Consider the following 57,671-nt stretch of genomic DNA (forward strand, 5'->3'; position numbering starts at 1 on the left):
GGCACTGGACAGTGAGAGCCCGTGGCCGGCTTCGTCCTGCACCTTGGCGATCAGGGTCGCCTTGCGCTTGAGGCTGGGCGCGCGCGTGATCCAGTTGCCCTCGGGCAGCATGCCGACGATTTCCGAATGCGCGTGCTGCGAGATCTGCCGCACCAGCGTTTTGCGGTAGGCGTCGGGCATCCAGTCCTGCGGCTCGATCTTGCCGTCGGCGGCCATCACCGCGTCGAAGCGCGCCTGTTCGGGCGAATTCGCGTCCGCATCGAGCGGGGCGACGTTGCCGGGGATATCGAGGGATTGGGTGTACATCAGTACCGTCCAAAAAATGTGGCGAGTTGACGCAGTATAAATTAACCGACCGGTCGGTCAATTGAATTTAACTGTGATGGGTTGAGCCGAATAGCATCGGGAATACCCTTGGCGTTTTTGTTTTGCGAGCGGCGAGAGGCGAGAGGAGGGGGCGAAACGACGCCGTTGCTGCGAAAGAGCGAACTTGCGCGTGGCACGAAGGACGCGCCGCTCGATGGCGACGCGCAGCTGCATCCGCCGGCATCCGTCACACGGGACGGATGAAACGGCCGGAGCGTTCACGCTTTTTCCGGCCGAACCATAAAAAAAGGCAACGCACTGTGCGTTGCCTTCATTGCTTCATCGACCGGAACCGGCCGAATCCGGCCTGCTCAGCAGCCCGTTTGCTTGACGCGCTCGACCGCGAGACCGAACAGCGGACGCAGCTTCGTGCCGACCACGTTGCCGAAAAATGCCGCGACGAGCCAGAGCCAGCCGTGCAGGCTGCCCGACACGATGCCGCTGAAGTACGCGCCGATATTGCAGCCGTACGCGAGACGCGCGCCGTAGCCGAGAATCAGTCCACCGACGATCGCCGCGATCAGCGAGCGCAGCGGCAGACGCCACACCGGTGCATAGCGGCCGGCGAGCGAAGCCGCGACCATCGCGCCGATCACGATGCCGATGTCCATCACCGACTTCACGTCGTGGCTGATTGGCGCGGCGAGGGCGGCCGCGTTCGGGCCGGTGCTCCACACCGGCCAGCTCGCGACGTCGATGCCCAGCGCGGAGAACGCCTTGGCGCCCCACAGCGCGAACGCCGACGTAATGCCCCACGGATGGCCCGACAGCGCGAGCGTCACGAAGTTGAGGATCGCGAGCACGATGCCGCCAGCGAAGAGCGGCCACGGGCCATGCAGCCACGGCGACGCGTTCGGTGCGCGCTCCACGTCGTTCACGAGCCGGCCATGCCGGCGCTTTTCGATCAGCACCGTCAGCGCGGCGATCGCTGCGAACACCACCAGGTTCAGCGCGATCCCCGGGCCGACGCCGAGCGTCTTCACGAGCGAGATTGGCGGCAGATGCGGCAGCGAGGACCAGAACGGCATGTGCGCGGTGCCGACCACCGAGCCGACGATGAACGCGATCAGCGTGACGACCATCCGCGTGCTGCCGCCGCCGACCGTGTACAGCGTGCCGGAGGCGCAGCCGCCGCCGAGTTGCATGCCGATGCCGAACATGAATGCGCCGACCACGACCGACGTGCCGACGGGCGACACCTCACCGACGACCGGATTGCCGAACAGGGTGCCGGCGGACAGCGCCGGGAAGAACAGGAGCACGCCGATCGCGAGCATCAGCATCTGCGCGCGCAGGCCGGCGCCCCGGCCGTCGGCGATGAACACGCGCCATGCGGACGTGAAGCCGAACGCGGCGTGATAGAGCGTGAGACCGAGCAGCGCGCCGAGGACGTACAGCGCGGCCTGCTTCACGCTGACGGTCTGCGCGAGATAGATCGCGCCGAGCACGACGAGCGCGAGCGCGACGGTGAGCGGCTTCGGATTGATGTTGACGAAGCGGCGAGGTGTGCCGCCGAACGGCGTGGACAGATCGGACATGGTGGTCTGGAGCGGACGCACTTGGCGCGCGAGGGCGACACGCCTTTGAAACTGGCGGACGCTGCGCGGGCGGAAGGCCGCGAATAATTGTTTAGGGACAGCGCGCGAGTATACAGAATTGTCAGGTTGTGGCCGCTGCCAGCCAAGGCTCGTGCTGCGCGACGGCACGCCTCGGGCGCGCCGTGCGTCGAGCCTGAAACGCCCGCCGCACGGGGCTTTGCTGAATTCGACGCTACTTGGAGCCGGTCGCTTAATAACCAACTCGCCATAGCGATATTTCGAAATTGCATTGAAATTGCCATGTCGCAGTGCAACTGCCCATACTTGGCCACCGCCTTGCCAAACGCACCGCCGTGCTATAAAAAACATGCTAGCTAGCTAGAATGTCTACGGCCGTCCGGGCGACGCAGCGGGCGGTTCCACTGGAGCGAGCGCGGCCGATATGAGTCTTCTTGAACTCAAGGGCATTTCCAAGCACTTCGGTGCCATTCACGCGCTGACCGACGTCACGTTGAGTCTCGAGTCGGGCCAGGTTGTCGGTCTCATGGGAGACAACGGGGCCGGTAAATCGACGCTGGCCAAAGTCATTGCCGGCAACTTTCCTCCCTCGCACGGCGAAATGCTGATCGACGGCAAGCCGGTGCATTTCAGCAAACCGGTCGACGCGCGCGCTCGCGGCATCGAAGTGGTCTACCAGGAGCTCGCGCTTTGCGACAACCTGACAGCGGCGGCCAATGTTTTTCTCGGCCGCGAGCCACGCTTCGGTTTCGGTCCCCTTCGCATTCTCGATCACGCGACCATGTACCGGCGCGCAGGCGAGCTCTTCAAGGAACTCAAATCGGAGACGCGCCCGCGCGATCTCGTCCGACAGATGTCCGGCGGTCAGCGCCAGGCGGTGGCGATCGCCCGTACGCGCTTATCCGAGGCACGTCTCGTGATCATGGATGAGCCGACCGCGGCAATCAGCGTGCGGCAGGTGGTACAGGTGCTCGATCTGATCAAACGCCTGTCCGAGCATGGCGTCGCCGTCATTCTCATCAGCCATCGCATGCCTGACGTTTTCGACGTCGCCCACCGCGTGGTCGTGATGCGTCGCGGGCGCAAGGTTGCGGACAAGAAGACCGAAACGTCGTCTCCGGAAGAAGTCACCGGTCTCATCACCGGAGCGATCGCCGCCGCCTGAACCTGCCGCACCCGGGAGACCCTACCTTGAACAACGATGCGCCGGAAAGGCCCCACTCCATGCCCGTATTGCTCGATGATCCGCAAGCCGCGAAGACCCATACCCGCTGGACGGCGCTGCTCGCGAGTCAGGTCTTCTGGGTGGTGCTCGCCACCGTCGTAGGCTGCGTCGTGCTATCGATCGTGACCTCGACCTTCGCGACGCAGCAGAATCTTTTCAACGTCACGCGCAACTTCGCTTTCGTCGCCATCGTCGCGCTTGGCATGATGGCCGTGATCGTCACGGGTGGCATCGATATATCGGTCGGCTCGACGATCGGCCTCAGCGGGATCGTGTTGTCCGTCGTCATGAATGCAGGTCATTCGATCTGGGCCGGCATCGGCATGGCGCTTCTGACCGCGGGGCTCGTCGGCCTCGTCAACGGGTTGCTGATCGCCTATCTCGACATGCAGCCTTTCGTCGTCACGCTCGGCATGCTCAGTGTCGGCCGCAGCCTTGCACTCGTGTTCTCCGGCAGCCGGACCATTTTCGATTTCGGCCCTGACGGCAGCACGCTGCTCAAGCTCGGCGGCGGCGCAACCCTCGGCATCGCCAATCCGGTCTGGTTCCTGATTCTGTTTGCCGTGCTCTTCTGGTTCGCGTTCGGCTGGACGCGCTGGGGCCGCTACGTGTTTGCGGTCGGCGGCAACCGCCACGCAGCCAATCTGACCGGCGTTCCGGTGCGTCGCGTGATCTGCTCGGTCTATGTGCTGGGCGGCCTGATGGCGGGTGTTGCGGCGATCCTCGAAGTGGGCTGGCTCGGCGCGGTGACGACGGGCCTCGGCACCGGCGACGAATTGCGCGTGATCGCCGCGACCGTGATCGGTGGCACCAGTCTCACGGGCGGCATCGGCAGCGCGCTTGGCACCGTCGTCGGCGCCGCGCTGATCGAAGTGATCCGTAACAGCTTGATCCTGCTCGGCGTCGACTCGTTCTGGCAGGGCACGGTGGTGGGCGGGTTCATCATCATCGCGGTGCTGTTCAATCGGCTCGGCGGCGATCGGCAAATGAATTGAAGTGTCTTCGGTTGCTCCGGCCGCGCTACGGCCGGGGCTTACGAGGCGGGTGTGGCCGGAGGAGGCGCGGAACTGCCGGACACAGGTGTTTGACGGGATCGTGAGGTTCCGCGGGAGCCCGGTCGAGGGCTTTCCTTGCGACTAACAGGAGAGATGCGCGAGCAGACATGGGCGCCGCGCAAGCGGCGCCGTACAGGAGGAAACAATGAAGAAGACCTTGATGTATCTTGCTGCGATCGGAGGGCTCGCCTTGCTGGGCTCGTCAGCCTTCGCAGCCGACAAGACCTTGGCACTGGTGGTGAAAGGTCTCGACAACCCCTACTTCGACCTCATGCACCAGGGATGCGAGCGGGCCAACAAGGAACTGAACAAGCAAGGCTACAACTGCTACTACACGGGCCCCGCGACGGCCGCCGACGAAAGCGCCGAAGTGCAGATCATCGACGACCTGCTGACCAAGGGCGTGGCGGCCATCGCGATCTCGCCCTCGAACGCGCCAGCCGTGGCTGAGGTGATCCGCCGGCGCAACACGAAAATTCCAATCCTCACGGCCGACGCCGACCTGCTGCCAAAGGACGCGTCACTGCGTAAGACGTACGTCGGCACCGACAACTATGACCTGGGCGCGAAGCTCGGCGAGCAGCTGAAGTTGCTGATGCCGAAGGGCGGCAATATCTGCCTCGTGATGGGCAATCCGGCGGCCGAGAACATCAACCAGCGCGCTCAGGGCACGCGCGATGTCCTCTCCGGCAAGAAGGGCGTGACGAAGCTCAACGGCGAGAACGGCTGGCACGAGATCAGCGCCTGCCCGCTCTACGTGAATGACGACGCCGCCAAGGCGAACCAGATGATGCAGGATACGTTGACGGCCAACGCCACCGGTCTGGACGCCTTCGTGCTGGAAGGCGGCTGGCCGCTGTTCGCGCCGCAGGCGTATTCGCAGGTGGTCGCGCCGATCATGGAGAAGATCCAAAGCGGCAAGTTCGTCATCGTCTCGGCCGATACGCTCGGGCCTGAGCTTCAGGCGCTGAAGGACCACAAGGTCAATGTGCTCGTCGGACAGCGACCGGAAGAGATGGGCTACCAGGCGGCGATGATCATGCGCGATGTGGCAGAAGGCAAGACCGTCAAGCCGGTCATCCACACCGGGCTCGATACGTGTACGTGGAAGAATGCGGATACTTGTTTGAAGCATTGAAGATTGGCCGTGACAGCTGCGCGGACGCCGCCGCCGCGCTTATACCCGCCGCCCTCGGCAAAGGAGGGCGGTGAGCGAGCCGCCCTCGTGAAAGAGGCCTCCGCGGCCGTCCTTTCGTTGCCTGCGCGCGACCTCCCGCGCGCCGCGTGCCGGGGATATCGATTGATCTCCGTGTAAACGCTGAGTGGCGCCAAATCCAAAAAGAATGTCGCCAAAACGGTAAACCGCCTGGTCCGATTCCCGTATCTTTCGCTCGTACCGACCCATCGTCAGACGTCCCGATGCGTACTTGACGCGGGTAATAGGGCCGTCAGGCCCGCACTTCTCCCTATCAGGCGCGAGACGGTTTCTGGTTGCCGACGGCACTGGTCGACCACGCATCCAGTCCATGCTCCGCGCTCTCATTTTTCCCGCTTAACCCTCGTTTGAAGGCAATGCCATGAACTTTCTCGACGGCTCCCTCTACACCGAAAATCAGCAACCCCTGATCATCACGGCCGCGCCCTACGCGCCGTCGTGGGTGCCCTCCGACTTTCCCGAGGACATCCCGGTGACGATGGAGCAACAGATCCAGAAGGCGGTGGACTGCTACAACGCCGGCGCTACCGTGCTGCATCTGCATGTGCGCGAACTCGACGGCAAGGGCAGCAAGCGTCTGTCGAAATTCAACGAGCTGATCGCTGGCGTGCGCAACGCCGTGCCGGAAATGATCATTCAGGTGGGCGGCTCGATCAGCTTCGCACCCGAGTCCGAAGGTGCCGCGGCCAAATGGCTCAGCGACGACACCCGCCACATGTTGGCCGAACTGGACCCCAAGCCGGACCAGGTCACGGTGACGATCAATACCTCGCAGATGAACGTCGTCGAGCACTGGGAAGACGCGGACGTCAAAGGCACCTCGATGGAGGACCCCGAGGTCTACAACGCCTATAAGGAAATGACGGTGCCGGCGCAGCCCGGCTGGGCCGAGGAGCATATTCGTCGCCTGAACGCGGCCGGTATCCAGAGCGCGTTCCAGTGCTACAACATCAACAGCTTCGAGTCGGTGGAGCGCCTGATCCGGCGCGGTGTCTACAAAGGCCCGCTCGTCATGAACTGGGTGGCCATCGGCGGCGGCATGGATGCACCGAACATCTATAACCTCGCCAACTTCGTGCGCGCTACGCCGGACGGCGCGGTCCTGACGGTCGAAAGCTCGATGCGCAATGTCCTGCCCATCAACATGATGGGCATTGCGATGGGCCTGCACGTACGCTGCGGCATCGAGGACAACCTCTGGAACCAGTCGCGCACGCAACGGATGAGCACGGTCGAGCAGATCGAGCAATTGGTGCGCATTTCGCGCGAGTTCGGCCGCAAGGTGGCGACCGCTCAGGAAGCGCGCGAAATCAGCAAGATCGGCGTGTTCTACGACACGGTGGAGGAGACCCTGCTGGCGAACGGTTTCGCGCCCAATCGCAATGGCGGCACGCAGGGTTTTCTGCGCAAGGCTGTCTGAGCCCGTGCGACACGCTACAACCGAACGGAGCGCTGCGGTCAATCGGGACGCGTCAGTCGTGGTCGATGTTCACTTCGACTTCATCTGTCCGTGGTGCCTGATTGGCAAGCGCAATCTCGATGTCGCCATCAGCCGGCTCGCCAGTTTGCGTCGGGACGTGAGCATCAAGGTGCGGTGGCATTCGCATCAGTTGCTGCCCGACATGCCGGTCGCCGGGATGCCGTATCAAGCCTTCTATCTGGCGCGTCTGGGAAGCGAAGCGATCGTTACCGCAAGGCGCGCGCAGGTCCAGCAGGCCGCTCGCGAGGCCGGTGTCGAACTGAGGTTCGAGCGGATCGAAGTGATGCCCAACACCCGGATGGCGCACAAGCTCGTCGCGTGGGCCACCACCACAGGGGCGGCAGTCAACCCCGCGGCGCTGATCGAGCGCCTGTTCACGGGCTATTTCATCGACGGCGAAGACATCGGCAATCCGCACACGCTCGAGCGCATCGGTCTCGCGTGCGGTCTCGATGCCGCAGGCCTGGCCGACCATATCGCGAGGTCGCAGCGCGAAGCCGGCCTGCCGTTACCGCGGCCGCCGCAAGCCGACGATGTGATGGGCGTGCCGCACTTCGTCGTCAATTCCGCACTGTCGCTGTCGGGGTTGTACGCGCCGGGCGCGATCGTGGATGCCATGCTGCGCTCGCTCGAGAACCACTAACGCGAATCGTGTCACGCGAGATACCGGCAAAGCAGACGGACGAGCTCGCGAATTGAAGAGATCAGGAAGGTACTCATGAATGGATTGATGATGCAGCAACCGCTGCTGGTCACCTCGCTTCTCACTCACGCAGAGCGGCATCATGCCGAGCAGGAGATCGTGTCGCGGCGGGTCGAAGGCGATATCCACCGGTATCGATACCGCGATCTTGCGCAGCGCTCCCGAAAGCTGGCCAATGCGCTCGCGGGGCTCGGGGTGATGCACGGCGAGCGGGTCGCGACACTGGCATGGAACGGTTACCGGCACATGGAGCTGTACTTTGCGGTGTCGGGTTCCGGTGCCGTGCTCCACACGCTGAATCCGCGCCTGCATGTCGATCAACTCGCGTACATCATCGATCACGCTGAAGATCGCGTCGTGTTCTTCGACTTGACCTTTCTGCCGCTGATCGAGTCGGTCGCATCGCGCATCAGCAGCCCGAAGGTCTTCGTCGCGATGACCGATCGGGCCAACATGCCCGAAGCTCACGGACTGCCCGTCACGCTACTGTGCTACGAAGACCTCATCGATGGTCATAGCGATCAATTCGCCTGGCCGCTGCTGGACGAAAACGAGGCGTCGTCGCTGTGCTACACGTCCGGTACGACTGGCAATCCGAAAGGCGTGTTGTACAGCCATCGCTCGACTGTTTTGCATACCTATGCAGCAGCACTACCGGACTCGCTGAACTGCTCCGCGCGCGACGTGATTCTTCCGGTGGTCCCGATGTTCCATGTGAATGCCTGGGGTCTCCCATACATTGCGTGCATGGTGGGCGCCAAGCTCGTGTTCCCCGGGCCCGCCCTCGACGGAAAGTCGTTGTACGAGCTGATCGAGTCGGAACAGGTCACGCTTTCCGCCGGAGTGCCCACGGTCTGGCAAGGGCTGCTCCGGCATGCCGGCGAACGCGGTGCGACGTTCTCGTCGATGCGCCGAACCATCGTCGGCGGGGCGCCGTGCCCGACGGCGATGACCACGGAATTCCAGGAGCGTTACGAGGTCGACGTCCTGCACGCGTGGGGCATGACCGAGCTGAGCCCCGTGGGCACGGTTTGCAGCTTCAAGGCGCAGCATCTGACGTGGCCGACGCAGCAGCGCTACGCGCTGCAGGCAAAGCAGGGTCGTGCGGTGTTCGGCATCGACATGAGAATCGTCGATGTGGACGGTAAGGAACTGCCGTGGGGCACGCACGAAGCCGGTGACCTGCAGGTGCGCGGCCCGTGGGTCGCGTCCGGATATTTTGGCGGCGAAGAGGCGTCACCGTTGTGCGACGGCTGGTTCCCGACGGGAGACGTCGCGAAGATCGACTCCGACGGCTTCATGCAGATCACCGATCGCAGCAAAGATGTCATCAAGTCGGGCGGTGAATGGATCAGTTCGATCGACATCGAAAACGTGGCATGTCTGCATCCGCAAGTCGCGAGTGCCGTGTGCATCGCCGCCAGACATCCGAAATGGGACGAGCGTCCGTTGCTGTTGGTCGTAAGAAAGCCAGAAGCAACGCTTCGCTGCGAAGAACTGCTCGACTTCTTTGACGGTCGCGTCGCGAAGTGGTGGAAGCCCGATGCCGTTGTGTTCATCGACGCGGTTCCGCTCGGGGCTACCGGAAAGGTGCTCAAGAACCGGCTGAGGGATCAGTACCGGGACTACTACCTGACCGTTTGATCGGCGCGTGGGGCTCCCTGTCTTCTCATTGCTCTCCGGCGTCTTGCGTGGCTGGATTTGTCATTAAATCGACCGCTCTGGACACCCGGTGCCGCTGTTCCCAGCGATACGATGCAGTGATGGATCGAGGCAAGGATGCCTGAGATCAATGGTCTATTTTCAGAGGAGCAGGTCGAACATGGCTTACGACGCAGATAAGAAGCAGCTACGCGCGGACGAGCAGGCAGCGCGCACTCACGAGGGCACCGGTGGATGGGCCGCCAAAAGCAAAGCCGCGGTCGAGTCGGTCGCGCACTGGGCGTGGTCGCCCGCCTCGAGTCACTACGACTGGATGGACTTGCATTCGCCCTTTGCGAGTATCGACTGACAGGCGCAGTAGCTGGCACGCCTGCGGCGTGGGTAGAGACGGGTTCTAGTCGCGCTCTTTGGCATGCCAGCGGAGTACACTCATTTTGCGGCGTCGTTACCGCGGAAGGAGGTCGAAATGAGATTCGCCGAAATGTTCAAGCGCCCAAGACGGGGCGCCAAGCTCGGTCACGCAGCTGACGCAGAGCATCACGAGGATCACGGGAAGTCGGCCCAAAAGGAAGCGAGAAAGGTGTGGGATCTGGTCGGTCGCATTCGCCATAAACATGCGAAGTGGGAATAGCCACACGAAGACTGCGCCCGGCGGTTCAGGCGTATGGCGAACACTGCTGGCAGTGTTCGCCGCTTCGGGCCTCATGGTGGCGCTCGCCGTGCTTGCGGCTCCGAACCACCCTCCAGGCAGCGAATAACAACGGGCGGCCCGACGCAATCAATGCGGCTTGATCGCCACCTTCAGCACGCCGTCCCGCTGGTTTGCAAACAGCTCGTACGCGGCCACGATGTCATCGAGTTTGTAGTGATGCGTAACCAGTGCGCCGAGGTCGGCGCGACCGGATTCGATCACGTTCATCAGACGTCGCATGCGCTCTTTTCCGCCGGGGCACAGCGCGGTATTGATCTTGTGATCGCCGAGGCCTGCCGCGAACGCCGACAGCGGAATCGTCAGGTCGGACGAGTAGACGCCGAGGCTCGATAGCGTGCCGCCCGGCTTGAGGATGCGCAACGCCGATTCGAACGTGCCCTGGGTGCCGAGCGCTTCGATCGACGAATCCACCCCACGGCCGCCGGTCAGCTTGAGGATCTCGTCGACCACATCGCAATTCTTGAAGTTCAGCGCGACGTCGGCGCCCATCTTGCGAGCCATCTCGAGACGATGGTCGTTGCCATCGACCGCGATGATCGTGGTCGCGCCCAGCAAGCGGGCGCCCGCGGTCGCGCACAGGCCGATCGGCCCTTGCGCGAATACCGCCACCGTGTCGCCGATCCGGATGTTGGCATTCTCCGCGCCTTTGAAGCCGGTCGACATGATGTCGGGACACATCAGCACCTGCTCGTCAGTCAGGCCGTCGGGGACCGGCGCGAGGTTCGCTTGCGCGTCGGGTACCAGCACGTATTCGGCCTGGGTGCCATCGATCAGGTTGCCGAACCGCCAGCCGGCCGTCGCCTTGTAGCCATGACAGCCACACTGGCCTTTCGCGATCAGATAGCTGCCGTCCTGCGAGGGGGCGCCGTCTTGCGCCGCGTACGAATTGAAATTGGGACAGATCGCGCCGGCGATCACGCGCTGGCCTTCCTCGTAGCCGCTCACCGCGCTGCCGAGCTTTTCGATCACGCCAACGGGCTCGTGGCCGACCGTTAGGCCTTTGGCGACCGGATACTCGCCTTTGAGAATGTGCACATCGGTGCCGCAGATCGTGGTGGTCGTAATGCGCAGCAGCGCATCGTTGGCGCCCACCTCGGGCATGGGCTTCTCGGTCAGTTCGATACGGCCCGGTTCGACGAATACGGCGGCTTTCATCATGGCGCTCACGACTGTCTCCTTCCGTTCAGGTCAATTGCAAAACAAGAGGGGGTTCGCGCAGGGTTCCGTAGGCTGGCCGCGATGGTCGTATCCGCGATCATGCGTTTCGACTCGACCGGCAACGCGGACGAGAAAGCGCGACGCCACTTTAAAGTAGCAGAAGTTTGGCAATCCGCAGGACGGCTTAAGAGAAATGCTGTCGCGGTGTATCGGCGGAGTCGGCGCCGTCTGCTCTTTGAGCTACTGTGCATTTCAGCGCGCGGTCGCGAAACGCGTCGCTTGCGCTAGACTGGCTCGAGCAACCGGAAGGAGACCTGGATGATACGCAAGATGCTCAATGCTTCGCAGCTTCAGCAGGAGGTCAATCGGCGCATCCATCGACTGCAGGAAATCGTCGACGATGGCGTGAAGATCACTGTGCCGCGGCCCAAGTTGCAGGAACCTGACAAGACCGGCTGCAACTGGAGCATGACTCACTTCGGCAACGCGCTCGGCTTCGAGCGCGGCATCGACAGCGTGCTCAAAGCAATGCGCGCGGAATACAACCTCAAGACCGAAGTGAACGATAGCGGCAACCCGTTTGGGGACTAACCGCGCGGTCCCCACTCAGCACCCGTCGCGATAGAGCTTCAGCATCTCTGGCTGGAGACTCGCGCGGAGCCCGCTCACCACATGTGGCCATTTCCCACATATTGGGGAAACTCCCTGGCGCGCAGTCATCTGAGTCGGACTTAACAAAGTTAGAATGGTTGCTCTAAGGCGGCGTCAGACCGTTTGCCCGGTCAATGGGCCCGGTGTGGAACGCCCTTCACGAATCGCGGTGGCAGCGCTCGCTGCGTGCGCGCGAACCTGAGAGATATCCCATGAGCACCCGTAAAGAGATGCCAATGACTCTGTCCGTTCCGATCAGCGTGACGCAACTGCCCGGCCAGTTCGTCGCCGGCGTTTGCGCGCTGACGCGGCTGAACGCGGATACGTGCAGGTCTGCGTTCGCGGGTGCTGCCCAGCAGTGGGAAAACGTATTGCTTGCGCAGACGCCTGAACAGTTCGTCAGACGTCAGGCCGATGTGATGTCCTGGCTCGCGCTGCAGTTCGCCGGATACACGCGCGGCTGGATGGACATCGTGTCGGAAACGATCGGACTGGGCCATGCCGCCCGCGATCACGACGACGGGCATGAGCCCGAGGCGGGCGCCACGCCCGCAGGCACGTCGGCCGATGCAACGGCCGTCGACGCCATGACGCGCGGGGCCGTGCCGGAGCCGGAGCAGGCGGAGGGCGAGTCTGCCGCCGGCCGTCACACGGACGCATGGGAATTGACCCGTGCCATTCTCTCGCGCGCCGCAAAGCCGGACTCCGACACGGCGAAACGCCAAAATCCGCCCCGGACACGTCGCTCGTCGACCCGATAGGCGACAACCTTCCGTAAATCCTGCCGGATTCAGGCTCCGCATCCTGTCGATGCAACCGCGGCCGATCCGGTTACCCGATCTCTGTTTCCGCCGGAGGCAAACGACATGCTGAGCCCGCACGAACTGGCCACGTTGTTGCTGGTGAAGGATGCGCCCGAACGGATCGATTCGGACCGGGCAGAGCTTGGCGCACTGCGCGACCTGCAGTTGATTGCGAACGAGCCCGCCAGCTCGGGCTTCCACTTTCCTCGCGTGACGCCGCGCGGCGACGCCGTGCTGCGTGCGTTTGCACGGGTACGTTGACCGGCGCACAGATAACTCGTTGAGACGACCCATACTCGTCGGGCGAGCCGCCTTCAGGGGCGGCTGGCAATCTGGACGCACCTGAGGAGGTTGACGTGGATCAATCGTGGCTGGGTACAGCTATCGGCCTGATCGTGCTGGTGATGGCCGCGTATGGCGTAATTGCGCACTACCGCCGCGAGCGGCGCCGGGCCGATCTGTTGCGCAATCTCGATCACCACGACTGGTGTCGCTGGACCCGCTCGCGACACTGACCGTCATTGCCAATTAAAAACTTCGCCCGCTGCCGTGAGCAGGAAACCGCGTGGCTAGCGACGTCCGCTGCGGCCCCATACATAGCGGACCCACCGTTGCCACCGGCCCTGCGGCGGAACCGGTGAGTGGTGCGCGGCCTGCGCTTCGCGGTCGCGCTCAACGCTCTTCTGCACCTGTTCGTGGATTTGCCGCAAGGTCATGCCGCCGGGGCCTTTCAGCTGGTCGGGCGTGGCATCAGGATCGAGATCGGGTTTGTCTGTCATGGGAGTCGCCTGTTGCTCATGAGGCAACTTGATCTTGCTACGGATGCGCGGTCGCAGCAAGCATGAGGGTGGACTGACTTTGAGGCCGCAGAATCAGGCACAACTGTCGCATTCGTCAAAGCTTATTGCCATTGCTGGCAATCACATCGCGATACCAATAAAAACTGCCTTTCGGAATTCGTCGAAGATCCTTTTCATTGGTCTCGTCACGGTCAACGTATACAAAGCCATAACGTTTCTGATAGCCATTCAGCCAGCTCAAGATATCAGTGAACGACCACGCACAGTAACCCAGCAACTGCACGCCATCGCTGATCGCTTGCTGACATGCTTCGAGGTGACCTTTCAGGTAGGCAATGCGATAGGCGTCGTGAATGGTGTCATCGGCGTGTAGCGTGTCGAACTCACCCAGACCGTTTTCGGTAATCATCATGGGTAGCGCGTAACGGCTGGAGATACGACGCAATGCAATGCGCAAGCCCATTGGGTCGATAGCCCAGTCCCAATTGGATGTCTCCAGATTTGGGTTGGCGGTGGTGCGATACAGGCCGGGCACGTCGCTCGATGGCGTGGTGCCTTTCTGGCCGGTGGTGTTGATACGTTTCATGCCCACGCCATCGAGCGGGTTCTCGGTAAACGTGGTGGTGTAGTAGTAGTTCACGCCGACAAAGTCGGGGAAGCCACGCTGAAAGATTTCGAGGTCGCCCGGTTCAATGTGCGGCGCTTCGCCGGTCTGCTGCAGGTAATGGAGCGCCGCTTGTGGATAGCGTCCAAAGCAATAGACATCCAGCCACCAGTAATTGGTGAATTCGTCAGCGTTTTCGAAAGCAAGAATGTCGGCCGGCGCGCTGGAGGCGGGGTAGGCAGGGGAGTAGGCAAAGCTCGGGCCGATCCGGCCTGTGGGTACGTGCTGGCGGAACGCGGCAATCACGGTGGCATTGGCCAGGAATGCCACATGATTGGCGGCAAAAAAGCGTTTGCGGTCTTCTACGCCGGGAGGATGAGTACCCAACTGAAAGGCATTGGTGAAGTTGAAGTTCTGTTCATTCAGCGAAACCCAATACCTGACCTTGCCGCCAAAGCGCTGAAACAGCGTTACGCAATAGCGCTCGAAATCCGCGATGATCTCGCGGCTTTCCCAGCCACCGTATTCATCCTGCAAAGCTTGTGGCAAATCCCAGTGGTACAGCGTGAGCACAGGTTCGATGCCGTGAGCGATCAGTTCGTCGATCAAGCGTTCATAGAATGCCAACCCCGCTTCGCTCACCTCGCCCCGACCCTGCGGATAGATGCGCGGCCAGCTAACTGAGAAGCGGTACGCCTTCAGGCCCATCCGCGCCATCAGCGCCACGTCTTCGGCAAAGCGGTGATAGTGATCGACAGCCACATCACCGTTGCTGCCCTGAAAAGTCTTGCCGGGAATCCTGGTAAAAGAATCCCACACCGACGGGCCTTTGCCATCGACGTTCCAGGCACCTTCCACCTGGTAAGCCGCCGAGGCGGCACCCCAGAGAAAATCCGGGGGGAAGTCTTTCAGTTTCCGGTGGAACATGAGTGCGCTCCTGACGGTTCACTGCAGCGGTTTGGCAACAATTCGATGGTGACCAGACAAACCGGTCAATGGCATGCGCGAAGTTCGCTGTAGCGTGGTTGCGTGTGAATGTTACCGCCTGACGACCTGCTTGACCGCTACAGAATCGCGAGACGTCCCCGCGGGTCCGCCACCCGTCATACAGCTTGCCGGCGCGGCGCCCGGCACCGATACGTTTTTCAGTGGCGATCAACATCGACCTTCATGATCATTGATCCACGCTGCGCGGTGCGATCGGCGCGCTAACCGCTAGAATTGCGGTTTTAGCCGGAATATCCTCATGTCTTTTGCCGCGCTTGGTCTGATCGATCCCTTGCTGCGTAATGTGCAGGACCTCAACTACCAGACACCTACGCCGGTACAGGTCAAGGCGATTCCTGCTGTGCTCAGCGGCAAGGACGTCATGGCTGGGGCACAGACCGGCACCGGCAAAACGGCGGGTTTTGCGCTGCCGCTGTTGCAACGGCTGGTGCAACACGGCCCGGCGGTGTCGAGCAACCGCGCGCGCGTTCTGGTGCTGGTGCCCACGCGTGAACTGGCTGAACAAGTGCTGCAAAGCTTTATCGCTTACGGCAAAGGCCTCGACCTACGATTTCTGGCCGCCTACGGCGGCGTGAGCATCAACCCGCAGATGATGAAGTTGCGCAAAGGCGTGGATGTGCTCGTTGCCACGCCGGGCCGTTTGCTGGATCTCAATCGCCAGAACGCGGTGCAGTTCGATCAAGTAGAAACGCTGGTGCTGGATGAAGCCGACCGCATGCTGGATCTGGGCTTTGCGCGCGAACTGAACGCCGTCTTTGCTGCGTTGCCCGCTCGGCGCCAGACCCTGCTGTTCTCCGCCACGTTTACCGACGATATCCGCGCCATGGCGGCGACCATTCTGCGCGGCCCGGTCAATATCAGCGTCAGCCCGCCCAATGCCACGGCCAGCAAGATCAAGCAGTGGGTGGTGCCGGTGGATAAAAGGAACAAGCCCGAGCTCTTCATGCACCTTGTGGCCGAGAACAACTGGGAGCACGCGCTGGTGTTCGTCAAGACCCGCAATGGCGTGGATTACCTGGCGGCCATGCTGGACGAAGCGGGCTATGCGGTCGACACCATCCACGGCGACAAACCGCAACCCGCGCGCCTGCGTGCGCTGGAGCGCTTCAAGACGCGCGAAGTACAAATGCTGGTCGCCACCGACGTGGCTGCGCGCGGGCTGGATATCGACGACCTGCCGCTCGTGATCAACGTTGATCTGCCGATCGTGGCGCAAGACTATGTGCACCGTATTGGCCGTACCGGCCGCGCGGGTGCCAGCGGCGTGGCGGTGTCCCTTGTGTGTGCCGATGAAGCGCCGCAACTGGCCGCGATCGAAGCGCTGATCCGGCAAACGCTGCGCCGTGAAGAAGAGCCGGGTTTTGAAGCCGAACACCGCGTGCCGGAAACCAGCGCGACGGGCGAGATCATCAAGAAGCCCAAAAAGCCCAAGAAGCCGAAAGTGCCGCAAGCTGCGTCGGGCGCCATGCAGGTGCCCAGCAAGAAGCCGCGCCCGCAAGGTGGCGAAAACAAACGCAAGCCTGCGGCGCAGCGCGCTGTCGCCGCGGGGCAAGGCACAAGCTTGTCCAGCGGTAGCCCATTCAGCGTGCAAAAGCCGCGCAGCAAGCCCGCCAGCAAACCCGCTGCGGGTTCGCGTAAGCCGGCAGGCAACCCCGCTGGTGGCCGCGGCAAACGCCAACCCTGATGCGGGGACTTTGGCGAAGGTCGTCAGCTCCAGAGGTTTGTACTCAATTGACAGTATCGACGGCACGATCTTGAATGATTGAGATACAAACATGATCGGATTTGACGATGCCCGCTCTTCAGCCATTTGCACCGAATATCTGGACCGCGTCGGCCCCCCATTCATTCATGGGGCTACATGTCGGCACGCGCATGGCGGTCATCCGGCTGTCGTCGGGCAAGCTGTTGCTGCATTCACCGATCCCGTTGAGCAGCGAATTGCGGACCGCAATCGATGCCTTGGGACCGGTCGCGCACATCGTCTGTCCGAACCTGTTTCATCACATGTACGCCACAGAAGCTGCGGCGGCTTATCCGCAGGCATTGCTACACGGGCCCGCAGCCTTGCAACGGAAGCGCAAGGATCTCCGCTTCGGAGCAGTTCTGACGGATCAGCCCCATCCTGACTGGCGCAACGACCTGGAACTACTGACGATCGAAGGCTGCATGCTCGGCGAGACGGTTTTCTATCACCGCGACACACGTACGCTGATCGCCTGCGATCTGGTGGAGAACTTTCACCAATCGCCTCACTGGCTGACGCGCAACTATTTGCGCTTGGGGGGTATCCTCGGCCGGGTCGGATGGCATCCGCTGCTGCGAATGGCCTATCGCGACCGCAAACGCGCCCGTGCCTGCATCGACCGGTTGCTCGCGTGGCCGTTCGAGCGTGTCGTGCTCGCACACGGCGACCTCTTGACGGACAACGCCCACGCGTTGGTGCGCAAGGGCCTGTCCTGGCTTTGAACATGCACGAGCACGATTGACGCGTGCAAAGCACGATTCAATCTCAACGACCGGCGCTCTGGCCGCCATCGACATGCAGGATTTCTCCGGTGATGAACGGCGCGGAATCGAGGAACAGAATCGCGTCGGCGATATCGCTCATCTCGCCCATGCGTCCGAGCGGATGGAAGGCGCCGAGCGCTTCATGGGTTTCCGGTGCATGCATCGGTGACTTGATGATCCCCGGCGCGACGGCGTTCACGCGAATACCTCTGCTGGCGTACTCGATTGCCAGCGACTTCGTGGCGGCGTTCAGACCACCCTTGGTGAGGGCTGCCAGCACGGAGTACACACCGCTGATCGCGGCGTCAACGACGCTGGCGGTGACGCTGACCACGTGACCGCACGAACGCCTTTCCATTTCGGCGATGGCGAGTTGCGTGATGTGATAGAAACCCGCCATATTCACGTTCATCACCGCGGCGTAGTCTTCGGCGGTGTACTGGGTGAAGGGCTTTCCGATGTAGATGCCGGCGTTGTTCACCAGCGTATCGATCCGGCCAAATCGTGTAACAGCCTCGGAAATGACACGGCGCGCAGTTGCTGGGTCGCCGATATCGCCGGCGACGGTCAGGATATTCTCGTCGGCCGACGGCCTGATGGAACGTGCGGTCGCAACGATGCGGTAGCCGAGCCTTCGAAACGCCTTGACGACTTCGGCGCCTATGCCTTGCGATGCGCCGGTAACGACGACAACCTTTTGTGACGTGCTCATGCTGTACCCAGGAAATGATTGATCAGATTCAACGCCGATCCGTCCGACGGCACCGATCAATGCAGAGGTAGATGACTTGAATTAGGTTTCCCAGCAACCTGCAATCAGCCCTTGTTAGCCTGCGCCAGCCACTGGTCGAGACTGATGCGGCCGATCCGCGCCTCGCCGAGCGGAACGAGCGACTGTTCCTCGACACGGCCACCGTAGTACCGCGCATCAGGATCCGTCACCACCGGGCGTGGGTCGCCTGCCGACTTCAGATAACGCCCGACGATCTCCGCGAATGGCGCGCGGTCTGGGCCGGCGATCTCAACGGTGCCGTTCAGCGGCGCGCCCAGCGCGACCTGCGAGAGGGCCGCCGCGACGTCGTCGGCTGCGATCGGCTGAAACAGTCCGTCGCCGAGACGCACCGTCCCGCCTTCCGTGCCGAAATCAGCGATTCCGCCGATGAACTCCATGAACTGGGTCGCGCGCACGATCGTGTATGGCACGCCTGCCGCTTCGATCACCTCTTCCTGTGCGACTTTGGCAACGAAATAGGCGTTCTCCGGCGTGCGTTCGCATCCGACGATGGATAGCGCGACGTGGTGGCGTACCCCCGCGGCCACTTCAGCCTTGCCGAGGTTGCGCGCCGAGGTGCGGAAAAAGTCGAGCACGGCCTGCGGCTCCCATGACGGCGCATTCGTCACATCCACGACGACGTCCGCATCCGCGAGCGCGTCGTTCAATCCCTCGCCGGTGACGGCGTTGACGCCGGTACGCGGCGACGCGGCGAGCGCCTCATGGCCTGCTTCGGTCAGCAGCTTGACGAGACGCGACCCGATCAGGCCGGAACCACCGATTACGACGATCTTCATGGCAAATTCTCCAGAGGAAAAATAACGAACGCGCGGATGCGCCCGGCGGATTTCGTATTGCGTGAAAGGGTTCGCCGTCGTCCCATCGCGTGAGACTATTGTGGAAGCGTCATGCCCTGGCGATAAGTGCCAAGAATTGACGATCCGACTAGTCCATGTCGTTGTCGCCTCCTTGCCGTGAGACTGTCTCGTGACCTCGTCGAACCGCCCTTTGACTATCGAAATCGATCGGCAACAGCCGTTGCCGATCTACCTGCAGATTTGCGAGCGTTTCAGGACCGCGATCGCCTCGGGACATCTGCGTCCCGGCGATCGCGTGCCCGCGCTACGCGGCCTCGCCACGCAACTGAACACGGCGCGCGGCACGGTCGAGCTGGCCTACACGATCCTCGTGGACGAAGGCTATCTGCAGATGCGCGGCGCGGCGGGCACGTTCGTATCGCCGTCGCTGCCGGCATCCGTGATGCGTTCGTCGCGTGGGCAGGGTGGTCCGGTCAAGCAAGGTCGGCCGGGCAATGAAGGAATGGACACGTCGAACACGCCTGGCGTGTCGCGTGGCGGTCAATCCACGGCGCGGCAGTCCGCCATCGCCGTCGCCATGAGCGGTGAACCGCGGCCGTTGCAACCCGGAATGCCCGCATTGGACGCGTTCCCGAGCAAGGTATGGCATCGGCTCGTGTCACATCGCGGGCGCAGCAGCGAGCGCGCGATGTTCGCGTACCCGGATCCGGCCGGCTACCGGCCGCTGCGCGAACATATCGCCACCTATCTCGGATTGTCCCGCGGCGTGACCTGCCTGCCGGAACAGGTGTTCGTGACGGGCGGCTACCGCGCGACGCTCGAACTCGTATTGCGCAGTCTCGCGCGCCCGAACGATCGCATGTGGTTCGAGGATCCCGGCTATCTGCTCGCGCGCGGTTTTCTCGCGGAGACCGGCGTGCAACTCGTGCCGGTGCCGGTGGATGGGGACGGGATCGACGTCGAGCGCGGCACGCAACTGGCTCCGCAGGCGCGCTTCGCTCTCGTCACGCCGTCGCATCAGAGCCCCCTTGGGTACACGCTGTCGCTCGCACGGCGCATAGCGCTGCTGGACTGGGCGGAGAATGCGTCCAGCTGGATCATCGAGGACGACTACGATAGCGAATTCCGCTATACGGGCCGGCCCTTGCCAGCGTTGAAGAGTCTCGACCGGCGCGATCGGGTGATCTATTGCGGGACGTTCAGCAAGGTCATGTTTCCCGGCTTACGGCTCGCGTATGTGGTGGTGCCGGAGCGGGCCGTCGAGCGTGTGGGGCGGGTGGCCCATAGCATGAACGCTGGCTCGCCGACACTATGGCAGGCGGCCGTGGCGGATTTCATGCGGCAAGGGCATTTTGCGCGGCATCTGAAGCGGATGCGTGGGATCTACGGAGAGCGGCGCATGCTGATCGTGCATGCGCTGGAGCAGGCGTTTGGGGAACGATTGAGCGTCGATTTGCCACCCGGTGGGATCCAGTTCGCAGTGCGATTCGCGGAAGGTACCGACGGACCGGTCGACGACGTCGCTGTCGCTACGCGCGCCCGGGAGGCTGGGCTCGCGGTGTTGCCGCTGTCGATCTGGTATGCGAACGCCCGCACCCGGCGCACGCCGCGCGGCCTCGTGATGGGCTTCGCGAACATCGCCGATGCGGGTGAAGCAGGTCGTCTCGCCCGAACCTTGCGCGCGTGTCTCGACGGCTGACGTGCGAAGCATGTATCCGGATGCGGTCATCGAGCCCGAACCCTCGGTAGCCTCGGACGTATTTTCTCCCTCACTTGTCGCCCGACTGCTGTCCGCCCACCTGTTGCCCGACGACGCCGGCCAATATCCGCCAGCGGTCGGTTTCCAGAACGGTTCGAGCGTCGAGACGCGCGAACAGGTCGAGCAGAGGCGCAACGAGACCCGTCCAGCCCGTTTGGTGACTCGCCCCAAGGCCCGCACCGTTGTCACCATGGAAATACTCGTAGAACAGGATCAGGTCGCGCCAATGGGGATCGTCCTGGAACCTGGCCGTCCCGCCGTAGACCGGGCGCCGTCCATCGGCATCACGCAGAAACGTGCCGGTTAGCCGGTGGACGATCACTTGCGCCACCTCGAAAAGCGTCATGTACTGCCCCGATCCGGTGGGACATTGAACCTTGAACTCATCGCCGAAAAAGTCGTAGAGATTCATCAGCGCCCGGATAATCAGCAGATTCACCGGCATCCATACCGGACCGCGCCAGTTGGAGTTTCCACCGAACATGCCCGTGTTCGATTCAGCCGGCAGGTACTGCACTTTGAAATCCATCCCGCCGACATTGAGCACGTACGGATGGTCGAGATGATAGCGAGAGAGCGAACGAATCCCGTGCGGCCCGAGGAATTCGTTCTCGTCGAGCAGATACCCAAGCACGCGCTCGAGTTTGCGCTTGTTCAGGATCGACAGGAGCCGCCGGTCTTTGTGGCCAATGAAGCCCGCATCGGTCGGGGCCACATGGGCAAGCAGTTCCGGGTAGCGCTTTCGAAATTGCGCGATCAGCGCGACCAGTTTCGGATGGCGAGTGACGTATTCTGCTTCGAACACCTTCGACGCGCACAGCGGCAGCAACCCCACCATCGACCTCACCTTCAGACGCATGGTCTGGCCGTCGGGAAGCCGCAGCAGATCATAGAAAAAGCCGTCCTCCTCGTCCCACATCTGGTCCGGATGTTCGCCACGCCGGTCCATCGCGTAGGCAATCCACATGAAGTGCTGGACGAACTTGAAGGCGACCTCCTCGTAGATCGGGTCGTAGTCCGACAGAATCACCGCCATCTCCAACATGCTCTGGCAAAACAGCGCCATCCATGCGGTCCCGTCCGCCTGCTCCAGGAATCCGCCGGTCGGAAGCTGCGCGCTGCGATCGAATACGCCGATGTTGTCCAGACCCAGAAAGCCGCCCGCGAAAACATTGTGACCTGAAGGGTCCTTGCGATTCACCCACCAGTTGAAGTTGAGCATCAACCCCTGAAACGAGCGCTCCAGAAAGCGCGGATCGGCCCGGCCTAGCGCTTCCTCGTACTTGTAGAGCCAGACCGTGGCAGCGGCATGCACCGGCGGATTCACGTCACTGAAGTTCCACTCGTAGGCTGGCATCTGGCCACTCGGGTGGACATACAAACTGCGCAGCATCAGCAGCAGCTGCTCCTTGGCGAAATCGGGATCGACGAGCGCCAGAGAGATCGTGTGGAAGGCAAGGTCCCAAGCCGCGTACCACGGATACTCCCACTTGTCCGGCATGGAGATCACGTCGGCATTCAACATGTGGAACCACTCGGTATTGCGCACACCGGGCTGCGCGACTTCGAGCAATGGATGACTGCGGTGCTCGCGCAGCCACAACTCGAGATCGAAGTAGTAGTACTGCTTGCTCCACAGCATTCCCGCCAATGCCTGGCGGTACACCCGGCACTCGTCTTCGCTCAGCGAACTGGGCGCAACACGCTCGTAGAACGCGTTTGCATCGGCGATGCGGTCATTGAACGTGTTCTCGTAGCCGTCGAAGGCATGGTCCAGTTCGGCTGCCGTCAGGCGCAATCGGATCGACGCGCTGCCGCCGCCGGGTACGTCGCACACGTAATGGGCAGCGGCCTTGGTTCCTGTCCTGGTGGGATTCACCGCCTCGCGCTGCCCGGAGATGACGAAGGAGTGGAACGCGTCCTTGACATAGGGTGACGCGTTGGGTTGATTCCACAGACGCTGCGCGTTGCTCTCGTTTTCTGTGAATAGCAACTCCGACGCGCCCTCGCAATAGAGCCAGTAATCCCCTAGCTCATGATGCGTGGCACGAATGGTGCCGGGTCCCGCCTCGCGCAGCGATGGCTTGCGATCATCCTCGCCCCACGACCATGTGTTGCGGAACCATAATGTGGGCAAGACCCTCAGCCGCGCGGCTTCAGTTCCGCGGTTGTGCACGGAAATACGCACGAGGATGTCTTCCGGACCCGCCTTCGCATACTCGACGAAGACGTCGAAATAGCGGTCATCGTCGAAGGCGCCGGTGTCGAGCAGTTCATACTCGAGTTCCTCCCGCGATCGTCTTCGGTTGGTTTCAACCAGGTCTAGATACGGATACTCCCGCTGCGGATACTTGTACAAGTACTTCATGTACGAGTGCGTGGGCGTGCTGTCGACGTAGAAGTAATACTCCTTCACGTCCTCACCGTGATTGCCCTCGCTATTGGTCAGGCCGAACAGGCGCTCCTTCAGAATTGCGTCGCGCTCGTTCCACAGCGCCAGCGCAAAGCACAGCCGCTGCTGGTCGTCGCACAATCCGCCAAGCCCGTCCTCGCCCCACCTGTAGGCGCGCGAGCGGGAATGGTCATGGGTGAAGTAGCGCCAGGCATCGCCGTCTTTGCTGTAGTCCTCTCGCACCGTTCCCCACTGCCGCTCGCTGAGGTAAGGCCCCCACTTCTTCCACGGTACCTCCGCCTCACGCGAGTCGTTCAGGCGTTTTTGTTCCGCTACGTCCACGGATACGGGAGACATGCTTTTCCTCCGATACGGCTGCAAGAGATGCGAACTCGACGAAACTCACGAGTACACATCGTCGTGCGCGATCAAGCAGTGCTGGTCTGAACGTGGCTTCCGCTGCGAGCCGATGTACGACGCGCCGGGACCCTAGGACGGCGTGCATGTCCCGAACATCACGAACACGTCCTGGCGGTTGACGAGCGTCACGGACATGCCGCCCGACTTCGTGTCGAGCGCGATGCTCCAGCCGTAGCCGAGCTCCGTGCCTTGCATGAGCAGCTGGCCATCGCCGGATTCCATGTACCGGATCGCGGTTGCGCGTTGCGATGGTCCGACGATCGTCTTCTTCGCGAAGTTGATGTGGACGAAATCCGGTGCGCCCAGGATCTCGGGCAGCGTCCGGAAGCACACTTCGCCGATGTCGCAGAAATGCGCGTCGATCGTCGCGCACAGGAGCGGCTTGCTGCCGTCGAAGTCCGCCCCGAGACCCCATGTCGGCGCCGAGCCGACGAGGATCGCGAGGACGGTGGCCCGCAAAGGCTTCAGCATGGCGTTACCTCCTGCTTGTTGTGAACCGGCTCGCGAACCTTGCGCACTGCACACAGCGGCCGGGCGCGCACGCGATGCCGGTGCCCTGTCTACTCGACGGTGTAGCCGCGGCCCGTCATGCAGGCCGTGACGGCTCGGTTATAAGTCGCGAGCTGCCCCGACGCCTGCTGCTGCATGCCCGTTTGCTGCATCTCCATGTCCCGCTGCTCGCGCCGCATTCGCATGCCCATGCCCATCGTGCCGACGAGCGCGCCGATGCCCGCCCCCTCGCCCCAGTGGCCGCCGGCCACGCCGCCTATCAGCGTGCCGACCAACGCGCCTCCGCCGGCCCCGCGAAGCAGGCCGCCGCGCTGCTGAGGCTGCGGCGCGCCGCTCGCCATCTGCTCGGCCAGCGCAACTGGATCGACGCCTGTAGTCCGCTGCGCCCACGCATGACATTCCTCGGTGTCCCTCTGCTGCTGCGCCGAACTCTGTCCCCTGGCCGGATAGATGATCGGCTGTTGGGCCGCTGCCGCACAGGCCAGCGAGACGAGCGTGAGGCCGATCGACAGGCGTGTGATTCGTTGCATGGCTGAGGCTCCCGTGAAGGTCATCGAGCTTCGGTGCGCGTGCGGTGGCGGCCTGCCCGGGCGTGCCGGTTGCCTCGTGCCGCAGCGCCTGTGTCAGTGATGGTCGAAGAGGTTGATCCGGCCGCTCTTGTACAACTCGCGAACCTTCGTCTTGAACGCCACCTTCGGCGTTTTCTTGCACTCCTCGACAATGATGCCGATGGGCGTCGCGGTATCGACCACCATCACGTCGCTTTCGCGGATACCGAGCTTGTCGACGCCGGCGACCCAGTAGACGAGGGTGGGGCGGTAGACGTCGTCGACGGCGACGAAGTCCTCGCAGGTCATCTTGGCGGGGCTCATCGGCTTGCCGGACTGGGCGAGAACCGGTTGCGCGACGACGAGACAGGCAAGGATGGATGAGAGCAGGGTTCGATTCACATTGCGCTCCTTGAGGAGAGGGATGGCCGCCGCAGATGGCGTCCGCACCTGGCCGGAGAGTCGTGGACCACCGTGCGGAGCCCGAGCGCCAGTTGTTCGGAGAGGATATGGATGCCCGAGATAACTTCAAGCATGGGCAGTGCCACGACGGGCGCGATGGAGCCGCGTCTGGCCCGATTCGCGTAAGCGGCATCTAGCGGTCACCTACCGCAGAACGAATGGCAGAGTCACGTCATCCCCCTGGCACGGGGCGCAAGCTCACCATTCTGGTGTCGATATTGATAGTTCGATTTCAACCGGAAGGCTATTGGACTTTGGTCTTATCCTGGCGCTCTGTTCTTTCGCGAGGTCACGCGGCCACGCCACAACCGGCACGATGGACAAATGGCCGCTTGGCAAGTCTCGCCAAAGGCTGCCGCCATCGCCTGACAGTGGGTTCCCTTTTGTTGTTAAGACAAAAGGGATCTCAACGACTCACACAGCAAAGTCCGTTGACGCTGACAGCGCTTTCCACGTTTCCGTTTCCGCCATCACGTAAGCACTTTTGTCCGCGATCGCCTTCAGTGTGTCGCTGCCGAGCGGCAGACGCAGCGGCGGCTTTTGCGCGTCAGCGAGGGTAACGAGGGCCGTCGCGAGTTTGTCGGGATTGCCGGGCTGATTGTGATTCATCTCGACAGCCAGGCGGCGTACCTTGCCCGAGGTTTCGTCATAGTCGTCGATGATTTCCTTGCCGACCACGAGCGACGACGCATCGAGAAAATCGGTGCGGAAGTAGCCCGGTTCGATGACGGTCACATGAATGCCAAGCGGCTTGAGTTCCGCGTGGAGTGCTTCCGTAATGCCTTCGACCGCGAACTTCGTCGAGCTGTACACGCCGAACCCCGCGGCCGCGCGATAACCGCCAATCGACGACATGTTCATCACGTGCCCGGAGCGCTGCTTGCGCATGACCGGCAACACTGCCCGCGTTACGTTCAGCAGACCAAAGACGTTGGTGTCGTACATGCGGCGCACGTCCGCGTCGCTCGACTCCTCGATTGCCGCGAGCAGGCCGAACCCCGCGTTGTTGACCAGCACGTCGATGCGGCCGAATTTCTCGACGGCCGCGGCGACCGCCGCTCTGGCCTGCGCGTCGTCGGTTACGTCGAGCGCGACCGGCAGCAGCGCGGGCGACTCGCCGAGACGCTCGCTGAGCGCGGCAACGTTGCGTCCCGCGGCGACGACCGCATTGCCGTCTGCCAGTGCGGCTTGCGCGATCAGCGCGCCAAGACCGCGCGATGCGCCGGTAATGAACCAGACGCGCTTGAACTGCTGTTTCGTGACGTTGCTCATGATTCGCTCCTGCGTTTGTGGTGAAGGTGAACGAAGCATATGACGGGAGATTCGCCCGCACTAGCCGTCGTTTGCTAGACTGATAATCAACTTTTATTTGCGAATCGGGAGCCGTCGATGAATGAGGTTAGAGCGATTTCGATCTTTGCCCGCGCTGCGGCGCTCGGCAATCTGCGCAAGGCGGCCGTCGACACCGGTATCTCGCCGCAGGCGGCCAGTCACGCGGTCATGCAGTTGGAAAAATCACTGGGCGTGCGGCTGTTTCACCGGACGACGCGCAAGCTGAGCCTGACGGAAGAAGGAGAACAACTGCTGCAAGGCGTGGGGCCGGCGCTGACCATGTTGTCGGCGGCGCTCGACGACGCTCGCCGCTCAAAAGAGGAAGTCGCGGGCCCGCTGCGGGTTAGCGCGCCGGCAGCGCTCGGTCGAACGGTGCTTTGGCCGTCGATCCTCGAATTCGCGGCGCTCTATCCCGAGGTCCAACTGGATGTCCGATTCGACGATCACTTCACCGACCTCATCAGCGATCGCGCGGATGTCGGCTTCCGCGGAGGATCGCCCCCTTCCGAGGGCGCAATTGCGCGGCGCTTGCTGCCCATCCAACTGGTGGTGTGCGCGTCGCCGGCCTATCTCGAGCGGTACGGCGTGCCCAAAACGATCGACGAACTCGACGCTCATCGTTGCACGGGCTACCGGCGTGCGAACACCGGCAAGCAGGCGCCGTGGGAGTTTCTGATCGGCAGCGAAATCGTCTATCGCGAGGTTGCAGCATCGCTGCGCGCGAACGATATCGACGCGGAAACGGACGCCGTCGTGGCCGGTCTCGCGATCGGTCAGCTTGGCAGCTTTTCGGCGGTGTCCCATGTCCGCGCTGGGCGGCTCGTCCCGCTGCTCACGCAACATATGACCGAGCGCGAGTCGATTTACATCTACTACCGTCATCGAACGGAGCAGCCGCTGCGTGTGAGAACCTTCATCGACTTCATGGTCGCGCGGCTCGCGGACAACAGCGACTTTTTCCTCAAGGCGTCTGAGCTGCGCACTGCGCCGGGCGCGAAGCGAGCGCGCTGAAAACGGCGGCCAATCGCGCGACAAGGCATCGGTCGGTTTGCGTCAGCTCCCGCATAGCTTCGCCTTGCGCCAGACTGCAAATGCATCTTTGATAAAAGCATTGCCAGCCTTGTCGGCGAGCGCATAGGCCTGCTGTTCGGTCATCCAGTACCGCTGGCTAGCGGCATCGTACTGGAGATAGCCAGACGCGGTGAGGTCGGCCAACCACTCGCGCACGCAGAACAACTCTGTTTTGCTTATGTTTGCAAGCTCTTCTGCTGAGGACGGATTGTCTGCAAGCGCCGCAAAGAGTGCGAGTCTATTACTGGCAACTATTGTGGATGCATAGATGACGGGTTCACGGCGATGATGGATTGCGCTATAGAGCCTGGCAAACTTTCCGGTATAAATAGCCATGACTGCCTCCTCATTTGCATAGGTGTGCAAAGACGGGGTCGACGCAATGGTCCACTCGATCAGTTGAATTGCGGCTGTCGGATCGGGGACATGAAGAGTCGGATGGCGCCAGTTTGCCGCCCATGCTGAAACGAGAAAAGCTAATTCACCTAATTTCAATTAAGAAACGCTAATGCGCTCGAACAGGTGCCCACCACGTTCCACGTAGTCAATGGCCTCGCGGATCTTGAGATTTACAAGGTTGGCAGCCGGTCGAATTCATCGAAGCGGGCAAACGGCGGCGGCACGTCTGTCACTTCAAGCTCGTCGACTAGTGCCGCGGGCATTCCTTCACTGAGCCACGCGCACATCTCGGCAAGTTGCCTAGGGGCGCCCTGAAGCATTACCTCGACGGAGCCGTCCATGCGGTTGCGCACCCAGCCCGTGACAGCCAAAGCCCTGGCGCGGCGCACGCACGCTTCGCGGTAGCCGATGCCCTGCACCTGTCCTCGCACCCGCACCAACCGGGTCTCGAGCATTCCGTCGTCTGGGTTCATATAAGGTCTCCCAGGTGGAACCTAAGAGCAGATGGAACTGATACGAGCGCATGGCGCTGCTCCACGCGCGCGCGACCCTACCCATGCGCCGCTCCCCGGCCTATTCTCCATGAAGAACGCATTTATTGTAGGAGAGAGGCCATCATGCGAGTGCTGGAGGGATTTGCCGGTGCGATCGGCAACACGCCGCTCATCCGGCTTGCGAGGCTCAGCGAGGAGACGGGTTGCGAGATACTCGGCAAGGCCGAATTCATGAATCCGGGCGGCTCCGTCAAGGATCGCGCGGCGCTCTACATCATCCTGGATGCGGAGCGTACGGGGCGCCTGAAGACGGCGGGAACCGTGGTCGAAGGCACGGCGGGCAACACGGGGATCGGTCTTGCGCATATCTGTGCGGCGCGAGGGTATCGCTGCGTGATCGTCATTCCCGATACGCAATCGCCGGAAAAAATGGAGCTGCTGCGCGCGCTCGGCGCCGAAGTGCGGCCGGTACCCGCTGTGCCGTATCGCGATCCGAACAATTACCAGAAGATCGCCGGACGCCTCGCTGGCGAACTGGAGAACGCGATATGGGCCAATCAGTTCGACAATCTCGCGAATCGCCGGGCGCATTATGAAACCACCGGGCCCGAAATCTGGCGCGATACGGCCGGTACCGTGGATGCGTTCGTGAGTGCCACGGGCACGGGCGGCACTCTGGCTGGCGTCGCACGCTTTCTCAAGGAAAAGAACCCCGACGTCAGGATCGTGCTGGCCGATCCTGAAGGCAGCGGCTTATACAACTTCGTGAAGACGGGCGAGCTACGCGCGGAAGGCAGCTCGATCACGGAAGGTATCGGCTCGAGCCGCGTGACGGCCAATCTGGAAGGTACGCCGATCGACGAAGCCGTTCGCATCGACGATCCGACCTGCGTGAACATGGTCTACCGCTTGCTGCAGGAAGAGGGACTCTTCGTCGGTGGCTCGACCGGCATCAACGTGGCGGCAGCGGTGTGGCTCGCGCGGCAGATGGGTCCAGGCCATACGATCGTGACGTTGCTTTGCGATCGCGGCGATATATACCGCTCCCGGCTGTTCAATCCGGACTGGCTAAGCAGCAAAGGCCTCAGCCCACAGCAAGCCCCACGCGAAGACGAACGGTGAGGCGCCGAGAGGGCGCATCCTGCACAGCATTTCACAGGCGGGCGGGTCGACGGAAACACCGTTGGCTGGAGGCGCCCTGTCAGACGAGCAGCATTGCTACAGCGCGCCGATGAAATCGTTCCACACCGTCGCTTGCATCGTTTCGGTGGCGGCGTGCCCATAGCCGCGGATGATCAGCGCCGCGAGCTCGAGCTGTTGCCGATCGTTCGACTCGACAATGTCCACGACATCGAACCGCCCCAGTGTCAGATAGCTTTCTTTCCAGGTAACGGCAGGGCATTCAGTCTTGATCTTCTCCGCCACGGTGGCGGCAATCTGCTTGAGTTCCTTGGGATCCGTGAACGCGTCAGGAGCGAGACGGCTGAGGATGACATAGGTAGCCATGGGGTGCCTCCATGCAAAAATGCTCCGCGCTCAGGTACGGCAATCACATTAAAGCCGGCAGCGACCTGTCGAGCGGCGCGTTCCCGTGCCTTTTGATTATAGTAAGGTTCCGGCCCTTAACGGTTGAGGTCGCCAGCCGCGCTGGAGGATCGCCGGCGAGCGATATACGTCGAGAAATATGACTACGTGACGGACGGGGCGCGTGCAGCGACGCATCCGGGTACCGGCGGGCGTAATCGCGGTCATTCACGAGGTCAAACGACGCGGGAAATGACGATAGCGCGACGCGTTCCGCCATGCTGGCGATACGGCGGAGTTGGCTTTCGCCGGGCTACGCGGACGCAAGGGGGAAGATGTGTGCGGATCGGTGCATGTCGATCGAGGAAACGTCGAACAGGTTGCGATGCTGCGCCGACCTGTTTCGCGGATTTCGGCGACAACGACAACCGCCGCACACGGCCTTTCACCGGTCAAGCGATGGTGCCGCCATCGACGGTGAGGTTGGCTCCCGTGATGTAGCTTGCCTCCGGGCCGGCGACGAAGGCCACCAGCGCGGCGATCTCGTCGACATGGCCATAGCGCTTCAGCGCCGTATTGGCGATCTGCGGCACCGCCCAGTCGCCCGCGGCGGGGTTCAGATCGGTGTCGATGGGGCCTGGCTGGACATTGTTGACCGTAATGCCGCGCGAGCCGACCTCGCGCGACAAGCCTTGCGTGAACATTTTCACTGCGCCCTTGGTCGCCGAGTAGGCCGCAAGGCCCGGCGTCGTCGCCCGCTCGCCCACGCAGGAGCCGATATTGATGATACGGCCACCATCCTTCAGGTGTCTGAGTGCGGCTTGCGTGGCGATGAACACGCCACGCACGTTGAGGTCGATCATCCGATCCATCTCTTCGAGGGTCGTCTCTTCGAATGGTTTGGGGATCGCTGTGCCAGCGTTGTTCACCAGAATGTCGAGTTCTCCGAAGGTCTTGACGGTTTGCTCCACCGCGGCGTTGACCGCCTGGGCGTCGGTCGCATCCGCCTGGATCGCGATGGCTTCGCCGCCAGCGGCTTTGATCGCTTTCACGACCTGGGCGGCGGCGTCGGCGCCTTTGGTATAGGTGATCGCAACGCGGGCGCCGTCGGCGGCCAGCCGCGTTGCGATGGCCGCGCCGATGCCACGGGAGGCGCCGGTGACGAGCGCAGTCTTGTTGGTCAGGTTTGCCATGAAAAGTGTCCTCACAAGTTAGAGAGAGTCGAAGCTCAGTTGCAAGACGGCAGTGAAACGACGATCAGCCCGCGGTCTTGCCGCCATCGACGGTGATGATCTGGCCGGTGACGAAGGCGGCGCCATCGGATGCCAGGTAGAGCACGGCGCTGGCGATGTCGTCCGGCTTGCCGATGCGCGCCAGCGGAACAGAGGACGCCAGCGCGGCCTTGCGCTCCGCTGTGCCGGTGAAGCGGTCGAGCATGCCGGTGTCGGTCGGCCCCGGGGCAACGGCGTTGACGCGCACACCTGTGGCGGCGACTTCGAGCGCCGCTGACTTCGTGATGCCCTCGACCGCATGCTTGCTGCCGGCGTAGACGGCGGCGTAGGCCGCTCCTTCGTGGCCGTAGGTCGACGAGATGTTGATGATGCTGCCGCTCTTCTGAGCGGTCATCACGCGCAGCTCGTGCTTCAGGCTCAACAACGTGCCCAGCACGTTGGTATCGAACGTCGCGGCGTAACTCTCGGCGCTTTGGTCGACGACCGCGCCCGGCTGACCCTCGGTGCCGGCATTGTTGACGGCGGCGTCGAGACCGCCGAAGCGGGCCACGGTACGGTCGACCAGATTGCGGACTTCGTCGTCGCGGCGGACGTCGGCCTGGATGAATGCCGCTTCGGCGCCGAGCTGCCGAAGTTCGGCTTCGAGTGTCTCCCCTTCGGCCTGACGGCGGCCGGAGACGACCAGGCGGGCGCCGCTCCTGGCGAAGGCGAGGGCGGTGGCGCGACCGATGCCGGTCAGGGCGCCGGTGATGAGGACAACGGGCTTGTTCATGATTCACTCCTGTGAGGTATGACCGCGACGTATGGGGCTTGACTGGAAGCACTCGTCATTACGTCGCCACAGGAGGAAATCTAGGGACTTGTGGCAAGATTGAAAAAGACTTTATAGGCTGGATGGCATACCTCGGAGGCATGGGCCCTACATGGAACTGCGACACCTGCGGTATTTCATCGCCGTCGCCGAGACGGGTAGCTTGACGGAGGCGGCCGAACGGCGGCTGCACACGTCGCAGCCGTCACTGAGCCGGCAGATTCGGGACCTGGAGGACCAGGTCGGAGTGGAGTTGCTGAGCCGTAGCGCGCGCGGCGTGGAGCTGACCGCGGCAGGCAAGGCGTTCATCGATCATGCGCGGCTGGCGCTGACCCAGGTGGAGGCTGCTGTCGAATCGGCCCGCAGGGCAGCGCATCCTGCGAAGCAGCGCTTCGCTCTCGGCTTCCTGACCGGGCAGGAAATGACGTGGCTGCCTGAAGCCATGCACATTTTGCGTGGCGAGTGGCCGAACATCGACGTCACCGTCTCCAGCGACTATTCGCCGGACCTCGCCGCCGGGCTCGTGCGCGGCAAGCTGGATCTGGCGTTCCTGCGAGCCGAACCGGAGCTCGATCTGACCTACCAGGTGGTGTGCCGCGAACCGCTCGTGGTGCTGATGCCGAGTGACCATCCGCTGACGTCCCGCGCGGCAGTCCCTGCGCAAGAACTCGTTGGCGAGCCTTTCATCGCGATGGCTAACAAGGCTAAGGTGCTGCGCGCGGTGATCGACGAATACCTGGATCGCTCCGGGGTCCAGATCACGCCGGCACAGAGTGTGGACAATCCCGCGATGGTCATGTCGCTGGTCGCGTCGACGCGAGGCGTGACGCTGATCCCGTCCTATGTCGAGAACCTGATGCCCTGGTCGGTCGTCAGTCGTCCGCTCGAAGGCGAGGTCCCGACGATCGATCTGGTCATCGGCTACAGCCAGGCCAATACCTCCCCGATTCTCAAGCTGTTCCTTTCGAGAGTGGATGAGCTGATTTCGCGCGTCGCGAAGAGGTCGACATGAATCCGATGTCCGGGGCTAAGCAGAACTCGTCAGAGCGACGATAAAGTCAAGAAACACCCTTGTTTTGGCCGGCGTATGGTGCCGCGATGGATGGTACGCATAGAGCGGGAAGCGCTCGTCCGGCCACTCTGGGAACAGGTTGACCAGCCGTCCTTCCCGGATCAGGTGCTCGACGCCCAGCAGCAGCATCTGCGCGATGCCGGAGCCGGCCAGACATGCGTTGAGGAGTGCGCTCGGATCGTTCACCGTGAGCCGTCCATTCGTTTCGACAACAAGCTTTTTGCGCTTGCGATGAAACTCCCACGCATACGGCCGTCCGGTTTCCGGGTTGCGGAATTCGAGGCACCTGTGCTCGCCGCGACTCAGCTCCTGAGGCTCCGCTGGCCGCCCCCGGCGAGCGATGTACAAGGGCGATGCGACTGTGACAACCGCGGTGTCAAGGAGCTTGCGCGCAATCAGACTGGATGAGCGAGGTTCGCCAAACCGCAAGGCCAGATCGAAGCCGTCCATGATGAGGTCGCCGAGCTGATCTCTCGCAATGAATTCGAGTTCGAGTTCGGGATGTGCGTCCATGAATTCGTTGAGCTTCGGGCCCAGAACGATTCGCAAGAAGGCCGGATCAAGATTGATTCGCAGCTTCCCGCGCACTGTCGCGGCGCCTCCCGTCGCAGCCGCGGCCGCTTCCTCCATTCCCCTCAAGTGCGGCATGACCTGCTCGTAGAACCGCCGGCCCTCTTCAGTCAGGGAAACGGAGCGGGTCGTCCGATTGAATAGGCGTATTTTCAGCCGCTTTTCGAGTCGGGCGATTGCCCGGCTAACCCCGGGTGGCGACATACCCATCACTTCGGACGCAGCTGCGAACGTCCCCGCATCGACGACGGCAGCAAATGCGCTGATACCGCTAGAGAGATTCTCTCTCGACGATTTCATTACCGCTCCCCACACGGTGCTTCAAGAACCGCAGTATCGCCCATTAGTGACTATCAGTCACTTCACAAGTGTCATCCGTATCATTTAGTTTCTCTTCGCCTTTAACCACAATGCATCCCAACAGGACGTTTCGTCCTTAACGACCCAAAGGAGCATTGCCATGAATACCCGTTATCTCGCACTTTCCATCGCTGTCGCCACCGCCATCGCGTTGCCGGCCGCTGGATACGCTCAGGAATCCAGCTCGACCTTCACGCGTGCGCAGGTGCGCGCAGAACTCGTACAACTGGAAAGCGCGGGCTACCGCCCCGGCCGCGCCAACGATCCGCATTACCCCGCCGACATTCAGGCAGCCGAAGCCGTCGTGGCCTCGCAGAAGGGTACCGGGTCGAACGTCGGCAGTGGCGTGGGCGGTGCAAGCAGCGGTTCGTCCGCTTCGGGCAACCGCCTCACCACGCGTGTAGCGATCGATTCGCTTTACTCGCATCACTGATTGGCACGTCACCCACAGGCGTGAGTCATTGCAATTTCATGGGACGCCTGAGCGCCGCTCAGGGATCGGACCACATCTCTATGCGCAAGGAGAAACAGCGATGTATGCAATCACAGGGATAACAGGGAAGGTCGGCGGTGCGTTGGCGCGCACGCTGCTCGCAGCAGGTCAGCCGGTACGCGCGGTCGTACGCGATGCCGCCCGGGCACGTTCGTGGGCCGAGCGTGGCTGTGAACTGGTGACGGCCGACATGGACGATGCGGTGTCCCTGAGTGCCGCTTTCGAGGGCACACAAGGGGTCTTCATTTTGCCGCCCTCGGAGTTCGATCCGGCGCCGGGCTTTCCTGAGGCACGCGTCGTCATTGACGCGGTGCGCAAGGCACTTCAGTCGGCGGCACCTGGCAAGGTTGTATGCCTGTCGACGATAGGCGCGCAGGCCACCGAGCTCAATCTGCTCACGCAACGCACGCTGATGGAGCAGGCTCTGCGGGATTTGCCGATGTCCGTGACGTTCCTGCGTCCCGGCTGGTTCATGGAAAACGCCGCATGGGACGTTGCGCCGGCCCGGGACACAGGAATCATCCCCAGCTTTCTGCAGCCGCTCGACAAGGCTGTGCCGATGGTCGCGACGGCGGACGTTGGTCGCGTTGCCGCACAGTTGCTTCAACAGACCTGGCGCGGCGCGCGTGTGATCGAACTGGAGGGGCCGCAACGTGTGAGCCCAATCGATCTGGCCGACACGTTTGCCCGCGTGCTCGGTCGTCCCGTTCGTGTGGAGGCGGTGCCGCGCGAAACATGGAGTGAGCTGTTCCAGTCTCAAGGCATGAAGCAACCGATGCCGCGTATGCGCATGCTCGACGGCTTCAATCAAGGCTGGATTGATTTCGAAGGCGAGGAAGCCGACATCATCAAGGGCGAAGTGGAACTGGAAACCGTTGTCCGAGACCTCGTCTCGCAGGCAGGCTAATGCGGGCGCGCTCTGCGGCGCAGATAGGCTATCGCGTCGCCGGGTGCGTTCCGCAAATCGTTCACCAATGGATTTAGATCAAGGGGTTCGCAATGGAATACGGCACACTCGGGCGCTCAGGGCTGCGCATTTCCCGCCTTTGTCTTGGCGCCATGACCTTTGGCGCCGGTACGGGGATCTGGGGCGACATTGCCGGCCTCGACCGGGCTCAGGCCGCAGGACTTGTCGCGATGGCCGTCGAGCACGGTATCAACCTGATCGACACCGCTGACGCCTATTCGCAAGGTCAATCTGAAGCGGTCGTTGGTCAGGTACTCGCCGACCTTGGACTCGACGAGTCGCGCATGCTGGTTGCGACCAAAGTTCGGCTGCGCACAGGAGCCGGCCACAACGACGTCGGGCTCGGCCGCTCGCATATCATGCGGTCGGTGGAAACGAGTCTTCGGCGTATCGGCCGGGATCATATCGACCTCTTTCAGTTGCACGACCGCGATGCACTCGTCCCCCTGGAAGAAACGCTTCGCGCGCTCGACGATCTCGTCACGCAGGGCAAGGTGCGGCACATCGGCGTGTGCAACTTCAGCGCCGGCGACCTGGAGCGCGCACAGGGAATTGCAAACCGCACGCATTGGGCTCGCATCGTCGCCAATCAGGTTCACTATGCGCTGACGAGCCGCGACGTCGAGCATGAAATCGCGCCCGTGGCCAAGGCGAACGATGTTTCGCTTCTAGTCTGGAGTCCGCTCGCCGGCGGCTACCTGAGCGGTAAGTACACGCAGGGAAGCAACGGCGAAACCGGACGTCGAAGCAGCCTGAATTTTCCGCCGATCGATCCCGCGAAGGCGGATCCTATCGTGCGTGTATTGCGCGACATCGCTGCGGAATTGAATGCGTCGCCGGCGCAGGTGGCATTGGCGTGGCTTCTGGCACGCCGGGAGGTCTGTTCCGTCATCGTCGGCGCGCGCACGCCCGACCAGCTGAGCGTAAACCTCGACGCCCGGAAAATCGGCTTGAACCTTGAGCAAACCGAACGACTGAATCGGGTTTCGCAGCCGAACCTGCCGTATCCTTACTGGATGCAGCAGTTTCACGACAAGGATCGCCTCTTGAGTTGAGGGAGCCCCGCATGAGCAACGACGCTTCAGGCAATTCCGACGAGCTGTCATCAGGCGGCAGCCGCTACCATCAGGTCTATCCCACGCTGAGCGAAACGGAGCTGGCGATACTGGAGCGATACGGCGAGCGGCGCAAGCTGAAAGCCAACGACATCCTCTATTCCGAAGGCGACCGGCACACGGGCATGTTCGCCATTCTGTCCGGAACGATCGAGGCGACCCGAGCGTCAGTTGAAGGCCCTCGAGTGCTTGGCACGCACGGCCCCGGCAGTTTCACCGGCGAGGTCGGCACGCTCGCCGGCCGCGCGGCGGTGGCCACGACACGTGCCATGTGCGATTGTGAGGTCATCGTTATCGATGAGGAATCCCTGCATGCGCTCGTGATTGCTGAAGCGGAGTTGAGCGAAACCATCATGCGCGCCTATATCCTGCGCCGGGTCGCGTTCATCAAGGGGCGACAGGTAGGGCTGATGGTGATCGGCAGCACGTCCTCGGCCCCTACGCTGCGCTTGCGCCACTTCCTTAGCCGTAACGGTCAACCCTCGGCCTACTTCGATATTGTCGAGCACACCGAGACAAAAGAACTCCTGACACGTTATGGCGTCACGGAAACCGACATCCCGATCGTCGTCACGATGCAAGGCATCGTGCTGACGCAACCGAGTCACCGGGCAGTCGCAGACGCGATCGGCCTGAGTCCCGACCGGCTCGATGGGGAGCACTTCGACCTGGTCGTGGTGGGGGCGGGACCCGCCGGGCTCGCATCGGCGGTGTACGCCTCATCAGAGGGATTGAAAGTGGCGGTTCTGGATGCCAAGGCTCCGGGAGGGCAGGCCGGTACCAGTTCGAAGATCGAAAATTACTTTGGTTTTCCGACCGGCATATCCGGGCAGGCGCTAGCCGGTCGCGGCCTGTCTCAATGCCGTAAGTTCGGTGCCGAGGTCGGCGTGCCCATCGAGGCATTGACGATCGACTGCGAAGACACCCAGGCGTTTCGCATCGGCCTCGATCATGACGAGCGCGTTTACGCTCGCGCTGTCGTCATTGCCACCGGTGCGCGCTATCGGAAGCCGGAGCTACCGCGTCTCGAGCATTTTGAAGGTCGCGGCGTCTACTACAGTGCGACGTTCATGGAAGCCGGGTTCTGCAACAACGAAGAGTTGATCGTGGTCGGCGGCGGGAATTCAGCCGGACAAGCCGCGGTATTCCTGGCGAAGTTCGCGCGTCATGTCCACGTCGTTGTCCGCGGCGAAGGACTGAGTGCGAGCATGTCGGCGTATCTGATCAGGCGGATCAACGCGGCGCCCAACATGACGGTGCACACGAGGACTCAGATCGTCGAGTTACGCGGTGAGTCGAGACTCGAGGCAATCCGGTGGGACCGTCAGGGACAAATCGAACACAAGCCGATTCGGCACGTTTTCCTTTTTCTTGGGGCTGAGCCCAATACCCGGTGGCTTGGCGATTGTGTCGCCCTGGACAGGAATGGATTTGTGCTGACAGGCGCCGCTACCGGCGAAAAGTGGAAAGCGGATCGACCGCCGCATGATCTCGAAACGAGCCGGCCCGGCATCTTTGCCGCTGGCGATGTGCGCAGTGGCTCCGTCAAGAGAGTGGCGGCTGCCGTGGGAGAAGGCGCAAGCGCTATTCAGGCCGTTCACCAATATCTTGCAAGTGGCGGGTGAGGGCTAATCGCTGCGAGCTTGCGACAGTTTCGTGAATGCCGGATCAGCGCCAAGCAAAACAGATCCGTCACTTCCTTACTGATTTCCTACAGTTGAGGCGAACCCTCAAGAAGGACACAAACTTCGGACAGCATATGTACGTTAGCGCACAGTAGGCATGTCTTTTCGACAGTGATACTGCCCGCAACTCCGCGTGCGAGCGGTATAACTCGCCTGTCAGCTCCGCGTGTCCGCTATACAAAAAGAAGACGAGGACCACGCATCAACACCTATGCGAGTCGAAGATGGCAGACAAGAGAAAACCATCGCAGATCAATAGCAGAAAGATCGATGGTCTACTGATGAAGGTCGGCAGGGTTGCATTTTCGATTCTTATCTTCTTTGTTTCTCTGCGCATCTGCAATGCGGTTTACGCCATTCTCATTCAGCACTTCCCTCAGAACAACATAGACAAGATCACCAAGGATCTCGCGAATATTTTCAAGTTGCACAAACTGTTTTCGGATTTGAGTGATTTTTTGCATCTGCAAGTCAATTCCTCGAACCTTATTATTTCGACGATCATGTTCGTCGTCGCGTGGATCCGTTTCTGGCCACGTATTGCATTCTTTACCCTTTCCGGAAAGGATCGGGAGGTTCTGGGCGACATCAACGAGCGTGCGCGAGAGTCCTACTTCTTTCTGGATGACGCTTTTGGTTTAGACACACAGATCCCGAAGCAACTGGATTCTCCCCAGATTCGTCGCCAGTTGTGGCAAGCGGTCAGCGACGCCAAGCGGAGCCATGCGCTACGTACGATGTTCGTGGAATTCGTCGGCTCGTTGATGAGGCGAGCCATGGCTTTCATCGGCGCGTTATCAAGCAAATTTCCGGTGTTCGTCATGCGCTGGTTTCATTGGGATATCGGCCAGGTCGGGACGCCTCGCGTCGCCTTCTTGCGCGACTGGCGCCCGCGTTGTCCGACCCTGATGCTCGTGGACTTCTCGTCCGCCGACAAACCCAAGGAGATCAAGAGCCAACTCGCCACCACCGAGACGGACTACGCTTATCCGGTTCAGCTGTTTGGCTTCGGAGCGTGGCCTGATGTGCGCGCCGAACTGAATAGTCCCGGAGCGTTCCAGGTCAGTTACAGCGAAGACGAGTTTGAAGCGCGTGAGTGGCTGGTCGCCGAACTCAAACACAACATCAAAGAAACGATCTTGCGGCAGAGGGAGCATTGTGGCGTCCTCGCACTAAGAGCCCCGATGGGCTGGGGGAAAACCGCCTTCTCGCTCGGCCTCGTTGACCAGTCGAGGCAGGGCACCCGGATCGTCAACTCGCAGGAGTGGCTCGATGCGCGCCAGGCGATATGGGTGCAGCCAGATGGTCTACACGTCGACGGCTGGGCGTTCGCGCGAAGGGAGCGAAACGAGCAGCGTCAGCTGAACCGTCTGAGCTTCGAGCTTCGTACAGTCGTGCTGCAACTCGACAAATGCACCCGCGCGCGTCTGGGACTGGACATGAAGCTCGGCAACGTGGAGACCGAGAAGTCCGCCTCGGCAATTATGGCGGACCTCATTCGAGAGTGTTCGAATCTCTATAAGGAGAAACAGAAAAGCGATGCGGGTTTTGCCCCGATCGTCTTACTGCTCGACGCCTTCGACGAACTCCATCTCGCCATTCAGGGCACCGATTCCAACGTCGAAAGTTTTCTGCCTGACGAGTTGGCCACGGGCGTGATCTTGGTGTTGACCACGCGGGACTGGGTACTGCGATCGGGCAACGAGATGGGCTTCGGCAAGTGGCCTTCAAAAAAGATGGATTTCTGGCTTGAAGACAAAAAAGATCTCTCCGCCAAGGATCACGAATATCAGGACCATTGCAATGCGGACCTGAATGGCTTCATCACAAGAAGGCTAAGAACCATCGACAAGGAGTGCGGCACGAGGCTCGAGGACAATCACGACGTATCCGACCACGTGTTCGCGGCAGCGAAAGGGTACTTCATCGTCGCCGCGGGTCTGCTCTCACCCGACTCCGAGGCGAGTGAGCGGGAAAGTGAACGCAAGGCCAGCTTCAAGGCGCGCATGAAAAGGTGGGACACCCAGCACAGCTATCGTGACGATCTGCCTTCCGGCCCGAGCGACTACTTCAAGCATCAGATCGACGAGAAGATCAGGTATCTCGGCAGTACGCTGCCGAATTCGCCACAGGGCGGTCCCGTGGAGGCGGAGGCCATCGCGTGCCGCGCCAAAGCGCTTCTTTACCTCGCGGCATGGACAGACCAACCTCTGCCTTTCAACGCGTTTCTCGACGCGATCGAGTTGATGCACACAGGCTTGCGCAACGGCGATGACAGGTCGCGCGAGGCGTGGCGCAAGCTGTGGCACGAGGACATTCAACCCGAGTTCGATCGCCCCATGCTGGACCGGTATCTTCGTGGTCTGCGTGGTGTTCTGGTGACCCCTTCGATACTGCGGCTTACGCCTCATAAAGGCCATCATTCCGGGTTTGCCCACCCGCGAATTCGCGAGTCGCTGAGGGAGGAGCTCCATCAGGAGCAGCATGATAACGAGCTTCAGGCGGTACGAGCGCATTGGTGCGCGCTGGTCAAACGTTACCTCGAGAGTTCGGGTGGTTCGGCGGCAGCGGATGAATTCGGCGCGGATCTGAAGACCTATCTGGACCGGTACGGCGTCAGTCATCTGATCGACGCGGGTGAACTGGCCGGGGCGATCAACCTGCACAACAAGCTCGCGGAGAGGCTGCCCGAGGACTCGCCCGACCTCGCGGCGCAGGTGCGAGAGATCGCCACGGCAATCTCAGCCGCGGCGAACGCGGACGATAGCAGTATGCCGAACACCGAAGACGGCCGGCGAAAAGTGCGGCAGTGGTATGCGCAATTACCGGCTATCGAAGGCAAAAGCCTATTCGACTTTCTGAAGCACCGGCTATATTTGACCGGGTTGTACACGGCGGTACTCATCACGTTGCTGAGATACAGCCATAGACCGGAAGGTTGGGGCGATCTGGCAACGTCGTTCGACGCGTGCGCCGCGAACTCGGACCTAGTATTGCGGCACGATTGGGGCGAAGCGTTCGCGAGCGTCTGGCACGACATGAGTCGCCGCAAGGAAATCGAGGACGAACTGGAACGGATGCGCACCGAACATTCGTCGCCAGGGCAAGACGATCTGGTCGCATACCTGCGTGAAATCGCGGGCTACGCGTTGAAGCACTTGTGGGGCGACGATTTGCAGCCCGCGCCAGCGGGTGCGGTGGATTCGACCGTTGGTTTGGGACATTACAGAGCCGACGTGATCCGTGATTACGGCGGCGAAAGAGAGGGCTATTCGTCGCCGACCGACCGCATGATCGCGACGGAATTGCTGCTTGCGCATGCGATCGCCCACGACGACGCGAACCCGTTGACTGATCTGACCGAGCAGCTGTTCCGTCCGAAGTGGGACTATCACCTTTGCGACGTGCTCGATCTCGGCTATGTGGTGGCAGCACGCAACGAAGAAAGTCTGCGACGATACAGGGAGAGCCCCGACGCCTTCCCGGGTCCCCAGCCGGTTCGTGAGCGCTGCGCCGATAATCATCGCGTGGTCCTGGACCTGGGGTACACGCTACGGAACAGCGAATTCGGCCGCCGACACCCAGGTCTCGCGGAACTGTTCGAATCGGGTCCACGCGGCGCCGAATCGTACCAACAGCAGTTGCTATCTGCCAATACGGACCTGGACAGCCGGATCAGAAGCCTGGATCACGACCTGGAGGAACTGTGCAGAAGCAAAACTCTCCCGCCAGCCGGCGAGACCAGGAACGAGCCGCTCGACGCGATCAAGGTCCTGTTGTCCCATCCGTTGTGGAACGTGACTGAGATCGTGACCACGGCGCTGACGGACGTCTCCTGGGGGTGGCCGCCATCGGCGCAGGCGAGGCTGATCGATAGCCTGCTCGACCCGGGCAACTGGAAGGTCCGGTATGGGGCGGTGGACCTCGCGTTCAACCTTGGGGAGAGAAGTGGCTACGACTATGCACACTTCGTCCGCGTGGTGCTGCATCTCCATGCACGCAACGAAGCACAGTGCCGCGTCGTGGGCCTCATGACCGAGGAGGTATTGAGCTGGCTCAGCAATCCATGGAGCGGGCCCGTTGCCCAGCGTTGGCTCGACAGCGACGATCACGACGCGAGCGTGCTTCGGAGCGTGATCACGCGCTGGGTCGGCAAGCCACCCGGCGCCACGCTGCCGGACGGTTGGCAGCGTGACAGCTGGCAGCTCGAAAATATCTATCTGCTGTTCTCGATGCTAAAAAGCAAAAATCCGCAGCTGATGAACAAACTGCTTCCCCGCGAGCAGGCAAACTGGAACCCGGTATTCCTCGGCGACGAGCCGTTCTACCAATTGGGGCACACGGCGTTCCTGCGTAGGATCGAATCCAACTGGACGGGGCCTACGCTGGGCACTGGTGCGCTATGACGGAGCGGCGGATGGGTCATCTATTCAGAGAATTTCTCAACGATTTGCGCACCGACTTCAACGCCGCGCCGACCTGCTATGGGGACAGTGCCGGCGGCTTCGATACCACCCAATCTTGCCCGGCGAGTGCAGACGTTGCCGTGGTGGGTGGAGGATTGCTCGGCTTGTCGACGGCATTGGAAATCGCTAGGGCTGGACGTACGGTCGTGGTTCTCGAAGCGCAGACCATCGGCAGCGGTCAATCGATGCGTAGTGGCGGGCAACTGTGGCCCGGCTTCGACATCCCGCTTTCCGTGCTGGTCGAGATGTTTGGTGAGACGGCCGCAGCCGATGCATGGCATCGTGTGCACGACGCGCTCGACACCGTGCATCAGCGTGCCGCGACCCATGGCGGTTGCGAGTTTCGTCCTGGGCTGCTGCTCGTGAGCAAGTCGGACTCGCAAGCCAGCTGGATCGAAGAGGAAGCACGGCTGCTCGAGCGTCTTGGGATCGGCTGGGGTCGCTATGTCGGCCCCGACGATTTGCGCAAAACGTATATCAACTCGCCGCTCTACAACAACGCACTCTATTTCCGCGGCGATGATGGCAGCCCGCAGTACGGCCACCTCAATCCGCGTTCTTTCACGGTCGCGATCGCTCGGCTGGCGGCTGCCGCGGGCGCCGTACTTTGCGAGCAAAGCAGAGTCATCGGCATGAACCGCAATCCAGCTGGCGGATATCAGTTGCACACCACGTCCGGCAGCGTCACAGCCGCGCAAGTCGTGCTCGCCACCGGAATAGGGGGGATTCGCGACGCGGGTTTGCCGCGCGCCTTCGTGCCCGCGCAGACCCTGATCCTCTGCACCACGCCGATTAGCGCCGACCTCGCCGCCGAGCTGGTGCCAAGTGGCGCGTGTTTCTGCGATGCATCCGACATTGCGATGAACTATGGACGGCTGATCGACGCAGGCGACGGCAGCGGTCGATTCCGGCTTGCGTTCGGCGGCGCGGACGCGCTCGTCCAGATCCAATTGGCGTTGAATGTCAATCGCATCCGGCAGGAAATCGGTGTGGTCTTTCCCCAACTGGCGGACATCGAGATCGAGTCGACCTGGGGCGGACAATGCGACCTGAGTCGCAGCGGCCTGCCCATGCTGCTCGCCCCTGATTCAGGCCTGTACTACGCCGCTGGTTTCTCGGGTCAGGGACTCGTCACTACGACCTTATATGCCTCCGCGATAGCACAGGCGTTGACCGGACGCTCACGTGAAGGTGTCGAGGCGCTATCTGCGCTGAACCCCTCTCCATTCGCACGCAGCGGTGTGGTGGCGATGGGGCAGGCCGCGTTTTCCGCGCTGCGAGCGGCTATTTCTGGATAGCCCGGCAGGCGCGACGACAGTCTGCCCGTTCGGCCGCTCGACCGTCGCCATGATTTTAAAAGGTTTTTGGCTCCCAACTCTTATATAAGACATAAGACATTTGACCTCGCAGGCGTATTCCAATTAAAATCGCGCTCAGAGTAGTGCCCGGCACAGCCTCGGAGTGCCTTGAAAGCCTTCCCCTGAACCGCAAATACCAGCAGGTCCCCCATGCTTGAAAACTTTCGTGCTCACGTGGCCGCACGCGCCGCGCTCGGCATTCCTTCTCTGCCTCTGACGGCTCAGCAGACCGCCGAGCTGGTGGAACTCCTGACGAACCCACCGGCTGGCGAAGAGCAAACCCTGCTCGACCTGATCACCAACCGCGTGCCTGCCGGCGTGGACGAAGCCGCCCGCGTGAAGGCAGGTTTCCTCGCCGCCGTGGCCAAAGGCGAGACCGCCTGCGCGCTGATCTCGCGCGCTCGTGCCACCGAACTGCTCGGCACGATGCTGGGCGGCTACAACATCCAGCCGCTGATCGAGCTGCTGTCCGACGCCGAAGTGGGCACCGTGGCCGCCGACGCGCTGAAGAAAACCCTGCTGATGTTCGACCAGTTCCACGACGTCAAGGAACTGGCCGAGAAGGGCAACGCCAACGCCCGAGCCGTGATGCAAAGCTGGGCCGACGCCGAATGGTTCACCAGCCGTCCGGAAGTGCCGCAAAGCCTGACCATCACCGTCTTCAAGGTGACGGGCGAAACCAACACCGACGACCTGTCGCCGGCCCCGGATGCCACCACCCGTCCGGACATCCCGCTGCACGCGCTGGCGATGCTGAAGAACACCCGTCCCGGCATCACCCCGGAAGAAGACGGCAAGCGCGGCCCGGTCAAGTTCATCGAGTCGCTGAAGGAAAAGGGCCATCTGGTCGCTTACGTGGGCGACGTGGTCGGCACCGGCTCCTCGCGCAAGTCGGCTACCAACTCGGTGCTGTGGTTCACGGGCGAAGACATTCCCTTCATCCCGAACAAGCGCTTTGGCGGCGTGTGCCTCGGCGGCAAGATCGCCCCGATCTTCTACAACACGATGGAAGATGCCGGCGCGCTGCCGATCGAACTCGACGTGTCGAAGATGGAAATGGGCGACGTGGTCGAACTGCGCCCGTACGAGGGCAAGGCCCTCAAGAACGGCGAACTGATCGCCGAGTTCCAGGTCAAGTCGGACGTGCTGTTCGACGAAGTGCGCGCCGGCGGCCGCATTCCGCTGATCATCGGCCGCGGCCTGACCGCCAAGGCGCGTGAAGCGCTCGGCCTCGCCCCGTCGACCCTGTTCCGCCTGCCGCAGCAGCCGGCCAACAGCGGCAAGGGCTTCTCGCTGGCGCAGAAGATGGTCGGCCGCGCCTGCGGTCTGCCGGAAGGCCAGGGTGTCCGTCCGGGCAGCTACTGCGAACCGAAGATGACCTCGGTCGGCTCGCAGGACACCACGGGCCCGATGACCCGCGACGAACTGAAGGACCTCGCGTGCCTCGGCTTCTCGGCCGACCTCGTGATGCAGTCGTTCTGCCACACGGCCGCCTATCCGAAGCCGGTGGACGTGAAGACCCACCAGACGCTGCCGAACTTCATCAGCAACCGTGGCGGCATCGCGCTGCGCCCGGGCGACGGCGTGATCCACTCGTGGCTGAACCGCATGCTGCTGCCCGACACGGTCGGCACCGGCGGCGACTCGCACACGCGTTTCCCGATCGGCATCAGCTTCCCGGCCGGTTCGGGCCTCGTCGCCTTCGCCGCTGCGACCGGCACGATGCCGCTCGACATGCCGGAATCGGTGCTCGTGCGCTTCAAGGGCAAGATGCAGCCCGGCGTGACCCTGCGTGACCTCGTCAACGCGATCCCGCTGTATGCGATCAAGCAAGGCACGCTGACGGTTGCCAAGCAAGGCAAGAAGAACATTTTCTCGGGCCGTATTCTCGAAATCGAAGGCCTGCCCGATCTGAAGGTCGAGCAAGCGTTCGAGTTGTCGGACGCTTCCGCCGAGCGTTCGGCCGCTGGTTGCTCGGTGCACCTGAACAAGGAACCGATCATCGAATACCTCAACAGCAACATCACGCTGCTGAAGTGGATGATCGCCCAGGGCTACCAGGACCCGCGCAGCCTGCAGCGCCGTATCAAGGCGATGGAGCAGTGGCTGGCCGACCCGCAACTGCTGCAACCGGATGCCGACGCCGAATACGCGGCCGTCATCGAAATCGATCTGGCCGATATCCACGAGCCGATCGTCGCCTGCCCGAACGATCCGGACGACGTGAAGACGCTGTCTGATGTCGCCGGCGCCAAGATCGACGAAGTGTTCATCGGCTCGTGCATGACCAACATCGGTCACTTCCGCGCGGCATCGAAGCTGCTCGAAGGCAAGCGCGACATCCCGGTCAAGCTGTGGGTGGCCCCGCCGACCAAGATGGATCAGAAGCAGCTGACCGAAGAAGGCCATTACGGCGTCTTCGGCACGGCCGGTGCCCGTACCGAAATGCCGGGCTGCTCGCTGTGCATGGGCAACCAGGCACAGGTGCGCGAAGGCGCGACGGTCATGTCGACCTCGACCCGTAACTTCCCGAACCGTCTGGGCAAGAACACGAACGTGTACCTCGGCTCGGCGGAACTGGCGGCGATCTGCTCGCGTCTGGGCAAGATCCCGAGCAAGGAAGAGTACATGGCCGACATGGGCGTGCTCAGTGCCAACGGCGACAAGATCTACCAGTACATGAACTTCGACCAGATCGAGGACTTCAAGGAAGTGGCTGACACCGTCGCGATGTAAGCGTGTTGACGGGCTACGGCGGGTTGTTCTCGTCGTAGCGCCGCACAATGGCGCCGCAGGCTGAACGTCTGCGGCGCCATTTTCTTTTGGTGTTGCCGAGGCTGCTTTCGAATACCCGACCAGGCTAGTCAGATAACCCTAAAAAATCTGGGGTTATTGCCGTTAGAGCGTCCATTGACTGACATTCCGGCACCTTCGAATAGAGCGCCGTGCCTCGATAACGACCTTCATGCGCAATAACCAACCCGTCACTCAACGCGAATTCGACTTCCCCGCCTCGCAGATGCTTGTCTCGGCGACAGACGTCAAAGGACGCATTCAGTACTGCAACCCCGCCTTCATCTCGGTCTCAGGCTTTGCGCGAGAGGAACTGCTCGGCGCGCCGCACAACATGATCCGCCATCCCGACATGCCAGGCGAGGCGTTCGCCGACATGTGGGACAGTATCCGCGCCGGCCATCCGTGGACCGCGCTCGTCAAAAACCGCCGCAAGAATGGCGACCATTACTGGGTATGCGCGAACGTCACGCCGGTCATCGAAAGCGGGAAAACCGTCGGCTATCTGAGCGTCCGTACCAAACCGTCGCGCGACGAAGTGCAGCTTGCCGAGTCGACCTACGCGCAGATGCGCGAAGGCACGTTGCGCTCGCACCGGTTGCGCCGGGGCAAGCTGGTGCGCACCGGGATGGCCGGCAAGCTGCAGGCACTAACACGGTTGTCCGTTGTGGCGCGCATCGCCATCGGCTATGCGATCGCGCCACTGGCATTTCTGCTCGTCGGTGCAGTGCAGTACGGCGGGATGCCGCCGATACCGTTCTGGACCGCCGCGGCGGTCTCCGCCGTGCTGGCCGGGTTCGCCTGGTTCGCGCTGAACAGGCAATTGGGTACGCCGCTCGCGCGGCTCTCCAATTTCGCTGCCCGCATGGCTGCTGGCGATCTGACGGTCGCAATGAGCGTCGCGAGAAACGGCGATTTCGCGGACGTGCTGAGCGCCCTGAACCAGCTCAAGGCGAACCTTGGGGCCATCGTGCTGGATGTGCGTGGCCAGATCGGCGGGGTGGTCGACTCCGCTCGTGAAATGTCGAGCGGCAACGCCGATCTCGCGCGCCGCACTGAGATGCAAGCGGCCTCGCTCGAAGAAACGGCCGCGACCATGGAGCAATTCACCACTAGCGTCAAAGCCAACGCGGACGCCGCCGCGTCCGCGCTTGGACTGGCCAGGGAGGCGCAGGATGCCGCGGCGCTTGGCGGCGAGATCGTGGGTCACGTCGAACGAACCATGTCGGGTATCACGTCGGCGTCGAAACGGATTGCCGATATCACCGGCGTGATCGATGGCATCGCGTTCCAGACCAACATCATTGCCTTGAATGCCGCTGTGGAAGCTGCCCGTGCCGGCGATGCCGGCCGTTCGTTCGCGGTCGTCGCAACCGAAGTCCGCATGTTGGCGCAACGTTGCGCGGAGTCTGCCAGGCAGATCAAGTCGGTGGTGGATTTGACCGTCGCGGAGGTCTCGCAAGGAACGGAACTGATCGACCGTACCGCGTCGCAAATGAAAGTGATCGACGAAACGGTCAGACGCGTGCTGACCATCATCGACGATGTCTCCAATGCAAGCGACGAGCAGGCCAAAGGCATCACGCAAGTGAATCAGGCCATCACGCACCTCGACAGCGCGACCCAGCAAAACGCCGCGCTCGTGGAGCAGGCGACCGCCACCGCGCAACGACTGATCGACTCCGCGCATGTCCTCGATGAGACCGTGCGGCTTTTTACCGTTAGCGGGTCGACTGCCTGATCGCGGCTGACGACGCCTGCCATCTACAAGCCCTGAACCCGGCACGCGGCGCGTCGCTTTTTTGCCGCGCCGCCGGTTTGCCGGTTGACGTATCAGAGCCCTGGCCATTACGCTCTCGCGCTGATGGTTCCCGGCGACGGGATCAAAAAGGGAACGCAGTAAAGGCCAACGCCTCTAGTCTGCGGCTGCCCCCGCAACTGTGAGCGGCAAGTCCATGCAATTCGAAGCCACTGGGAAACCGGGAAGGCGGGCATCGGACGTCGACCCGCGAGCCAGGAGACCTGCCATCGACCGAGGTCCATGCAGCCGCAACGGGCGGGGTGTCCCAATGCGCAAGCGCCGCTTCACGCGATCGCCCGTTGCAGGGACAGCCCCGACCTCAGGATTTGCTTCGTGTTTATCGCATTACCAACGGCTTCCACCACGGGAGCCTTGCGCCGCCGTGTCATCGGCATCAGTTCCATCGTCGCGGTCTTCGCATGGCACGGCGCACAAGCCGCTCAAGCCGCTCAAACCACCGACGCCACCACGCTGCCAGACATCCTCGTCGTCGCCGATACGCAGCATCTCCCGCAATCGTTCGACCAGCGCTACGCGACCACCCAGGTTCTCACCCGCGCGGATCTCGACCGTCTCGCGCCGCAGGACCCCAGCATCACCCAGGCGCTTGCCACGCTGCCCGGCGTGACGGTCTCGCAGGACGGCGGCCCCGGCGCCATGGCGTCGGTCAGCATCCGCGGCTCGTCGTCCGCGCAGGTTGCGGTCTTCATCGACGGCATCCGGGTGGGTTCGTCCACGACCGGCGAAGCCGAATGGGCCGACCTGGCGACTGCGGCATTCGACCGTGTCGAAGTGATCTCCGGGCCTGCGGCCGCCTCGTTCGGCGCCGATGCGGTAGGCGGCGTCGTGCAACTCTTCACGCGCCATGCGTCCAACCAGCCGAACCAGACCACGGCCTCATTCGGCGGCGGCTCGAACAAGACTTTTGACACCCAGTTGCGCACCTCGGGCACGGTGCCTTCGACGGGACCGCTTGCCGCGCTGGGCGGCCTGACCTATTCGCTTGGTCTGCACGACTACAACACGGCGGGCATCGACGCGACCCAACCCTGGGCGCTCGGCCACGAAGACGGGCGCAATCCGTACCACGCGCAGAACGTGGACGCGCGTCTCGGCTACGCGCACGATACCTGGTCGATTTCGACCTTCATGCTCTACCACCGTTCGGACCTTTCGTTCGACAACGCGGGCGGCGTCGACCGGCAACTCGATTATCAGTTGACCACGGGCGTCGCGTTCCACCTGGACATCACGCCGACCACGCAGTTCGACCAGTCGATCGGCTACGCGACCGATCGCGAGTTCCTCTATGCGAACGATCCGACGATTCCCACCGACCAAATCAACTCGACGCGCTTGAGTACCTCGACGTCGCTCACGCACCAGGAAACGGGACACCCGCTGTTCGGTCAGCCTCTCACGGGCGAGACGAAACTGGCCTATGACTTCACGCGCGAGCAGGCGTTTCTGCCGGTCGACATCCCGGCCGGCATGCCCGCCCGCAACGATTCGGCAGTCTCGATGCACCAGTCGACCACGCTCGGCCCGTGGACACTGTTCCTCGCGGGGCGCCACACGATCGTCCAGGGCCAGACGGTCAACACGGGCAACGTCGCGCTCGCGTGGGCGATCACGCCGGTCTATACGGCACGTGTCTCCTACGGCAACGCCTTTCGTCTGCCGACGTTCAACGATCTCTACTACCCGACCTACAGCAACCCGAATCTGCAGCCGGAACGCAGCGACAGCATCGAAGCGGCGCTCGACGCCACCACGTCGTATGGCACCTTTACGGCCGCCGTCTATGACACGCGCGTACACGACCTGATCTCGTATAACTCGCAGACTTTCCTGCCGGTCAACATCGGTCGCGCGCACATCCAGGGCCTGGACCTCTCCTATAAAGGCACGCTCGGCAAGTCCACGCCCGTCAGCCTCACCGTCGGGATCCTCAATCCGCAGGACGTCACCGACGACACCTGGCTGAACCGCCGCCCCCGGCAGACGGTCAACCTGAGCATCGATCACACGTGGGACGAGTTCCAGCTTCACGCGCTCAGTACCGGTGTCTCGCTGCTCTACAACGGCTCGACGTTCGACGATCAGGCGAACACGATCTATCTGCCGTCCTGGACGACGGTCAGCCTGCGTGCGGCGTACAAGGTGAACGCGCACCTCGCGTTGTCGGCCTCGCTTGCGAACCTGTTCAACCGGCAGTATGTGACGGCCTACGGCTACAACACCTTGGGACGCACGGCGTTCGGCAAGATCACTTATACGTTCTGAAGTCAGGCGGTAGCTGCCGCGTGTAAACTGCCTCGATCGGGCGCTGCTGGTCGTTCGCGAGATCACTGACTGATCGATTCACGCGAACGCTCAGTCTGCTCGACTCCTCGAATACGCAATCGGAAAAGGGAAGTCATGGCAAAGGATGAAATAGTCTGGGGTATTTTGGGTGCCGCAAAAATCAACGACAAGGTCGTCGTCCCCATCCACGAAGCGTCGAAGTGTCGGGTGAAAGGCATTGCGTCACGATCGCTGGAGAAGGCGCGGGAGGCCGCCGCCAAATATGGTCTGGCTGTCGCCTACGACAGCTACGAGGCGCTGCTGGCGGACCCGGAAATCGACGCGGTCTATATCCCGCTACCGAATCATCTTCACGTGGAATGGACGATCCGATCCGTCGAGGCGGGCAAGCACGTCCTGTGTGAGAAGCCGATCAGCCTGGACGCTGGGCAGGTTGAACGGCTGATCGCCGCGCGCGACAAACACGGCCGATACATCCAGGAAGCCTTCATGGTCCGCACGCATCCGCAGTGGTTGAAGGTGCGGACCTTGATCGACGAAGGTGCGATTGGTGAATTGCGGGCAGTGACTGGCGGTTTCACCTATCACAACACGAATGCGCAAAATATCCGCAACAAGAGCGAGCTCGGTGGCGGCGGGTTGCTCGATATCGGTTGCTATCCCATCACGACATCGCGCTTCACGATCGGGCGTGAGCCAAAGCGGGTGGTTGCGCTGATCGAACAGGATCCGGCTTTCAACGTGGACCGGCTCGGTTCCGTGCTGATGGATTTCGACGGTGTGCAGGCGAGTTTCTTTTACTCGACTCAGACCTATCCCTACCAGCGGATGCAATTTCACGGGACCAAGGGGCGGATCGAGGTCGAGATTCCGTTCAATGCACCCAATGATCGACCGGCGCGCCTGTTGATCAGTGAACATACGAGCGACGGTGTCGCGACGGATCGGTGGCTGGAACTTCCCGTGTGCGATCAATACGGGGTGGCCGCGGCCACGTTCGCGGAAGCGATCCTGAGTGGAGGCCCGCAGGCTATTCCGCTGGAAGATGCACGCGCCAATATGCGCGTGATCGATGCCGTGTTCCGTTCGGCTCAATCCGGCGGCTGGGAGAGCATCGTCGAGCGCTGAAACGCTGCGTAGGCGCAATCCTGGTTGTTCAACGCACAGGTAATGCGAAGCAGGGAGCCAGGTCTCGTGGGTATGGGGTCTGGCTCACGCTGCCAGCGGGTCGCCGCAGTAGTGAAACTAGACGAAACACTCGAAGATTTACTGCTCCTCTGATCGCGACAAAACCCCTGAATCGCCTTCCCCGCAAGGCTTTCGCCCGGTTGGCGTTGTTTAAGACAGATTTAAGCGACGCTTCGTACTCTCCGAATCCAACCAGACCTACTCTGGCATTCACCGGACGGGGAGAGCTCGCGATGATGTACATGATTACCGACCTGAAGATGGTCGAAAGCTACGGATGCATCAAGGCCGATAACGGAGAGGATGCGCTAAAAGAATTTGCGCTCAGCCAGGGCTTCGACGATCTGATGGAGTTCGCCTCCACCTGGCCCATGCTCGCCGACGACTTGATCGCTGTTCAACTGCATTGAGGAGGCTCACATGGCCATGACTTTGGGACAGGCCTTGGTGCACGCCGAGCAGTTGGAAGTCTACGGTGTGATTTCGAAGACCGCGCAGGCCCTGATCCGGCTGATGTCGGAGTATCGCGAGTTAGTCGGTGTAGAAAAATACGAGCAGATTATCGAGGAAGCGGGCCTGGCTCATCCGGACCCGCAGTGACCTGTAGCGCCGCGGCTTGACGCGGCCTGCAACTACTCCGGCTGCATCCACGCCGGATCGAGCGGCGCCATTCTGCGCAACGTCAAACGAAAGTCTCGCGCGACAGCCGACAATGTCGCATCGCGCCGCCGCAGCAAACCGATCGTGCGCGCGACCGTCGGCTCGACGAGCGGACGGATCGCGATTCTCGCCTGAGCGTCGCGGGGCGCCGCGCAACGCGGAATGATGGAGATGCCGAGTCCCGCTTCGACGAGCCCGAGCGAGGTCGTCAGATGCTCGATTTCGATCAGCCGGTCCGGCCGCCAGTCGATGTCGCGCAATGCGGCATCGAGCATCCGTCGATTGCCGCTCGTCGTGCCCGACACGATCAATGGCCAGGGTCTCAGCTCCCGCCACGCGACATGTTCGCTTTTCGCAAGCGGATGGTCGACGGGGCAGGCGAGCACATACGGGTCCACCAGCAGTTCGTCGATCGCCAGATCGGGCGTTTCGTTGACGAGAAACGCAATGCCGAACTCCGCGTCCCCATCGGCGACGCGTCGCGCGACGGTCGCGAGATCTGCTTCGACCAATCTCAGCCGGACTTCAGGGCGCTTGTGGTGATAGCTGCTCACGATCTTCGGCAGCAGGAACTTCGCGACCGTGGGAATACACGCAATCGTCAGTTGACCCGCGCGAATGCGAGTGGCCTCGGTAACGAGTTGCAACGACGCGTCGAGCTCGCGCAGCACGCTCTGCGCGCGCGGCAGAAGCAGCGCTCCTGACGAGGTGAGCGAGACCGTGCGTGTCGTGCGCTCGAACAGCATCAGGTCGAGCGCCTCTTCGAGCCGCTTGATGCGACGGGTGAGCGCCGAGGCGGAGAGATTCAATTCGATCGCAGCATCGTTGAACGACGCGTGCGAAGCGACTGCGACGAACGCGCGAAGCGCGTCGAGATCGACGCCGGGAAAACGAACCATGAAAACCTGTTGGTGGACGATCGCGAACCAGGGACTATTGCGTGTGAGGCAATAATAATCGCGCCGCGTGCAATTCACAAATGTCCGACCGATGCGGATACTGGGTGCCAGCAAAGAGGTTTGCCCGCTCACCCCCGCTCACCCCATTACCGCGCCCTTGCGGCCGTCACGCGATGAACCAGCACAACGACATCGGCACCAACCCTTATACCGGCGGCGTCGCGGCCTTCGTGGCCGGATTGCAATACGAAGCGATTCCTGACGAGGTGCGCGCCCGCATCAAACTGCTCATTCTCGATTCGCTCGGCTGCGCGCTATTCGGCTCGGGCCTCGAGTGGAGCCAGATCCTTGCGAACACGCTCGCGCGCGTCGATACGACCCAGGCTTGCAGCGTGTGGGGCACGCCGATGAAGTTGTCGGCGCCGCACGCGGCCCTCGTCAACGGCACGATGATCCAGAGCTTCGAGCTCGACGACGTGCATCGCGCGGGCGTGCTGCACGTCGGCGCGGTCACGCTGCCCCCGATCCTCGCGATCGCACAGACGCGGTCCGCCGCTGCGCGCATGAGCGGCCGCGAGTTTCTGCGCGCCTGCGTGGCCGGCTATGAAGTGGGGCCGCGCGTCGGTATGTGCATGGGGCCCGAGCACATTGCGCAAGGCTGGCATTCGGGCGCGACCGTCGGCGTGTTTTCGGCGGCAGCGGGCGCGGCGGCCGCGTTGCGTCTCGATACGGCGCAGACGGTACACGCGCTCGGCATCGGCGGCACGCAGTCGGCGGGACTGATGGCGGCGCAATTCGGCGCGATGGTCAAGCGCATGCATGCGGGACGTGCCGCGCAAAGCGGGCTGTATGGCGCGCTGCTGGCGCAGAACGGCTTCACCGGCATCGTCGACGTGTTCGAAAACCCGTATGGCGGCTTTTGCAGCACGTTCTCGCGATCGACGGACCGCTTCGATCTGACGCAATTGATCGACGGCCTCGGTGAGCGTTTCGAGACGATGAACATCGCACTGAAGTTCTATTCGTGCGTGGGCAGCAATCACACGACGCTCGATGCGATCCGCGCGATGCAGGCGCGTCATCCGTTCGCGGCGGGCGATGTGGAATCGATCGTCGTGCATGGCTCGCGCGTGACCGTCGATCACGTCGGTTGGCGATACGTGCCGCAGGGATTGACGTCCGCGCAACTGAACCTGCCCTATTGCGTTGCCACGCTGCTGCTCGAAGGCGATGTGTTCGTCGACCAGTTCAGCGAGGACAGGGTGGCCGACCCCCAGCGCATGGCGTTGGCCGAGCGCGTCCAGGTGCTCGAAGATCCATCGATCACCGCGCTCGGACGCAATGCGCGCCACACGGTGCGAGTCGAGGTGAGACTGCGCGACGGCACGCGGCTGGAGGAAACCGTGCAGTCGCAGCGCGGCAGCGAACATGCATTCGCGAGCGAGGCGGAGATCGTCGGCAAGATGACGAAGCTCGCGGCGCACCGCATCGACGGCGAGAAGATCGCCCGCATCGTGGACTGGGTGATGCACGCCGAAGAACAGCCGGACACGGCGGAGCTCGCGCGTCTGCTCGCCGTTCAAGGGTAACGGCGCGCGCGTCGTCCGCGGCCGCCCGCCAGCGGCGCGGCCGCGGCAAAAACAGCACAGCAGCAGTACAGCAGCAATCCCAGGCACCAGACAAAAGCGGCCCGAAGGCCGCAAGGGGACACAGGATGGCCGCAACACCGCACGATCTTTCGCTACGGACCTCTCTCGACGGGCGGCGGGAGCGCCTGCGCTCGATCATCGGCGGCAGCGCGGGCAACGTCATCGAGTGGTACGACTTTCTCGCGTACTCGATCTTCTCGATCTACTTCAGCAAGGCTTTCTTTCCGGGCGGCAATCAGACGGCGCAACTGCTGAACGCGGCCGCCGTCGCCGCGATCGGCTATGTGGTGCGTCCGCTCGGCAGCTGGGCGATCGGCACGCTCGCGGACCGGCACGGCCGGCGCGTCGCATTGAGCCTATCGGTGGCGATGATGAGCGTCGGTTCATTGATCATCGCGCTCACGCCGACCTATGCGACGATCGGCGTCGCGGCACCCGCCGTGCTGGTCTGCGCGCGTCTGCTGCAAGGCTTCAGCATGGGCGGCGAGGCGGGCACGAGTGCGACCTACCTCAGTGAAATGGCCCCGCGCGGCCGGCGCGGCTTCTTCGTCGGCTTCGTGCAGGTGACGGTGGTGATGGGGCAACTGCTCGCGCTTGCGTTGATGCTCGTCCTTCAGCGGCTCATGCTGTCGCCCGCGCAACTCGAAGCCTGGGGCTGGCGCATTCCGTTTGCAATCGGTGGCGCGCTCGCTATCTTCGCGCTTTATCTGCGGCGCGGCATCGCGGAAACGGATGCGTTCGAGCGCGCCGATGCGTCCGCGTCGGTCAGGCAGCATGACGAAGCCGGGCGCGGCAGTCTCGTTGCGTTGCTGATCCGGCATCGCATGCAGACCTTGTGGACGATCGGCATCAGCATCGGCGGCACCGTCGCTTTCTATACGTTCACGATCTATCTGCAGAAGTACATGGTCAACACGACGGGTTTCAGCCGCAATACGGCGACGCTGATCACCACCGTCGCGCTCGTGATCTACATGTGCTTCCAGCCGCTCTATGGACTGTTGTCGGATGCGGTCGGCCGGCGTCCCGTCATGCTGATCTTCGGTATCGGGGGCACCTTCTTCACGGTGCCGCTGATGCACGCGCTCGGCACGACGCATAGCGTCTGGGCGGCATTCGCGCTGAACCTGGCGGCGCTCGCCATTCTGAGTGGCTTTTCGTCGATTCACTGGCTCGTGAAATCGGAGCTGTTTCCGGCGCGGCTGCGTGCGCTCGGGGTCGGTTTGCCGTTTGCGGTGGTGTCGTCGGTGATGGGCGGCACGACCGAATACCTCGCGTTGAAGTTCAAGCACGCAGGTCACGAGTCGTGGTTCTTCTACTATGTGAGCGCGTGCGCGGCGATCTCGCTCGTCACCTATCTGCTGATGCCGGAGACGCGGCATCGCTCCGTAATCGACGACGAAGCGCAAAAATGACGAACCCGTGACACGCCAACGTGACAAAAACCAGCGCGGGTAATCAGAAAACGAAAGCAGAATCGATCATCGAACTCGTCCAACTCGTGACGAAAGCGCCCGCCTGCGCGACCGGCGAAGAATAACTATCAAGGGAATGCCGGGACGCGGGCAGAATTATCCTGCTCGCGAGGAGCTCGCGCGAAAGCGGCAAACCGGTGCCGCCGAGCGAAACGCTATCCAGCAACGAAGTCCCCGCGGATTGTCTGCTCCAGGCATCCAGTCGCCCCACGTGCTGCCGCGCAGGAAATCGGACCAAGGTCCGATAGGCAATTGCCCGGACCACGCCTAGTCTAAAAGTTGCGCCCGGGGCCGACTCCCGGAGCCGCCATGCAAAGGGTCGTCCATAGGCGCGACACGGCCCGGCATTTCGAACCGGCGCCGTTGCAGCGTGCCCGACGCTTCCGCGTTTCAACCCGGGCTGAGCCTGCATGGACAGGAGACGTCAGTATGAGCGCACGTGCGGCTTCAGACGCTTCGCATTGTGCTGTTCATGTCCGATCCAGGCCGCGCCCCCCGGGGCGTGTTGGGGCGCGCTTATCTGTAAGGCGGCGAACCCGGCTCCACCCTCTCGCAGGCCGACCTCGCCGCGCTCGACGATCCCGATCTGATCTCGAATCGAACCCGTCCAGGCGAGCGTCAATGCATAAGGAGTCCAGGCGATGAAAGCTCCTCAGCGTCCTCTGCGCATCGAGTTGATGGCGCCGCTCTCCGGCGTGCTGGTGCCGCTGGAGACCGTGCCCGATCCGGTCTTCGCGCAGAAGATGGTCGGCGATGGCG

51 protein-coding genes and 1 riboswitch (1 of these 52 running past the window's edge) are annotated in these 57,671 nt (G+C 62.3%); of the genes, 32 read left to right on the plus strand and 19 right to left on the minus strand.

Annotated features, from left to right (window positions below):
* Together CI15_RS23120 and CI15_RS23125 are read right to left on the minus strand one after the other, a co-directional pair.
* Positions 1-306 (minus strand): Phenylacetic acid catabolic protein (locus CI15_RS23120; RefSeq protein WP_174543260.1); only part of this gene is annotated, 306 nt, incomplete at its 3' end.
* Between the two features lie 371 nt (positions 307-677).
* Complete coding sequence (locus CI15_RS23125) at positions 678-1,904, minus strand: YeeE/YedE family protein (protein WP_062131679.1); 1,227 nt, start codon at positions 1,902-1,904, stop codon at positions 678-680.
* A gap of 544 nt (positions 1,905-2,448) precedes the next feature.
* Between CI15_RS23125 and CI15_RS23130 the strand changes: the two genes are divergently transcribed.
* From CI15_RS23130 to CI15_RS23160, 7 genes are all read left to right on the plus strand, one after another.
* Positions 2,449-3,087, plus strand: a complete 639-nt coding sequence (locus CI15_RS23130) for an ATP-binding cassette domain-containing protein (RefSeq protein WP_241495909.1) — start codon at positions 2,449-2,451, stop codon at positions 3,085-3,087.
* 59 nt (positions 3,088-3,146) lie between these two features.
* Positions 3,147-4,142 (plus strand): ABC transporter permease, encoded by a 996-nt coding sequence (locus CI15_RS23135; protein WP_062131685.1) that lies wholly within the window; start codon positions 3,147-3,149, stop codon positions 4,140-4,142.
* 205 nt (positions 4,143-4,347) lie between these two features.
* Positions 4,348-5,340 carry a sugar-binding protein gene (locus tag CI15_RS23140; protein WP_062131696.1) on the plus strand — a complete coding sequence of 331 codons (993 nt, stop codon included), beginning with the start codon at positions 4,348-4,350 and terminating at the stop codon, positions 5,338-5,340.
* A gap of 439 nt (positions 5,341-5,779) precedes the next feature.
* Complete coding sequence (locus tag CI15_RS23145) at positions 5,780-6,838, plus strand: beta-keto acid cleavage family enzyme (protein ID WP_062131699.1); 1,059 nt, start codon at positions 5,780-5,782, stop codon at positions 6,836-6,838.
* Positions 6,839-6,896: 58 nt separating this feature from the next.
* Positions 6,897-7,541, plus strand: a complete 645-nt coding sequence (locus CI15_RS23150) for a DsbA family oxidoreductase (protein ID WP_062131702.1) — start codon at positions 6,897-6,899, stop codon at positions 7,539-7,541.
* Positions 7,542-7,616: 75 nt separating this feature from the next.
* Positions 7,617-9,245, plus strand: a complete 1,629-nt coding sequence (locus tag CI15_RS23155; protein WP_062131705.1) for a 3-(methylthio)propionyl-CoA ligase — start codon at positions 7,617-7,619, stop codon at positions 9,243-9,245.
* A 178-nt stretch (positions 9,246-9,423) separates the two neighbouring features.
* Complete coding sequence (locus tag CI15_RS23160; protein WP_153041172.1) at positions 9,424-9,612, plus strand: hypothetical protein; 189 nt, start codon at positions 9,424-9,426, stop codon at positions 9,610-9,612.
* Positions 9,613-10,041: 429 nt separating this feature from the next.
* On the opposite strand, the gene CI15_RS23165 is transcribed toward CI15_RS23160, so the two are convergent.
* A complete protein-coding gene (locus CI15_RS23165; RefSeq protein ID WP_062131710.1) occupies positions 10,042-11,142 on the minus strand; it encodes an NAD(P)-dependent alcohol dehydrogenase in 1,101 nt (366 codons plus the stop codon).
* 309 nt (positions 11,143-11,451) lie between these two features.
* Here CI15_RS23165 and CI15_RS23170 point away from each other — a divergent pair, with 309 nt between their 5' ends.
* The 4 genes from CI15_RS23170 (at position 11,452) to CI15_RS37345 (ending at position 13,102) form a co-directional block, all read left to right on the plus strand.
* Positions 11,452-11,724, plus strand: coding sequence for a hypothetical protein (locus CI15_RS23170; protein WP_062131713.1), 273 nt, complete (start codon positions 11,452-11,454; stop codon positions 11,722-11,724).
* A 272-nt stretch (positions 11,725-11,996) separates the two neighbouring features.
* Positions 11,997-12,545, plus strand: a complete 549-nt coding sequence (locus CI15_RS23175; RefSeq protein ID WP_063910567.1) for a phasin family protein — start codon at positions 11,997-11,999, stop codon at positions 12,543-12,545.
* A 105-nt stretch (positions 12,546-12,650) separates the two neighbouring features.
* Positions 12,651-12,848, plus strand: a complete 198-nt coding sequence (locus CI15_RS23180; protein ID WP_062131719.1) for a hypothetical protein — start codon at positions 12,651-12,653, stop codon at positions 12,846-12,848.
* A gap of 95 nt (positions 12,849-12,943) precedes the next feature.
* On the plus strand, positions 12,944-13,102 hold the full coding sequence (locus CI15_RS37345; RefSeq protein WP_162842059.1) for a hypothetical protein: 159 nt from the start codon (positions 12,944-12,946) through the stop codon (positions 13,100-13,102).
* Positions 13,103-13,156: 54 nt separating this feature from the next.
* On the opposite strand, the gene CI15_RS35615 is transcribed toward CI15_RS37345, so the two are convergent.
* The gene (locus CI15_RS35615; RefSeq protein WP_075643758.1) at positions 13,157-13,366 is read right to left on the minus strand and encodes a hypothetical protein; all 210 of its coding nucleotides are present in this window, start codon (positions 13,364-13,366) and stop codon (positions 13,157-13,159) included.
* A 115-nt stretch (positions 13,367-13,481) separates the two neighbouring features.
* Positions 13,482-14,918, minus strand: a complete 1,437-nt coding sequence (locus CI15_RS23190) for a glycoside hydrolase family 1 protein (protein WP_062131725.1) — start codon at positions 14,916-14,918, stop codon at positions 13,482-13,484.
* 319 nt (positions 14,919-15,237) lie between these two features.
* Between CI15_RS23190 and CI15_RS23195 the strand changes: the two genes are divergently transcribed.
* Complete coding sequence (locus tag CI15_RS23195; protein WP_062131727.1) at positions 15,238-16,683, plus strand: DEAD/DEAH box helicase; 1,446 nt, start codon at positions 15,238-15,240, stop codon at positions 16,681-16,683.
* Between the two features lie 107 nt (positions 16,684-16,790).
* Entirely contained in the window at positions 16,791-17,468 is a 678-nt protein-coding gene (locus tag CI15_RS23200) for a DUF4336 domain-containing protein (RefSeq protein WP_062131730.1), read from the plus strand.
* Positions 17,469-17,511: 43 nt separating this feature from the next.
* On the opposite strand, the gene CI15_RS23205 is transcribed toward CI15_RS23200, so the two are convergent.
* Positions 17,512-18,222 (minus strand): SDR family NAD(P)-dependent oxidoreductase, encoded by a 711-nt coding sequence (locus tag CI15_RS23205; RefSeq protein WP_062131733.1) that lies wholly within the window; start codon positions 18,220-18,222, stop codon positions 17,512-17,514.
* 104 nt (positions 18,223-18,326) lie between these two features.
* Entirely contained in the window at positions 18,327-19,079 is a 753-nt protein-coding gene (locus CI15_RS23210; protein ID WP_062131736.1) for an SDR family oxidoreductase, read from the minus strand.
* Positions 19,080-19,290: 211 nt separating this feature from the next.
* Here CI15_RS23210 and pdxR point away from each other — a divergent pair, with 211 nt between their 5' ends.
* Positions 19,291-20,799 carry a MocR-like pyridoxine biosynthesis transcription factor PdxR gene (gene pdxR, locus CI15_RS23215; protein ID WP_420915874.1) on the plus strand — a complete coding sequence of 503 codons (1,509 nt, stop codon included), beginning with the start codon at positions 19,291-19,293 and terminating at the stop codon, positions 20,797-20,799.
* A gap of 70 nt (positions 20,800-20,869) precedes the next feature.
* On the opposite strand, the gene CI15_RS23220 is transcribed toward pdxR, so the two are convergent.
* The 5 genes from CI15_RS23220 to CI15_RS23240 all read right to left on the minus strand — a co-directional run bounded on the left by CI15_RS23220 (position 20,870) and on the right by CI15_RS23240 (position 26,463).
* Positions 20,870-23,608: an MGH1-like glycoside hydrolase domain-containing protein gene (locus CI15_RS23220; RefSeq protein WP_062131742.1), complete on the minus strand. Its 2,739-nt coding sequence runs from the start codon at positions 23,606-23,608 to the stop codon at positions 20,870-20,872.
* Positions 23,609-23,740: 132 nt separating this feature from the next.
* Complete coding sequence (locus CI15_RS23225) at positions 23,741-24,142, minus strand: hypothetical protein (protein WP_062131745.1); 402 nt, start codon at positions 24,140-24,142, stop codon at positions 23,741-23,743.
* Positions 24,143-24,231: 89 nt separating this feature from the next.
* Entirely contained in the window at positions 24,232-24,711 is a 480-nt protein-coding gene (locus tag CI15_RS23230) for a glycine zipper family protein (RefSeq protein ID WP_062132137.1), read from the minus strand.
* A gap of 93 nt (positions 24,712-24,804) precedes the next feature.
* Positions 24,805-25,131: an HdeA/HdeB family chaperone gene (locus CI15_RS23235; RefSeq protein ID WP_062131748.1), complete on the minus strand. Its 327-nt coding sequence runs from the start codon at positions 25,129-25,131 to the stop codon at positions 24,805-24,807.
* A 474-nt stretch (positions 25,132-25,605) separates the two neighbouring features.
* The gene (locus tag CI15_RS23240; protein WP_062131750.1) at positions 25,606-26,463 is read right to left on the minus strand and encodes an oxidoreductase; all 858 of its coding nucleotides are present in this window, start codon (positions 26,461-26,463) and stop codon (positions 25,606-25,608) included.
* Positions 26,464-26,580: 117 nt separating this feature from the next.
* Between CI15_RS23240 and CI15_RS23245 the strand changes: the two genes are divergently transcribed.
* The gene (locus tag CI15_RS23245) at positions 26,581-27,534 is read left to right on the plus strand and encodes a LysR family transcriptional regulator (RefSeq protein WP_062131753.1); all 954 of its coding nucleotides are present in this window, start codon (positions 26,581-26,583) and stop codon (positions 27,532-27,534) included.
* A gap of 42 nt (positions 27,535-27,576) precedes the next feature.
* Here CI15_RS23245 and CI15_RS23250 read toward each other — a convergent pair whose 3' ends face one another.
* Positions 27,577-27,930 carry a hypothetical protein gene (locus tag CI15_RS23250; RefSeq protein ID WP_062131756.1) on the minus strand — a complete coding sequence of 118 codons (354 nt, stop codon included), beginning with the start codon at positions 27,928-27,930 and terminating at the stop codon, positions 27,577-27,579.
* A gap of 233 nt (positions 27,931-28,163) precedes the next feature.
* Positions 28,164-28,466 (minus strand): acylphosphatase, encoded by a 303-nt coding sequence (locus CI15_RS23255; protein WP_062131759.1) that lies wholly within the window; start codon positions 28,464-28,466, stop codon positions 28,164-28,166.
* Positions 28,467-28,610: 144 nt separating this feature from the next.
* Between CI15_RS23255 and CI15_RS23260 the strand changes: the two genes are divergently transcribed.
* Positions 28,611-29,609 carry a cysteine synthase A gene (locus tag CI15_RS23260; RefSeq protein ID WP_062131762.1) on the plus strand — a complete coding sequence of 333 codons (999 nt, stop codon included), beginning with the start codon at positions 28,611-28,613 and terminating at the stop codon, positions 29,607-29,609.
* Between the two features lie 96 nt (positions 29,610-29,705).
* On the opposite strand, the gene CI15_RS23265 is transcribed toward CI15_RS23260, so the two are convergent.
* From CI15_RS23265 to CI15_RS23275, 3 genes are all read right to left on the minus strand, one after another.
* A complete protein-coding gene (locus tag CI15_RS23265) occupies positions 29,706-29,993 on the minus strand; it encodes a GYD domain-containing protein (RefSeq protein WP_062131765.1) in 288 nt (95 codons plus the stop codon).
* A 470-nt stretch (positions 29,994-30,463) separates the two neighbouring features.
* Positions 30,464-31,204, minus strand: coding sequence for an SDR family NAD(P)-dependent oxidoreductase (locus CI15_RS23270; protein WP_062131769.1), 741 nt, complete (start codon positions 31,202-31,204; stop codon positions 30,464-30,466).
* Between the two features lie 64 nt (positions 31,205-31,268).
* Positions 31,269-32,015, minus strand: a complete 747-nt coding sequence (locus CI15_RS23275) for an SDR family NAD(P)-dependent oxidoreductase (RefSeq protein WP_062131772.1) — start codon at positions 32,013-32,015, stop codon at positions 31,269-31,271.
* Positions 32,016-32,166: 151 nt separating this feature from the next.
* Between CI15_RS23275 and CI15_RS23280 the strand changes: the two genes are divergently transcribed.
* Positions 32,167-33,066 carry a LysR family transcriptional regulator gene (locus CI15_RS23280; protein ID WP_062131774.1) on the plus strand — a complete coding sequence of 300 codons (900 nt, stop codon included), beginning with the start codon at positions 32,167-32,169 and terminating at the stop codon, positions 33,064-33,066.
* 15 nt (positions 33,067-33,081) lie between these two features.
* On the opposite strand, the gene CI15_RS23285 is transcribed toward CI15_RS23280, so the two are convergent.
* On the minus strand, positions 33,082-33,996 hold the full coding sequence (locus CI15_RS23285; RefSeq protein ID WP_062131777.1) for a LysR family transcriptional regulator: 915 nt from the start codon (positions 33,994-33,996) through the stop codon (positions 33,082-33,084).
* A 160-nt stretch (positions 33,997-34,156) separates the two neighbouring features.
* Between CI15_RS23285 and CI15_RS23290 the strand changes: the two genes are divergently transcribed.
* The 12 genes from CI15_RS23290 to CI15_RS23340 all read left to right on the plus strand — a co-directional run bounded on the left by CI15_RS23290 (position 34,157) and on the right by CI15_RS23340 (position 52,829).
* Entirely contained in the window at positions 34,157-34,489 is a 333-nt protein-coding gene (locus CI15_RS23290; RefSeq protein WP_062131780.1) for a DUF4148 domain-containing protein, read from the plus strand.
* 100 nt (positions 34,490-34,589) lie between these two features.
* The gene (locus CI15_RS23295; protein WP_062131781.1) at positions 34,590-35,456 is read left to right on the plus strand and encodes an NmrA family NAD(P)-binding protein; all 867 of its coding nucleotides are present in this window, start codon (positions 34,590-34,592) and stop codon (positions 35,454-35,456) included.
* Between the two features lie 92 nt (positions 35,457-35,548).
* Positions 35,549-36,571, plus strand: a complete 1,023-nt coding sequence (locus CI15_RS23300) for an aldo/keto reductase (RefSeq protein ID WP_062131784.1) — start codon at positions 35,549-35,551, stop codon at positions 36,569-36,571.
* Between the two features lie 11 nt (positions 36,572-36,582).
* Positions 36,583-38,256: an FAD-dependent oxidoreductase gene (locus tag CI15_RS23305; protein WP_062131788.1), complete on the plus strand. Its 1,674-nt coding sequence runs from the start codon at positions 36,583-36,585 to the stop codon at positions 38,254-38,256.
* A 284-nt stretch (positions 38,257-38,540) separates the two neighbouring features.
* Positions 38,541-42,722: a hypothetical protein gene (locus CI15_RS23310; protein WP_153041173.1), complete on the plus strand. Its 4,182-nt coding sequence runs from the start codon at positions 38,541-38,543 to the stop codon at positions 42,720-42,722.
* Between the two features lie 44 nt (positions 42,723-42,766).
* Positions 42,767-44,080, plus strand: a complete 1,314-nt coding sequence (locus tag CI15_RS23315; protein WP_161950055.1) for an NAD(P)/FAD-dependent oxidoreductase — start codon at positions 42,767-42,769, stop codon at positions 44,078-44,080.
* Positions 44,081-44,290: 210 nt separating this feature from the next.
* The gene (gene acnB / locus CI15_RS23320; protein WP_062131798.1) at positions 44,291-46,876 is read left to right on the plus strand and encodes a bifunctional aconitate hydratase 2/2-methylisocitrate dehydratase; all 2,586 of its coding nucleotides are present in this window, start codon (positions 44,291-44,293) and stop codon (positions 46,874-46,876) included.
* A 229-nt stretch (positions 46,877-47,105) separates the two neighbouring features.
* Positions 47,106-48,674, plus strand: coding sequence for a methyl-accepting chemotaxis protein (locus CI15_RS23325; RefSeq protein ID WP_062131801.1), 1,569 nt, complete (start codon positions 47,106-47,108; stop codon positions 48,672-48,674).
* A 106-nt stretch (positions 48,675-48,780) separates the two neighbouring features.
* Positions 48,781-48,977, plus strand: a riboswitch (cobalamin riboswitch).
* Positions 48,978-49,136: 159 nt separating this feature from the next.
* Complete coding sequence (locus CI15_RS23330; protein WP_062132140.1) at positions 49,137-51,020, plus strand: TonB-dependent receptor domain-containing protein; 1,884 nt, start codon at positions 49,137-49,139, stop codon at positions 51,018-51,020.
* Positions 51,021-51,155: 135 nt separating this feature from the next.
* Positions 51,156-52,169 carry a Gfo/Idh/MocA family protein gene (locus CI15_RS23335; RefSeq protein WP_062131804.1) on the plus strand — a complete coding sequence of 338 codons (1,014 nt, stop codon included), beginning with the start codon at positions 51,156-51,158 and terminating at the stop codon, positions 52,167-52,169.
* 302 nt (positions 52,170-52,471) lie between these two features.
* Positions 52,472-52,639, plus strand: a complete 168-nt coding sequence (locus CI15_RS37170) for a hypothetical protein (protein WP_162532573.1) — start codon at positions 52,472-52,474, stop codon at positions 52,637-52,639.
* Positions 52,640-52,649: 10 nt separating this feature from the next.
* Complete coding sequence (locus tag CI15_RS23340; RefSeq protein ID WP_062131807.1) at positions 52,650-52,829, plus strand: hypothetical protein; 180 nt, start codon at positions 52,650-52,652, stop codon at positions 52,827-52,829.
* 32 nt (positions 52,830-52,861) lie between these two features.
* Here the strand turns inward: CI15_RS23340 and CI15_RS23345 are convergent, their stop codons facing one another.
* On the minus strand, positions 52,862-53,788 hold the full coding sequence (locus CI15_RS23345) for a LysR family transcriptional regulator (protein WP_062131810.1): 927 nt from the start codon (positions 53,786-53,788) through the stop codon (positions 52,862-52,864).
* Between the two features lie 173 nt (positions 53,789-53,961).
* Between CI15_RS23345 and CI15_RS23350 the strand changes: the two genes are divergently transcribed.
* The 3 genes from CI15_RS23350 to ptsP form a co-directional block, all read left to right on the plus strand.
* Positions 53,962-55,377, plus strand: a complete 1,416-nt coding sequence (locus tag CI15_RS23350) for an MmgE/PrpD family protein (RefSeq protein ID WP_062131814.1) — start codon at positions 53,962-53,964, stop codon at positions 55,375-55,377.
* Between the two features lie 125 nt (positions 55,378-55,502).
* The gene (locus CI15_RS23355) at positions 55,503-56,852 is read left to right on the plus strand and encodes an MFS transporter (RefSeq protein ID WP_062131817.1); all 1,350 of its coding nucleotides are present in this window, start codon (positions 55,503-55,505) and stop codon (positions 56,850-56,852) included.
* A 701-nt stretch (positions 56,853-57,553) separates the two neighbouring features.
* Positions 57,554-57,671, plus strand: partial view of a phosphoenolpyruvate--protein phosphotransferase gene (gene ptsP, locus CI15_RS23365; protein ID WP_062131822.1) — the start only. 2,429 nt of this gene lie beyond the right edge of the window; the window shows 118 of its 2,547 coding nt (coding positions 1-118); it begins with the start codon at positions 57,554-57,556; its stop codon lies off the right edge, out of view.

The sequence above is a fragment of the Paraburkholderia monticola genome (assembly GCF_001580545.1).
In the GTDB taxonomy this organism is placed as follows: domain Bacteria; phylum Pseudomonadota; class Gammaproteobacteria; order Burkholderiales; family Burkholderiaceae; genus Paraburkholderia; species Paraburkholderia monticola.

Coding starts and splice junctions, on each gene's coding strand:
- CI15_RS23310 (WP_153041173.1), top strand. CDS start 38,541: ATGGCAGACAAGAGAAAACCATCGCAGATCAATAGCAGAAAGATCGAT.
- CI15_RS23210 (WP_062131736.1), bottom strand. CDS start 19,079: ATGAAGATCGTCGTAATCGGTGGTTCCGGCCTGATCGGGTCGCGTCTC.
- CI15_RS23345 (WP_062131810.1), bottom strand. CDS start 53,788: ATGGTTCGTTTTCCCGGCGTCGATCTCGACGCGCTTCGCGCGTTCGTC.
- CI15_RS23130 (WP_241495909.1), top strand. CDS start 2,449: ATGGGAGACAACGGGGCCGGTAAATCGACGCTGGCCAAAGTCATTGCC.
- CI15_RS23280 (WP_062131774.1), top strand. CDS start 32,167: ATGGAACTGCGACACCTGCGGTATTTCATCGCCGTCGCCGAGACGGGT.
- CI15_RS37170 (WP_162532573.1), top strand. CDS start 52,472: ATGATTACCGACCTGAAGATGGTCGAAAGCTACGGATGCATCAAGGCC.
- CI15_RS23335 (WP_062131804.1), top strand. CDS start 51,156: ATGGCAAAGGATGAAATAGTCTGGGGTATTTTGGGTGCCGCAAAAATC.
- CI15_RS23135 (WP_062131685.1), top strand. CDS start 3,147: ATGCCCGTATTGCTCGATGATCCGCAAGCCGCGAAGACCCATACCCGC.
- CI15_RS23270 (WP_062131769.1), bottom strand. CDS start 31,204: ATGGCAAACCTGACCAACAAGACTGCGCTCGTCACCGGCGCCTCCCGT.
- CI15_RS23205 (WP_062131733.1), bottom strand. CDS start 18,222: ATGAGCACGTCACAAAAGGTTGTCGTCGTTACCGGCGCATCGCAAGGC.
- CI15_RS23300 (WP_062131784.1), top strand. CDS start 35,549: ATGGAATACGGCACACTCGGGCGCTCAGGGCTGCGCATTTCCCGCCTT.
- CI15_RS23240 (WP_062131750.1), bottom strand. CDS start 26,463: ATGAGCAACGTCACGAAACAGCAGTTCAAGCGCGTCTGGTTCATTACC.
- CI15_RS23170 (WP_062131713.1), top strand. CDS start 11,452: ATGATACGCAAGATGCTCAATGCTTCGCAGCTTCAGCAGGAGGTCAAT.
- acnB (WP_062131798.1), top strand. CDS start 44,291: ATGCTTGAAAACTTTCGTGCTCACGTGGCCGCACGCGCCGCGCTCGGC.
- CI15_RS23160 (WP_153041172.1), top strand. CDS start 9,424: ATGGCTTACGACGCAGATAAGAAGCAGCTACGCGCGGACGAGCAGGCA.
- CI15_RS23220 (WP_062131742.1), bottom strand. CDS start 23,608: ATGTCTCCCGTATCCGTGGACGTAGCGGAACAAAAACGCCTGAACGAC.
- CI15_RS23275 (WP_062131772.1), bottom strand. CDS start 32,015: ATGAACAAGCCCGTTGTCCTCATCACCGGCGCCCTGACCGGCATCGGT.
- CI15_RS23355 (WP_062131817.1), top strand. CDS start 55,503: ATGGCCGCAACACCGCACGATCTTTCGCTACGGACCTCTCTCGACGGG.
- CI15_RS23290 (WP_062131780.1), top strand. CDS start 34,157: ATGAATACCCGTTATCTCGCACTTTCCATCGCTGTCGCCACCGCCATC.
- CI15_RS23155 (WP_062131705.1), top strand. CDS start 7,617: ATGAATGGATTGATGATGCAGCAACCGCTGCTGGTCACCTCGCTTCTC.
- CI15_RS23225 (WP_062131745.1), bottom strand. CDS start 24,142: ATGCTGAAGCCTTTGCGGGCCACCGTCCTCGCGATCCTCGTCGGCTCG.
- CI15_RS23250 (WP_062131756.1), bottom strand. CDS start 27,930: ATGGCTATTTATACCGGAAAGTTTGCCAGGCTCTATAGCGCAATCCAT.
- CI15_RS23180 (WP_062131719.1), top strand. CDS start 12,651: ATGCTGAGCCCGCACGAACTGGCCACGTTGTTGCTGGTGAAGGATGCG.
- CI15_RS23140 (WP_062131696.1), top strand. CDS start 4,348: ATGAAGAAGACCTTGATGTATCTTGCTGCGATCGGAGGGCTCGCCTTG.
- CI15_RS23325 (WP_062131801.1), top strand. CDS start 47,106: ATGCGCAATAACCAACCCGTCACTCAACGCGAATTCGACTTCCCCGCC.
- CI15_RS23340 (WP_062131807.1), top strand. CDS start 52,650: ATGGCCATGACTTTGGGACAGGCCTTGGTGCACGCCGAGCAGTTGGAA.
- CI15_RS35615 (WP_075643758.1), bottom strand. CDS start 13,366: ATGACAGACAAACCCGATCTCGATCCTGATGCCACGCCCGACCAGCTG.
- CI15_RS23245 (WP_062131753.1), top strand. CDS start 26,581: ATGAATGAGGTTAGAGCGATTTCGATCTTTGCCCGCGCTGCGGCGCTC.
- CI15_RS23230 (WP_062132137.1), bottom strand. CDS start 24,711: ATGCAACGAATCACACGCCTGTCGATCGGCCTCACGCTCGTCTCGCTG.
- CI15_RS23195 (WP_062131727.1), top strand. CDS start 15,238: ATGTCTTTTGCCGCGCTTGGTCTGATCGATCCCTTGCTGCGTAATGTG.
- CI15_RS23350 (WP_062131814.1), top strand. CDS start 53,962: ATGAACCAGCACAACGACATCGGCACCAACCCTTATACCGGCGGCGTC.
- CI15_RS23125 (WP_062131679.1), bottom strand. CDS start 1,904: ATGTCCGATCTGTCCACGCCGTTCGGCGGCACACCTCGCCGCTTCGTC.
- CI15_RS23145 (WP_062131699.1), top strand. CDS start 5,780: ATGAACTTTCTCGACGGCTCCCTCTACACCGAAAATCAGCAACCCCTG.
- CI15_RS23285 (WP_062131777.1), bottom strand. CDS start 33,996: ATGAAATCGTCGAGAGAGAATCTCTCTAGCGGTATCAGCGCATTTGCT.
- CI15_RS23295 (WP_062131781.1), top strand. CDS start 34,590: ATGTATGCAATCACAGGGATAACAGGGAAGGTCGGCGGTGCGTTGGCG.
- CI15_RS23255 (WP_062131759.1), bottom strand. CDS start 28,466: ATGAACCCAGACGACGGAATGCTCGAGACCCGGTTGGTGCGGGTGCGA.
- CI15_RS23200 (WP_062131730.1), top strand. CDS start 16,791: ATGCCCGCTCTTCAGCCATTTGCACCGAATATCTGGACCGCGTCGGCC.
- CI15_RS23175 (WP_063910567.1), top strand. CDS start 11,997: ATGAGCACCCGTAAAGAGATGCCAATGACTCTGTCCGTTCCGATCAGC.
- CI15_RS23260 (WP_062131762.1), top strand. CDS start 28,611: ATGCGAGTGCTGGAGGGATTTGCCGGTGCGATCGGCAACACGCCGCTC.
- CI15_RS23190 (WP_062131725.1), bottom strand. CDS start 14,918: ATGTTCCACCGGAAACTGAAAGACTTCCCCCCGGATTTTCTCTGGGGT.
- CI15_RS23305 (WP_062131788.1), top strand. CDS start 36,583: ATGAGCAACGACGCTTCAGGCAATTCCGACGAGCTGTCATCAGGCGGC.
- CI15_RS23265 (WP_062131765.1), bottom strand. CDS start 29,993: ATGGCTACCTATGTCATCCTCAGCCGTCTCGCTCCTGACGCGTTCACG.